Raw genomic sequence first — 57,193 nt, 5'->3', positions numbered from 1 at the left:
ACGCCGATCCCGGCGTCGCGCAGCGCGGTGACGATGCTGGCGAGATGCTCGATCTCCCCCTCCGTCAGGCCGCCGGCCGGCTCGTCGAGCAGGATGAAGCGGGCGCGCATGACCAGCCCGCGGGCGATCTCCAGGAAACGCTGCTCGGCATGGTCGAGCAGGCTCGCCCGGCGATGGATGGCATAGCCGAGCCCGACGCCGTGCAGCAGTTCCTCCGCCCGGTCGCGCAGAGCGCGCTCCTCGCGGCGGGCGCGCGGCAGCGCCAGGGCGGTCTCCAGAAAGCCGGCGCGGGTCTCGCACCAGCCGCCCAGCATCGCGTTGTCGAGCACGCTGAGGCTGCCGAGCAGGCGCGGCTTCTGGAAGGTGCGGGCGATGCCGACGCGCGGGCGCTGCTGCACCGGCGAGCGGGCCAGCGGCTCCCCGTCCAGCCGGATGTCGCCCTCGTCGACCTGATAATAGCCGGTCAGCAGGTTGAGCAGGGTCGTCTTGCCGCTGCCGTTCGGGCCGATCAGGCCGTGGATTTCGCCTTCCCGCAATTCGAGCGACACGTTGCTGAGCGCCGTCACGCCGCCGAAGCGCTTGCTCACTGTGTCGGCAACCAGCGTGCTCATGATGCGTGCCCCCGTTGGATGTCCCGCTGCATGTCCTGTTCCATGCCCCGGCGAACGGCGGCGGCCAGGCGGCCGATGTCGGGCTGGAGGCCCTTCGGTTCCGGGCCTTTCTTCTGCAAGCGGGCCATGACCGACTTGATGACGTGGCCGATGCCCTCCGGCACCACCAGCACCACCGCCAGCAGCAGCAGCCCGTAGAAGAAGTTGCCGAGCTTGGCGAGCGGCGCCACCATCTCCGGCAGGGCGGTCAGGACCACCGTCCCGACGAAGGGGCCGAGAATGCTGCCGCGGCCGCCGATGATGATGCAGACGAAGAAGAACAGCCCCAGCTCGAAGACGAAGGTCTCCGGCGTGATGTAGCTCTGCAACGAGGCGAACAGCGCGCCGCCGATCCCGGCGGTGACCCCGCTGAAGGTGAAGACGGTGAGCTTCAGCCGGAAGATCGGCACCCCCACCGCGGCGGCGGCCACCTCGCTGTCGCGCAGCGCGATCAGCCCCCTGCCCCACATCAGCCGGGCGACGTTCCACGTCATCCAGGTGATCAGCGCCGCGACCAGCAGGACCAGCCAGTAGAAGCCGGTCGGCGTGTCGAAGGGCGCCTCGAAGCCCGGCACCGGCAGCCCGGCGCCGCCGCCGGTCAGGCCGCCCTGGGCCAGCGACAGCTCCGCCATGATCAGGGCGAAGGCCATCGTCGCCATGGCGAAGTAGAAGCCGGGAAGGCGCAGCGACGGCAGGCCCAGCAGGAAGCCGCAGAGCCCGCCCAAACCCCCGGCCAGCGCCAGCGTCAGCAGCGGATCGACGCCGTAGCGCCCGACGAGGATGGCGAAGGCGTAGGAGCCGATGGACAGCAGCCCGACATGGCCGATGGACAGCTGGCCGGTGTAGCCGACGACCAGATTGAGGCCGGCGATCAGCACCCAATAGACGCCGATCAGCGCCGCGAGGTGGAGCTGGTAGAAGTCGCCGACCCAGAATGGCAGGGTCACCGCCAGGATGCCGCCGACGGCGAGCGTCCCGAGCCGCGGAAGGGAGGATGTCGTCATACCGGGCGGACCTTCTTGGAGCCGAAGAGACCTTCGGGTTTGACCAGGAGCACGACCATCAGCAGGCCGACCGCAATCGTCTGCTGGTACTCGCCGCCGAACAGGTAGGTCGCGAGCGTCTGGAACAGGCCCAGCGCGACGCCGCCGACGAGCGCGCCGACATTGCTGCCCAGCCCGCCGACCGCCAGCGCGATGAAGCCGTAGAGCGTAAGGGTGAGGCCGAGGGCGAAGAAGGCGAAGGTCAGCTGCCCTGCCGCGAAGCCGGCCAGCCCGCCGAGCGCACCGGCGATGGCGAAGGACAGGGCGCGGGTGCGGTCGGTGGCGATGCCGCGGGCGCGGGCGGCGAAGGCGTCCTCCGACACGGCCTGGAACACCTTGCCGTACATCGTCCGCCGGTAGAAGAATTCGAGCCCGAGCGCCATGGCGACCACCGCCGCGATCGGCAGCCAGTATTTCTGGTCCAGCACGCCGGCCGTGAAATCCTGGTCGGCCAGCCGCGGGAACGGGCGGGGCTCGGTGCCCCACCAGAGGCCGACCGCCTGCTGCACCATGGTCGCCAGCGCCAGCGTGCTGAGCAGCCAGAGATGCTCGTCGGAGCGGGCGAGGACGCGGCGGATGGCGATGACCTCGGTCAGCAGGCCGAAGGCCGCCCCGACCAGCACCGCGCCGACCAGCGCCACCGGCGCCGGAAGCCCGAGGTCGAGCATGAAATAGGCGCCGAAGACACCGCCAAGCATGCAGATGTGGCCGGTCGTCACGCTCAGGACCTTGGAGGTCGAGAACATGATGTTGTAGGCGAGGCCCGTCGCCGCATAGAGCGCGCCGATCGCCAGCCCCGACACCAGAACGGTAAGCATGCTGCCCATCCGTTTGTGAATTGCTGCGGAATTGCAAGACGGCGCGAAGGCAGACCCTGCGGCCCGATGCGGACCGCCGGTCGCAGGCCCGCGCCGGGGCCGTGAAGCCTGACTCCGATGCCGGCGACCCGGCTCGGGCCGGCTCAGTGCGGGGCGGCCTCGAAGCTGCCGTCCTTGAAGGTGTTGGCCTTGTTGATCACGATGCCGGAGTCGGGGAAGCCGTTGCGCTGCTTCGGGCCCCAGCTGTAATCGGCATAGGTGCCCTTGAGGCTCTGGGTGTTTTCCAGCGCCTTCTGGACGGCGGCCTTGTCGGTCGAGCCCGCCGTCTTCACCGCATGCTCGATGATCTTGACGGTGTCGTAGCCCAGCGTGACCCACCAGAAGGTGAAGTTGATGGTGCCGCCGAACTCCGGCCGCATCTTGTCCATCAACGCGGTCGTCGGGCCGGGCAGCTTGCCGTCGGCACCGTAGGTCGTGCTGCTGTAACCGGCGGCATAGGTCTGCTCCCAATATTCCGGCTTGTTCAGCAGATCCTTGATCGGGAGCCCCATGATGGCCGGATGGCCGACGACCGGCACGTCCCACTGCATGTTGCCCCGCGCGTTCAGCACGCGGGCGAGCAGGCCGGTGGCGGCCGACCACGGCATGACGACGTCGGCCCCGGCGGCCCGCGCCTTGGTCATCTCGTCGGTCAGGTCGGTCTTGTTGGCGTCGATCAGCACGCTGTAGACCGGCTTGATCCCGGCATCGGCCAGCAGCGCCTCGGCCTTCTTGGCGCTGGAGGTGCCGTAGCCGGTGGTGTCGCCGATGATCGCCACCTTGCTGCGCTTCAGCGTCTTGATGGCGTAGTCGTTGGCGCTGCCGATCCACTGCTCGTTGGTGGCGATGGCCCGGAAGGCGCGCGGGTATTTCTGCGGATCGGTCAGCTCGTCCACCGTGCCGATGATGATGTTCGGCACGCCGGCACGGGCGAGGATGGGAACGGTGGCGAGCGATTCGCCGGAATTCACCGGACCGATGACGAAGTCCACTTTCTCGCTGAGCACGAGCTGCTGCGCGAAGTTGACCGCCTTGGTCGGATCGCCGGCGGTGTCGCGGGTGATCAGCTCGATCTTCCGCCCGTCGATGCCGCCGGCCTTGTTGATCTCGTCCACGGCGAACTTGACGCCCTGGTTCTCGGCGACGGCCGCCGACGACAGCGGGCCGGTCAGCGACGACAGCCAGCCGATCTTCACCGGCGTCGTGTCGGCCCCGGCGGTGCCGGCGAACAGGCCGACCGCCAGGGCGAGGCCCGCGGCGCTCAAGCCTGCGGGGCCGGAATGCATCCTGGCGGGAATCCGGTCGGTGGTCATGGTTCCTCCCTTCTTATGTATCGTGCTTTGGACCGATCATCTCTGACACGAACATTATTTCGCAAGACATTTTTCATTCTGTGCTATTTTTTTGTCGAAAGATGTCGAGATGGCAGAAGCCCCCATTCGCGGTTGTGGCCGAGGGCCAAGCACCGCCTTCTTGCCGGCTGAGCGGAAATCCGTGCGGACTTTCGCCCTTCCCAGCCGTGGAAAAGTCGATCCGACGGGCCGAACATAATGGCCGGGGAACGGTTCCCATCGATGGACAGGCCGGAATGAACGGGGTGGATCGCGTATTTTGATATGAACTATGCACTAAATGAAAAAACTGTTGCAACTAACGCCGTCAGGCGCAACGATGCGCCTCAAGAACAATCACCATCGTGAACTGTCTGCGCCCTTCTCATAAGAACGGGGGCCGCGGCAGCCGGGAGGCAGGGCTTTGCGCATCACCGACATCGAACTGGCCGCGGTCGACCTGCAACTGGACCGGCCGCTGCGCACCGCGATCCACGAGATCAGCACGGTGTCGTGCCTGCTGCTGACCGTCAGGACCGACGAAGGGGTGTCGGGCGAGGGCTATGGCTTCTGCTTCGGCATCGACCGCCTGCGCTCCATCGCCCAGCTGGCGGCCAGCCTGAAGCCGAAGCTGATCGGCCGCGATCCCTTCCAGGTCGAGGCCCTGTGGTCCGACCTGTTCCGCCATCTGAATTTCTGCGGGCAGGCCGGGCTCGCCCTGCATGCCATGACGCCCATCGACGTCGCCTGCTGGGACATCATCGGCAAGGTGGCGAACCAGCCGCTCTACCGGCTGTTCGGCGCCCACCGCGACCGCGTGCCGGTCTATGCCAGCGGCGGCCTGTGGCTGTCCTCCGGCCTGGACGAACTCCGGCAGGAGGCGCGGGCCTTCGTCGGCCAGGGCTTCAAGGCGATGAAGCTGCGCCTCGGCTCGCCGCGCTGGCAGGACGACATCGCCCGCATCGAGGCGGTGCGCGACGCCATCGGGCCGGACATCGCCCTGATGGTGGACGCCAACCAGGGCCTCACCCCGGCCCATGCCCTGCGGCTCGGCCGCGCGCTGGAGGCGTTCGAGCTGGTGTGGTTCGAGGAGCCCGTCCCGACCTGGAACGACGAGGGAAGCGCCGCCCTGGCCGCGGCGCTCGACACCCCGATCGCCAGCGGCGAGACCGAATACACGCGCTACGGCCTGAAACGGCAGATCCAGGCCCGTGCCGCCGACATCCTGATGCCCGACCTGCAACGCATGGGCGGCTACACCGAGTTCCGCAAGGCAATCGGGCTGATGGCGGCGCACGACGTGCCCTTCTCGCCCCACATCTTCACCGAACACAGCCTGCATCTGGTGGCGTCGTCGGCCGGCGCCATCCATGCCGAACACATGCCGTGGTTCGGTCCGCTGTTCCGCGAGGCGATGGCCGTCGAGACGGACGGCACCATCCTGGTGCCGGATCGTCCCGGCGTCGGCTTCACCTTCGATTGGGACCGCCTGGACCCGATGCGCGCCGCGCTCTGATGGCAGCCCCTGGGCAGCGCAACCGGGCCACGGCAGGCCACGGCCACAGACGATTATGGATCGAAGAAATGACAGTGTTCGATGGCGGCGCGGCGCCGGATGCGGCCCGCTCCCCGGGCCCCCTCCACGGCATCCGCGTCCTCGACCTCTCCCGTGTCCTGGCCGGTCCCTGGTGCACCCAGTGCCTGGCCGACCTCGGCGCGCAGGTCCTGAAGATCGAGAGCCCCGGCGACGGCGACGAGACCCGGAGCTGGGGTCCGCCCTACATGGGCGATCTGGCCGCCTACTACACCTGCGCCAACCGGTCGAAGCACAGCCTGACCGTCGACCTCAAGAGCGCCGAGGGCCAGCGCCTCATCCGCGATCTGGCCGCCGAGGCCGATGTCCTGATCGAGAATTTCAAGCTCGGCACCCTCGACCGCTTCGGGCTCGGCTATGACGACCTAAAGCCGGTCAATCCCGCCCTGATCTACTGCTCGGTCTCCGGCTATGGCCGGACGGGGCCGGAAGCGGCCCGCGCCGGCTATGACTTCGTCATCCAGGGCGAGACCGGCCTGATGTCGGTGACCGGATTTCCCGACGGGCCGCCGACCAAGGTCGGCGTCGCCGTCTCCGATCTCTTCTCGGGCCTCTATGCCTCGCAGGCGATCCTGGCCGCCCTGCTCGGCCGCCAGCGGACCGGGCGCGGACAGTTCCTCGACGTCGCGCTGTTCGACTGCCAGCTGGCGGCGATGGCCAATGTCGCCGCCGGAGCCCTCGCCACCGGGGCGGAATCCCGGCGCTACGGCAATGCCCATCCCAACGTCGTGCCCTACGAGGTGTTCGAGACGTCCGACGGGCCGTTCGTGCTCGCCATCGGCAACGACCGGCAGTTCCGCACCCTGTGCGAATCCGTGCTCGAGGACCTCGCGATGCGCGACGATCCGGCCTTCCGCACCAATGCCGACCGCGTCGCCAACCGCGTCCTGCTCAGCCAGCGGCTCGCCGCCCGGTTCCGCGAGCGGCCCCGCGCCCATTGGATGGAGCGGCTCGCCGCCCGCAGCCTGCCCGCCGGTGCGGTGCGCTCCGTCGTCCAGGCGCTCGCCTCCGATCAGGTCGCGGGCCGCAACCTGCTCCACAGCTTCGAGACCGCGAGCGGCGGACCGATTCGCGTCGTCGGCTATCCGGTGAAGTTCGAAGACGGCCTGCCGCCGCCCGCCCGTCCCCCCGCCCAGGGGGAAGGCGGCGGGGAGATCGCAAAGCAGTGGCTGGGGCACCGGCCAGGAGCCGGCCGGACCCCATGACACGCAAAAACCTTGACACATCTTCCGGGAGAGCACAGGTCCGACGGCTGGGCCGGCCTGCCGCCCACTCTCCCGGCAGGACAACGACACAGGGCACAGCCATGGTGAAAAGCGCGGACGAGGAACGGACCAAGGCCGGCAACGACGGCGAGCGCGAAGGACCGGCCGGCACGCTCGCCCGCGGGCTGGCGATCCTCGACGCCATCGTCGATGCACCGCAGCCGCTGATGCTGGGCGAGGTCGCGGCGCTGACCCGTCTGGACCAGAGCACGACGCTGCGCCTGCTGCGCACGCTGGAGGACAGCGGCTACGTCGTCCGTCTGGCCGATTCCAAGCGCTATGCGCCGTCGCCCAAGGGCCTGCTGCCGCTGCCGCTGATGCATCCCATCAACCAGCTTCGGCGGGAATCGCACTCCGTGCTGATCGAGCTGGCGCGCAACCTGCGGGAAACCGTGGTGCTCGTCCTCTATCTCAGCACCGAGCGGATGGTGACCGACATCGCCCAGGCTCCGGGATCGCTGTCGCCCTACTACAACACCTGGCTCCAGGGCCCGCTGCACGGCTCCGGCTCTGGCAAGGCGCTGCTGCTCAGCCTCGATCCGGAGCAGCGTGCCGCCGTCCTCGGGCCGGAGCCTTACAAGGTCTACACCCCGCAGACCATCGTCGACCGCGCCGAGCTGGACGAGGATCTGCGCGTCTCCGCCCTGCGGGGCTATGTGGTGGCGCATGACGAACACCATGTCGGCCTGACCGCCATCGCGGCCAACATCCCCACCTGGAACAACGGCCATGTCGGCTGCCTGGTGGTGACCGGGCATTCCCGCGACATGGACGAGGCCAGGATCGCCGGCATCGGCGAGGAGCTGGTCCGGGTGGCGAAGCTGATGCCCTACCAGCTCGGCAGCCTCCGCTCCGTCGCGCATGTCGTGGGGAAATGAGCGTCTCGACACTGACAATCGATCCGAAGGGAGAGGACCCATGCCTATCGTCAACATCACCCTGATCAAGGGCCGGTCGCAGGAAAAGAAGGCCGCCATGTACCGCGAGGTCACGGAGGCGATCCATCGCACCCTCGGCGCGCCGCGCGAAAGCGTGCGCATCATGGTGAACGAGATCGAGCCCGAGCATTTCGCCGTCGCCGGAGAGGCCAAGACCGGCCCGTCGTCGTAACGCGCCGGCCTTAATCCAGCGCACATCGCTGACGTGAAGCGACGCTTCGGCAGACCGCCGGAGCGACGGGAGTCGTGCGTCCGCAAGGCAAGGCGATGGACCGCCGCCTTGCCGACGCATTGGAAAGGATGATCTCGATGAACAACGGATCCGCCCCGGCCACCGCCCCGGCCACCGGTGGGCGCCTTCTGGTCGACATGCTGCGCCTGAACGGGGTCGACCGGGTTTTCTGCGTGCCGGGCGAAAGCTACCTCGCCGTGCTCGATGCGCTGGTCGATGCCCCGGAGATCGCGGTCACCATCTGCCGGCACGAGGGCGGAGCGGCGATGATGGCCGAGGCCTACGGCAAATGCACCGGCCGCCCCGGCATCTGCTTCGTCACCCGCGGACCGGGCGCCACCAACGCCAGCCACGGCGTCCACATCGCGCACCAGGATTCCACGCCGATGATCCTCTTCATCGGCCAGATCGAGCGGAGCGCGCAGGAGCGCGAAGCCTTCCAGGAGGTCGATTACCGCCGCATGTACGGCCCGCTCAGCAAATGGGTGGCGCAGATCGACGAGGCCGGCCGCATCCCCGAGATGGTCGGCCGCGCCTTCTACACGGCGACGTCCGGCCGTCCGGGACCGGTGGTGCTCGCCCTTCCGGAAGACATGCTTGTCGAACGGGCGGCCCCCCGCCCGGCCGAACCGTACCGCGCGGTAGAGCCCGGCCTACGGCCGGAGGATCTGGCGGAGCTGGAGCGGCTGCTGGGCACGGCCGAGAGGCCGCTCCTGCTGGTCGGCGGCGGCGGCTGGACGGCGGAGGCCTGCGACGACATCCGCCGCTTCGCCGAGGCGTGGGACCTGCCGGTCGGCGTGTCCTTCCGCTCGCAGGATCTGTTCGACAACGCCCATCCCAACTATGCCGGCGATCTCGGCCTCGGCGTCAACCCCGCCCTGGCCAGGACCGTCCAAGAGACCGACCTGCTGCTCGTCGTCGGCCCGCGTCTGGGAGAGGCGACGACCGGCGGCTACACGCTGCTCGACATCCCGTGTCCGCGACAGACCCTGGTGCATGTCCATGCCGGGGTCGAGGAGCTGGGCCGCGTCTACCAGCCGGCGCTCGCCATCAACGCCGGCATGCGCACGACCGCCAGGGCGCTCGCCGCGCTGGCGCCGCCGGCCTCCCGCCGGAACGCGGAACGGATCCGGGAACGCACCAAGGCCATCCACGACGCCTATCTCGCCTGGACCGATCCGCCGTCCATTCCCGGCCCGTTGCAGATGGGCGAGATCATGGGCTGGCTGCGCGAGACCCTGCCGCCGGACACCATCGTCACCAACGGGGCCGGCAATTTCGCCATCTGGCCGAACCGCTTCCACCGCTACCGCCGGTTCCGCACCATGCTGGCGCCGACCTCCGGCTCGATGGGCTATGGCATCCCGGCGGCAATCGCGGCGAAGCTTCTGCATCCGGAGCGGCCGGTGGTGGCCTTCGCCGGCGACGGCTGCTTCATGATGAGCGTGCAGGAACTCGCGACCGCCGCGCAGTACGAGGCGGCAATCGTGGTGGTGCTGGTCAACAACGGCATGTTCGGGACCATCCGCATGCACCAGGAGCGCGAGTATCCCCGGCGCGTCATCGGCACCGAGCTGAAGAATCCCGACTTCGTCACCCTGGCGCAGAGCTTCGGCGCCCATGCCGAACGCATCACCCGGACCGGGGAGTTCATGCCGGCCTTCGAGCGCGCCATGGCGGCAGGACGCCTCGCCCTGCTGGAACTGGTCATCGACCCGGAAGCCATCAGCCCGACGCACACGGTGACGAGCCTGCGCGAACAGGCGGACCGGGCCCGCAGCGCCTGACCGCCGGCCGACATTTTGCAGGATTTATTTCCTTTATATTGACAATATGCCTGAAGAACGGCAGTGTCGTGTCGCCAGCGCGCCAGCTGCGCCTGTAAAGTCCCCGACCCCTCCCCTGCCCGCCCCAGGAGTTCGTGTGCCATGAGCCTTGCCGCCATGGGCGACGCCGCGTGCATTGCCGTCGCCGCCATCGCCGTGCCCGACAGCCATGCCCGCCGCCGCATCGACGACGACGGGCTGGATTCGCTCGCCCGATCCATCGAGGAGGTCGGGCTGTTGCAGCCCATCATGGTCCGTCCGCTGGGGAATGGGCGTTACGAGCTGCTGGCCGGCGCAAGGCGGCTGCGCGCGATGCAGGCGCTGGGCCGGGCCGGTGTGCCGGCGGTGCCGGTGACCAACGAAGGCGCCGCGGTGCTGTCGCTGGTGGAGAACATGCAGCGCCAGGGGCTGGACGCGCTGGAACTGGCCGAAGCGCTCCAGCGGCTGGTGGAGCGGGGCTGGGGACGCGAGGCGCTGGCCCGGCTGGTCGGGCGCAGCACGAGCTGGATCGGCGACATGCTGGGCCTGAACCGGCTGCCGGACTGGATCAAAGCGGAATACCCGCAGGCGCGGCGGCTGGTGTCGCGCTCGCTGCTGGTGGAGATCGTGCGGGTCCGCGACGCGTCGGCGCAGGCGGAGCTGTGGCGGCAGGCGGCAGGCGGAGCGCTCACCGTGCGGCAGGCACGGCGGATGCGGCGCGAGGCGCTGCCGGCCGTCCCGCGCGCCTTGTCGGCGGTGCGGCGCTGCGTTCGCCAGTTGGACCGGATCGACACGGCGCCGGATCTGGCGGAGAAGGACCGCTCGGCGCTGCTGGCCCTGCGCGACAGGATCGACCTGCTGCTCGGAGGCGGGGACGGGAACGGGGCCGAGAGCAGGGATGAGGCCCGCGGCTTTCCCGTTGACCCTCTCCAGGCGGGTGGTGGTGTTCCGGTCGCGGATGCCCGGTGAAAGGCCCGACCGCCGCGGCGGTCAGGCCTTTTCGGTCCGGTCGGGGCTCCGTTCAGCGCACGGCCTCGCCCAGGCTCAGCATCAGGCGGTTGGCCCAGGCGAAGATCGCGACCGCCAGGACGAGATCCAGGATCTCGCCGTCCTCCACTCCGGCCCGGCGAAGCGCTGCGGCATCCTCCGCCGTCAGGGCGGCCGGCGTGGCGGTCAGGCGGGCGGCGGCCTGGGCGATGGCTTGGCGGCGCGGATCGTCCTGGCCGGAAATCCCCTGCGCGAACAGCAGATCGACCGCATCCCTGCCGCCGGTCAGCTCGACGAAGCGGCGGGCATGGACGGAGGCGCAGTAGACACAGCCGTTCAGCACCGATTCCACGGCGGTCGCGAACTCGCGCTCGGCGCGGGGCAGGCCGCGCGGGGCGTACATGATGCCGTTGAACAGCGGCGTGCGGTGCAGAAGCGATTCCGGCTCATGCGCCAGCACCAGCGAATAGGCGCCGATGGCGATGTTGGACGGCGTCACCGCCAGAGCGAGCCGCTGCTCCTCCGTCGCATCCTCCAACACCACGGGGGGCAGCCAGGGCTTCCAGTCCAGCACGTCGGTGGTGAAGCCGATGTCCGCATCGACCGGCACCGGCGCCCCGGTGGGCAGCGGGCCGGACGACGCTTCCGCCGCATCCCCAGCCGCCTGCCCCGCCAGCGCATGCAGTCCGGCCAGCAGGCGCACCTGATAGTTCACCAGTGCGATCAACTGCGACAGCGCGACGATGCCGTGCGCATCCAGCCCCGCCGCCTCCAGCGCGCCCAGATGCTCCGGCCGGGACTCGCGCGGGGACCGGGTGACCCGCTCCGCATGGGCGACCAGGGCCGGGCGGGCCCCGGCGCCGGCGGCAAGCCCGCGGTAATGGGCGGCGAGCGCATCGTTTCCGGCCAGCGCCGCGATGCGTTCCGCCACCGCGGCGCGCTCGGCGGCCGGAAACAGGCCGGGCCGCCGCGGCGCCAGCAGGGCGTCGTGCGCCGCCTGGGTGCGGGTGCGGATCTCCGCCCGGCGGGCGCGCAGGGCCAGCAGTGGAGAGGCGTCGGACAGGCCGGCCAGCCGGTCGATCAGGTCGGGGGCGATGTGGGCCGCCCCGTCGGCAGTGGCGCTGCTGGTGGCGCTCATTGGAAATCCTCCGCTTCGGTCCATTCGTCGCCCAGCAGTTCCGGCGTCTCGAACCCGATCAGCCGCTGCCAGTGCTCATCGTAATCCTCGGTGAACAGCGCCGCCGTGATGCTGTCGGCCAGACGCTCCGCCCCGGCGCTGATGCCGGGGATGTCGCCGGTCACCTTGCCGTGGCTCAGCACCGCGGCGTAGTTGAAGGCATGGATGCGGTTCAGCCAGGGCGCCTCGCCGGGGGTGCGCTCAAGGAACTCGAAATCGGCGCCGAGATAGGGATGCTGGGCGAACTCGCCGGCCTCATGGCCGGGAAGGACATAGCGGTCGCGCCACAGCAGGGTGTGGCGGGCGATTTCCGCCAGTTCCGGCCGCTGTTCCCAATCCAGCGCGAAGCCGGTGGCGAGGATGACGTGGTCGACCGTCACCGTGCCGCGTCCGGTGCGCAGGACCAGACGGCCGCCCTCCGCCTCCGCCGCCTCGACGGCGCAGCCGGTCAGCAGCGAGAAGTTGGGATGGCGCGAGCAGCGCAGCATGGAATTGTGCGGGGCCGGCAAGCCGGTGTCGGCGATGTACTGGTTGTAGGCCCAGCGCCGCTCGTCCGACAGGGTGTGGAAGCCGAGGACGATGCCGGGATGGCCGGCGCCCAGGCTCTTGTTGATGCGCGGCAGCTCCGCCCGGCGGATCAGCATGTAGACCTTGGCGGCGCCCCGCTCCAGCGCCTCCGCCGCATTGTCCACCGCCCCGGCGCCGGCACCGAGCACCGCCACCGTCCTGCCCTTCAGGCCGTCGAAGTCGATGGGTTCATGGGCATGGCTCCAGAACCGCTTGTCCACCGCCTTCCAGAAGGCCGGGACGAAGGGGCCGCCCAGGCCGTCGCGCCCGTTCGCCAGGATCACCCGGCGCGCCCGCACCCGCTGCCGCCCCTCCGGACCGTCGAGGTCGAGGGTCACGCCGTCTGCGTCGCCGGAGATCGCCGTCAGGGCGGTGTCGTTCCGCACCGGCGCGCCGGTGACGCGGCGGTACCAGGTCAGGTAGTCCAGCCATTGCAGACGCGGAATGCGGAACAGCGCGTCCCAGGCGGCGCGGCCGAACTGCGCCTCGAACCAGGCGCGGAAGGTCAGGTTGGCGAAGCCCAGCGCCGGACCGGTCAGCGTCTTGGGCGACCGCAGGGTCTCCATGCGGGCATAGGTCCCCCACGGCCCCTCGCGGCCGGCAGGCGCCCGGTCGAACAGCCGGATGTTGGAGATGCCGACCTTGCGCAGGGCGAAGGCGGCGGTCAGCCCGGCCATGCCGGCCCCGACGATGGCGACGTCGAGAACGCCGTCCCGCGCCGGCACCCAGTCGGCCGGCGGCAGGGTGAGCAGGTCGAGGTCGCGGGCGAGCCGCGCCTCCAGCTCCTCCAGCGAGCGGGGGCCGGGGTCTGTAACGGTGGAAGGCACGGCGGAGTTGTCCTTGGTCATCGGAAGGGGGTCCTGTCGGAAATGCTGCGTCGGGCGGACGGCGTCAGGCGGCCTGGGCACCGCCCAGATAGGCGTCGCGAATCTGCGGGTCGCGGGCGAGGTCGGCGGCCGGGCCGGACAGCACGATGCGTCCGGTTTGCAGCACATAGCCGCGATGGGCGATCTGCAAGGCGAGGCTGGCGTTCTGTTCCACCATGAAGATGCTCACGCCCTGCCGGTTGATGGTCTGGATCATCTCCAGCACGCGGTCGACATGCAAGGGCGACAGGCCCATCGTCGGCTCGTCCATCACGATCAGCCGCGGACGCCCCATCAGGGCGCGGGCCATCGCCACCATCTGCTGCTCCCCGCCCGACAGGGTGCCCGCCTGCTGGGCATGGCGTTCGCGCAGCTTGGGGAACAGGTCGAGGACGCCCTCGTAATCCTCCGCCACCCTGTGCGCGTCGCTGCGGGTGTAGGCGCCCATCAGCACATTCTCGCGCACCGTCATGGTGCCGAACAGGCGGCGGGATTCGGGCACCGAGCCGATTCCGCGCCGGACGATCTGCGGCGTGGTCAGGCCGGTCAGCGGCTGCCCGTCGAAGACCACCTGCCCGGAGCGCGGCTTCAGCAGCCCCAGGATGATCTTCATCGAGGTGGATTTGCCGCTGGCGTTGCCGCCCAGCAGGCAGACGATCTGCCCGCGCGGCACCTCCAGCGACAGGTCGAAATGGACCTGCACCGGCCCGTAGAAGCTGTTCACGCGGTCGAGCCGCAGCAAGGCGTCGGTCATTCCGCCGGTCCCCCTCAATGCGCGATCCGAACCGGGACGGCGGCGTTCGCGTCCTGGCCCGTATCCTGATTCGCGGCACCCACCGCCTTGTGGCCGAGATAGGCCTCGATCACCGCCGGATCGCCGGCGACCGCAGCGGGCGGCCCCTCGGCGATGCGGGCGCCATGGTCCATCACCACCACCCGGTCGGACAGCTGCATCACCAGATCCAGCTTGTGCTCGATCAGCAGGATCGTCAGTCCGCGCGCCTTCAGGCCGCGGATGATCTCCAGCATCTCCGCCGTCTCGGTCGGGTTCATGCCGGCGGTCGGCTCGTCCAGCAGCAGCAGGCGGGGATGCAGGGCCAGCGCGCGGGCGATCTCCACCCGGCGGCGGTTGGCGTAGGACAGGCTGTGCGCCGGCTTGTCGAGGCGCGGGGTCAGCCGCTCGCCGAACATCCGGACGATCTCCGTCGCCTCGGCGCGCAGCCGCTCCTCCTCCGCCCGGACCGAAGGCGGGCGGATCAGCGCCAGCGCCAGCTCGACCAGCGGCCCCACCAGCGGAATTTGCGGCTTCACCGCGCGCAGCCGGGTGTGGGCGCCGACCAGCACATTGTCGAGCACGCTGAGGTTGCCGAACACCCGGCCATGCTGGAAGCTGCGGGCCAGCCCGAGGGCGGCCAGCCGTTCGGCGGAAAGGCCGGTCACGTCGCGGCCCTCGAAGGTGACGAAGCCAGCATCCGGCGCGTCGAGCCCGGAGATCAGGTTGAACAGGGTGGTCTTGCCGGCGCCGTTCGGGCCGATGATGCTGACCAGCTCGCCCTGCCCCACCGTCAGCGACAGGCCGTTGACCGCGGTCAGCCCGCCGAAGCGGCGGGTCAGGCCGGCGATCTCGAGAAGGGGCGTTGTCGATTGCGTCGCCATGGCGTCCTCACACCGTTCCCAGAAGGCCCTGCGGGCGGAAGCGGATCAGCAGCAGCAGGACGACGCCGTAGATCAGCATGCGGTATTCGGCCGCCGCGCGGAACAGCTCCGGCAGCCCGACCAGCACCGCCGCCCCCAGCACGGCCCCGGCGACGTTGCCGAGCCCGCCGAGGATGACCATGGTCAGCGCCAGCATCGACACCGGCGCCGGGAAGGTCTCATGGTTGATGTAGGAGTAGAAATGCGCCATCAGCGCGCCGCCCACCCCGGCGATGAATCCCGCCACCGCGAAGGCCAGACCCTTGTAGCGGTTGAGATCGACGCCGTAGGAGCGCGCCGCCACGTCGTCCTCGCGGATCGCCCGCAGCGTGCGGCCGAGATGGGAGTTCAGCAGGCGCGATTGCAGGGCGGCGAAGGCCAGCAGGACGGCCAGCGGCACCCAATAGACCCATTGTCCGCTGACCAGCGGCTTGCCCGCCACCGACAAAGGCGGGATGCCGGTGACGCCGATCGGGCCGCGGGTCAGGCTTTCCCAATTGAGGATGACCAGCGTCACGATCTCGCCCACCGCCAGCGTGGCGATGGAGACGTAATGGCCGCGCAGCCGGAAGGCGGGATAGACCAGTGCCGTGCCCAGCGCCGCCGCCACCAGACCGGCCAGCGGCACCGCCAGCAGCACCGGCACCCCGGCATCGAGCGCCAGCAGCGAGGACGCATAGGCGCCGATGGCGAGCAGCCCGGCATGGCCGAGCGACACCTGCCCGACCGTGCCGGCGACCAGCGTCAGGCTGAGCGCCAGCAGGGCGTAAAGCCAGGCATTGCCCAGCGTCTGTAACAGATAGGGCTGCTGCACGACCAGCGGCAGGGCGAGTGCGGCGGCGGCCAGCGCCCACACCGCCCCTTTCGGCAGGACCAGCGGCCGGCTGGGGGCGATGAAGGTGCCGGTCAGCGGCTCCGGCGGCAGGCGGCGGGCACGGGCGAACAGGCCGTTCGGCCGCAGCACCAGGATCAGGATCAGCGCGACGAAGGCGAACAGGTTGCGGTAGCTGGTGCCGAACAGGGCGATGCCGTAGCTCTCGATCAGGCCGAGCAGCAGGCTGCCGGCGATGGCGCCCGGCACGTTGCCGACGCCGCCGATCAGCTGGGCGACGATGCCCTTCAGCCCGGCCTGGAAGCCCATGTTGGGGTCGATGGTGTTGTAATACATCCCGACCAGCAGGCCGCTGACCCCGCCCAGCGCCGAGGCGATGGCGAACACCGTGCGGTTCACCTTGTCGACGTCGACGCCGCACTGCTGCGCCGCGTCACGGTCGAGCGCCGTCGCCCGCACCGCCCAGCCCAGCTTGGTGAAGCGCAGGAAGCCGTAGAGCAGGGCGGCGCTGCCGATGCCCACCCCGGCGATCAGCAGGTCGAGCGCGCCGATGCTGCCGCCGCCGATGGCGACCCGCCAGGTCGGCAGCTGGGTCGGCAGCGCGCGCGGGTCGGGGCTGAACAGCAGCTGGGCCGACTGGTCGAGCACCACCGACAGGCCGATGGTGGCGAGCAGCGGGGCGATGCGCGGGGCGTTGCGCAGCGGGCGCAGGCCGACCCGCTCGATCACAGCCCCCAAGAGCCCGCAGCCGGCCGCCACCGTGACGAATGTCACCGGCAGCGGCAGATTGAGCTTGGTCACGCACAGCCAGCCGATATAGGCGCCGACCATGTAAACCGAGCCATGGGCGAAGTTGATCAGGTGCGAGACGCCGAAGATCAGCGCCAGACCGACGGCCAGCAGCGCATAGATGTTGCCGATGACCAGCCCGTTGATGGTGTAGTCGAGCCACGGGCCGAGAGTGGTGGGAAGCACGATGGTCGGTCCTTCCGGCGTCAGTTCGCGGCCTTGGCCGTAGCCGGGTCCCGCCCCGCCTGCTCCCACAGGGCGAAGCCGCCGTTCTTCACGACGAGCCGCGTGCTCAGCGGCTTGTCGACACGGCGGGTCTGCGGATCGAAGCGGACGGTGCCGTAGACGACGCTCGGCGCATCCTTGACGGTGGCGAGCCCGTCGCGGACGGCGGTGCGGTCGGTGCCGCTCTGCCGGATCACGGTGGCCAGCAGCAGAAGCGCGTCGTAGGCGCGGCTGGAATAGGCATCCGGCTCCAACCCGTATTTGGCGCTGTAGGCCTTGACGAAGGTCTGGACCTCCGGCCGCGGGTCGCCGGGGAAGAAGGGGGTGGTGGTGTGGACGCCCTCGACCGCCGCCCCGCCCAGCTCAAGGAACTTGGGCGAATAGACCGACCCGGCTGCCACCACCGGCTGGGTCAGCCCGGCCTCGCGCAGCTGGCGGGTGATCTGGGCGCCGTCGGCATAGTAGGAGACCAGCACGATGCCGTCCGGCTTCGTGTCGCGCACCCGGACCAGGGCGGAGCGGAAATCCTTCTCGTCGGCCAGATAGCCCTCGGCACCGACCACCTCCGCCCCGCGCTCCTTCGCCGCCTTGGCGAACAGGTCCTTGCTGGTGCGGCCCCAGTCGTTGTTGATGAACAGCAGGGCGACGCGCTTCAGACCCAGCGCCGTCACCGCGTAATCGGCCAGGACCGGCATCTCCTCCGCCTGGTTGAGCGCGTTGCTCCAGACGAAATCGCCGCCCCTGGTGAAATCCGGGTGCGAATTGGTGAAGCCGAACTGCACCAGCCCGCCATTCTGATAGATGGGCGAGGCCGCCATCGACGCCGCGCTGGTGAAGTCGCCCAGCTCGGCGACGATGCGGCCGTCGGCGACGAACTTGCGGGCGATGGCGACGGTCTGCTTGGGATCGCTCTGGCTGTCCTCGAACTGGACGCGCAGCGGGCGGCCCTGGATGCCGCCGCCGGCATTCACCTGCTCCAGCGCCAGATCGAAGCCGCGCTGCCACTGCGCGCCATACTGCGCATATTGGCCGGTCAGCGGCCCGCTGACGCCGAGCACCACAGGATCCTTCGCCGGATCGGCCGGCTGCGAGAAGGCCGGCTGGACGACGCCGAGCGCGGTCAGCAGCGACAGGGTGCCGGCGACCAGCGCGGTGGAGCGGAGAAACAGATCGAGCATCGGAATCGCTTTCAAACTACAAGAAATCGGATCAGTTGGTGGCGGCGGGGAGGCTGCCGTCCCACAGGGCGAAGGCGCCGTCCCTGACCACCAGCTTGACGTTGCGCACGCCGGACACGCGGCGCGTCTCCGGATCGAAGGTCGCCTTGCCGAAGATGACGCTGGGGATGTCCTTCACGCGGGGAAAGGCGTCGCGGATCGCGGTGCGGTCGGTGCCGCCGGCCTCGATCACCCGCTGCGCCACCAGCACCGCGTCATAGGCGTAAGCGGAAAAAGCGTCCGGCTCCTCCTGGTACTTCGCACGGTAGGCGGCGACGAAGCCCTGCACCTCCGGACGAGGTTCCGCTGGAAAGAAGTTGGCGCGGGTGTGGACACCGTTGACCGCCTCGCCACCCAGTTCGAGAAACTTGGGCGAATAGACGGACCCCACCGCGACCACCGGCTGGTTGAGACCGACCGGCTTCAGCTGCCGGGCGATGGCCGCGCCGTCGGCATAGTAGGAGATCAGGACGATGCCGTCGGGATTGGCCTCGCGCACCCGCACCAGGGTGGAGCGGAAGTCCTTCTCGTCGGGCAGGTAGCCCTCGGTGGCGACGACCTCCGCCCCGCGCTCCCTTGCCGCCTTGACGAAGATGTCCTTGCTGGTGCGGCCCCAGTCGGTGTTGAGGTGCAGCACCGCCAGCCGCTTGAGCTTCAGCGAGGTGACCGCGAAATCGGCGACGTTCGGCTGCTCCTCCGCCTGGCTGATGGAATTGCTCCAGACGAAGTCGCCGCCCCTGGTGAAGTCGGGGTGGGAGTTGGTGAAGCCGAACTGCACCAGCCCGGCCCGCTGGTAGATCGGCGAGGCGGCCATCGACGCCGGGCTGGAGAAGTCGCCCAGCTCGATCAGGATCTTCGGGTCGGCGACGAATTTCTGGGCGATGGCGATGGACTGGCGCGGATCGTTCTGGCTGTCCTCGAACACGTAGCGCAGCGGACGGCCCTTCACCCCGCCGGCAGCGTTGATCCGGTCGAGCGCCAGGTCGAAGCCCTTCTTCCACTGCGCGCCATACTGCGCGCTGGGACCGGTCAGCGGCCCGCTGACGCCGAACCACAGCGGCTCGCCGGCAGCCGCGTTCGCCGGCCCGCCGGACATCGCGATGCAGGCGAGCGCCAAACCTCCGGCCAGGGTGTGGAAAAGCACTGAACGTCGGGAAAGCGCAGGCTGGGGCATGGCGTCGTCTCCAAAAGGCTTTCGGCACGCATTCGAAAAAAGGCCGCCGCCCGGCACCGGGGCGTGGACCCGCTGACGGGCGGCGGCTTCAGGCACGGGAGGACGGGACGCGGGCGGGGCGGAGCGCCGGAAGGACAAGGGTCGCTCCGCCCGCCTGCGTCCTGGCGGTCGCGATCAGAAATCGTAACCGCCGCCGGCCCCGGCCGATGCCGCCGGGGACTTCGGTTCCGGACGCTCGACGATCAGCGCCTCGGTGGTGATCAGCAGGCCGGCGACCGACGCCGCGTCCTGCAAGGCGATGCGCACGACCTTGGCCGGATCGATGATGCCGGCCTTCAGCAGGTCGGTGAACTCGCCGGTCTGCGCGTCGTAGCCGAAGGCGGTGTCGCCCCCCTCCAGCAGCTTGCCGACGATGACCGACCCGTCGGCCCCGGCATTCTCGGCGATCTGGCGCACCGGCGCCTGAAGCGCGCGCCGCACGATGTCGATGCCGACGCGCTCGTCGTCGTTGACCGGCACCACCGCATCGATGGCGCGGGTGGCATAGAGCAGGGTGACGCCGCCGCCGGGCACGATGCCCTCGGCGATGGCGGCGCGGGTGGCGTGGACGGCATCGTCCACGCGGTCCTTGCGCTCCTTCACCTCGACCTCGGTCGAGCCGCCGACGCGGATCACCGCGACGCCGCCCGACAGCTTGGCCAGCCGCTCCTGCAACTTCTCGCGGTCGTAGTCCGAGGTGGTTTCCTCGATCTGGGCGCGGATCTGAGCGATGCGGGCGTCGATGGCCTCGCGGCCGCCGGCCCCGTCGATGACCGTGGTCTCCTCCTTGGCGATCACCACCCGCTTGGCGGTGCCGAGATCGGCCAGCGTGACGGTCTCCAGCTTGAGGCCGATGTCCTCGCTGATCACCTGCCCGTTGGTGAGGACGGCGATGTCCTCCAGGATCGCCTTGCGGCGGTCGCCGAAGCCCGGCGCCTTCACCGCGGCGATCTTCAGCCCGCCGCGCAGCTTGTTGACCACCAGCGTCGCCAGCGCCTCGCCCTCGACATCCTCAGCGACGATCAGCAGCGGGCGGGAGGACTGCACCACCGCCTCCAGCACCGGCAGCAGCGGCTGCAGGCTGGACAGCTTCTTGTCGTGGATCAGGATGTAGGGGTTGTCGAAATCGACGACCAGCTTCTCGGCGTTGGTGACGAAGTAGGGCGAGAGATAGCCGCGGTCGAACTGAAGCCCTTCGACCACGTTCAGCTCGGTCTCCAGGCTCTTGGCCTCCTCCACCGTGATGACGCCGTCGTTGCCGACCTTGGACACCGCCTCGGCGATGATGGCGCCGATGGCGCGCTCGCCGTTGGCGGAGATGGTGCCGACCTGCGCCACCTCGTCGTTGGTGGCGATGGTCTTGGCCCGCTCCTTCACGTCGGCGATCACCGCGGCGACGGCGCGGTCGATGCCGCGCTTGAGGTCCAGCGGGTTCAGCCCGGCGGCGACTGCCTTGGCGCCCTCGCGGACGATGGCCTGGGCCAGCACGGTGGCGGTGGTGGTGCCGTCGCCGGCCAGATCGGCGGTCTTCGACGCCACCTCGCGCACCAGTTGGGCACCGAGATTCTCGAAGCGGTCGGCCAGTTCGATCTCCTTGGCGACCGTCACGCCGTCCTTGGTGATGCGGGGGGCGCCGAAGGATTTCTCGATCACGACGTTGCGGCCCTTCGGGCCCAGCGTGACCTTCACGGCATTGGCGAGGGTATCGACGCCGCGCAGGATGCGGTCGCGGGCATCGGCGGAGAATTTGACGTCCTTGGCGGCCATGGCGATGTCCTTTTTATCGAAGTCTTTTTTGGGTGGGTTCCAGCGGAAACGGGCGGTTCTGCCTGGGCGGAGGCGTCAGGCGGGCTCGACCACGCCGACGATGTCGGATTCCTTGATGACCAGCAGATCCTCGCCCTGCACCTTGATCTCGGTGCCCGACCATTTGCCGAAGACCACCCGGTCGCCGATTTTCACGTCGAGCGGGTGGATGCGGCCCTGGTCGTCGCGCACGCCGGGACCGACGGCGATCACCTCGGCCTCCTGCGGCTTCTCCTTGGCGGTGTCGGGGATGATGATCCCGCCCTTCGACTTTTCCTCCTGCGCCACACGGCGGACGACGACGCGGTCGTGCAACGGACGGAACGGCATGCCTGGTGTCTCCTGGTTCGGGCCTCGTTCGGGCCCCTCTGGGGGTCATGTGCGGCGCCCCGCATTCACCGTAGGGACAGAGCTTAATCACTGTTTATTCCTACTGTAAAGATAGTGTTTTGTGTTTTTCTTATACATTTTTATGGTGTTATTATTGATCCCGCCAGGGCCGCCGGCATCCGACTCATTTGAGAAACTCAATGAAATCATGAGCATTCCAAAATTGACGGGGTGCCGCCGCGGTATTGTAAGAAACAACACACAGATGCATCGAAGCGGCGGAGTTTCACAGAAATGCCGAACATCCAGGGATCGACCACTCCGCCCATCGCGGAATTGCCGGCCATCGCCGCCGACGTGCTGGTGATCGGCGGCGGCCTGTCGGGGACCTGGGCGGCGCTGGCGGCGGCACAGGCCGGGGCCAGGGTGGTGCTGGCCGACAAGGGCTATTGCGGCGCCAGCGGGGTCGCCGCCACCTCTGGTCCCGGCCACTGGTGGGTGCCCCCCGATCCAGACGCGCGGGCCGAGGCGATCCGCCAGCGCATGGCGATTGCCGGCGGCATCGCCGACCCGGCCTGGATGGAGCGGATCCTCGACATCACCTGGACCACCCTGCCGACCATCGCCGATGTCTACGACTTCTCCACCGACGAGGCCGGAACGGTGCAGTACCGCGGCCTGCGCGGGCCGGAATATCTGCGGGCGATGCGCCGGAAGATCCACAGGCTCGGCGTCCGCATCCTCGACCAGAGTCCGGCGCTGGAACTGCTGGCCGACTCCGATGGGACCATCGTCGGCGCGCGCGGCCTGCGCCGCCAGCGGGGCGAGGCCTGGACCGTGCGCGCCGGGGCGGTGATCCTGGCGACCGGCGGGTGCGCCTTCAAGTCGCGGCTTCTCGGCAGCCACACCAACACCGGCGACGGCCACCTGATGGCGGCGGAGGCCGGGGTGGATTTCTCCGGCATGGAGTTCTCCACCTACCACACGGTGTCGCCGGCCCATTCGACCATGACCCGGTCGATGTCCTTCGCCTTCGCCACCTATTACGACGGCGAGGGACGGGAGATCGCCGTGCCGCCCGGCGACACCACCCGGACGCTGGCCCGCGCCATGCTGGAAGGGCCGGTGCTGTGCAGCCTGCACCGCATGCCGGCGGACATCCGCGAGCGGCTGCGCCGGGTGCAGCCCAACATGATGCTGCCCTTCGACCGCAGTGGCGCAGGTGTTGGTGGTGGCGGGGGCGGCGTCGATCCCTTCACCCAACGCTTTCCCGTGCTGTTGCGGCCGGAGGGCACCATCCGCGGGTCCGGCGGCATCCGGCTGGCGGACGACGACTGCGGCACCGCCGCCGACGGGCTGTTCGTCGTCGGCGATGCCGCAACGCGCGAGCCGGTGGCGGGGGCGGTGTCGGGCGGCGGCGCCATCCTGGCCGCCTGGGCGCTGTCGTCGGGCGTGATCGCCGGACGCGCCGCCGCGGCGCGGGCGGCCCGCCACGGCCGGCGCACCGACACTCCCGCCCGTCCGCTGGGACAGGCCGGACTGCGCCCGGCGCGCCACGCCGCGGCGGTCGATCCGCGCGCCGTCACCGCCGCCGTCCAGGCCGAGATGCTGCCCTACGACAAGACCATCTTCCGCCGCGGCCCAGCGCTGGCCCGCTCGCTGTCGCGGCTGGAGGGGGTGTGGAGCGACCTGCGCGACCATCTGGACGGCGACGGGGCGGCCACGGCGGGGGAAACGGTGCAGGCGCGCGAGAGCGCCGCCCTGACCGCCGTCGCCCGCTGGTGCACCCGCGCAGCACTCGTCCGGCCGGAAAGCCGCGGCATGCATCTGCGCGTCGATGCCCCGGCCAGCCACCCGGCTCTGGCCCGGCGCCTGACCGTCGGCGGGCTGGACCGGCTGTGGTCCCGCTTCGAGGGCCCGGCCCCCCAGCCTCTCGACCATCCCGCCACACCCCAGGCAGGTGCCGCATGATCAGCCTCGTCATCGCCGACCGCTGCACCGGATGCCAGGTCTGCGTCCGCGTCTGCCCGACCAACGTCTTCGACGCCGTCCGCGGCGGGCCGCCGGTGATCGCCCGGCAGCAGGACTGCCAGACCTGCTTCCTGTGCGAACTCTACTGCCAGCCCGACGCGCTCTATGTCGATCCCGACTGCGAGACGCCGGCCACGGTGAGCGCCGAAGAGGTCGAACGCTCCGGCCAGCGCGGCAGCTACCGCCGCGACTCCGGCTGGGACGAATGGGCCGGCGACCCGCGCTATGCCAACGAACATTGGCGGATGGACCAGATCTTCGCCCGTGCCCGGGCCCTGTCCTGACTCCGCCACCGCTTTCCCCGAACTGGATTTTCAAAGATGACCGAGCACCGTCCGTTCCCCCTGTCGCGCCGCCGCCTGCTGAGCGGAGCCGGCAAAGCCGCCGCCGCCGGACTGCTGGCCCCCGCCCTGGCGGCCCCGCTGCTGTCCCGCCCAGCCTTCTCCGCCGCCACCGCCGCCACCGCCGGAGACATCCTCAAGGTCGGCGACCAGCGGTCCACCATCCGCTCGCTGCTGGAAGCCTCCGGCCAGTTGAAGGACATCCCCTATACACTGGAGTTCGCCGATTTCCCGGCGGCAGCACCGGTGCTGGAGGCGCTGAACGCCGGCGCCATCGATGCGGGCTTCGCCGGCGACGCCGCCCATGCCTTCGCCCTGTCCAACGGGCTGCCGGCCAGGATCATCTCCGCCGCCCGCTCCGATCCCGGCTGCATCGGCCTGCTGGTGCGCAAGGACTCGCCGATCCGCACCGTGGCCGACCTGAAGGGGCGGACGATCACCGCGGTGCGCGGCTCCATCGGCCATTATCTGGTGGTCGCCGCGTTGAAGGCGAACGGCCTGTCGGTGAGCGACGCCACGCTGGCCTTCCTGCAACCGACCGAAGCGAAATCGGCCTTTTCCAGCGGCACGGTGGATGCCTGGGCGATCTGGACGCTCTATGTCGCGCAGGAGGTGGTCGCCGGCACCGGCAGGGTTCTGGTCGATGGCCGCGGCCTGCTGAACAACAACGCCTTCATCAGCGCCACCGATGTCGCCATCGCACAGAAGCGCCCGCTGTTGCAGGACTATGTCGCCCGCGTCGCCGCCGCCCGCATCTGGGCGCTCGGCAATGTCGAGCAGTATGCCCGCATCTGGGGCGATCTGGTGAAGGTGACGCCGGAGATCGCCGTCGCCGCCTTCACGCTGGAGCGTTTCCGCCCGGTGGCGGTGGATGACGGCATCGTCGCCGACCTGCAGACCACCGCCGATTTCTACACCGGCATCGGCGTGATCCAGAAGCCCTTCACCGCGGCGGCCCATGCCGACCGCAGCTTCGCCCTCGACGCGGGCCTGCTGGCGCAATCGGCCCGCGCCGGCTGAACCGGGCCGCCCTTCCCTTTCCGACCGCTTTCCCTTTTCCGACCGACGAGACCACGATGCATCTGGCTCTGTTCTGCACCGAGGCCGGGATGCACGCCGGCGGCTGGCGTCACCCCGACGCCGGCACCGTGCGCCCGTTCGACCTCGGCTTCTACCGCGAGCTGGCGCAGAAGGCCGAAGCCGCCAAGCTCGACATGCTGTTTGTCGCCGACAAGCTCGGCCTCGACGATCTCTATGGCGGCGGGGTGGCGGCCACCGTCGCCCGCCGGCCCAACGCGCGGCCCGAACCGCTGACGCTGATCGCGGCGCTGGCCGGCGCCACCGGCCGGATCGGCCTGGGCGCCACGGTGTCGACCAGCTATGCCGAGCCCTATCACGTCGCCCGCATGGTCGCGACCATCGACCATCTCAGCGGCGGACGGGCGGCGTGGAACGCCGTCACCTCGGTCAGCGACAGCGAGGCCCGCAACTTCGGGCGCACCGCCCATCTCGACCATGCCAGCCGCTATGAGCGGGCCGACGAGTTCATCGACGTGGTGCGCAAGCTGTGGGACAGCTGGGAGGAGGACGCGATCCAGCCGGACAAGGCGTCCGGCCGCTTCGCCGACGACCGCCGCGTCCATTACATCGACCATGAGGGGCGGCATTTCCGCGTCCGCGGCCCGCTGAACGTCGAACGGCCGCCGCAGGGCCATCCCGTCGTCATCCAGGCCGGCGTGTCCGGCACCTTCCAGGACATCGCCACCCGGCAGGCCGATCTGGTCTTCACCGTGCAGCCCGACCTCGACGGCGCCAAGCGGGCCTATGCCGCCTTCAAGGCCCAGGTCGCCGCCAACGGGCGCCCGCCCGGCAGCGTCAAGGTGCTGCCCGGTATCATGCCCATCGTCGGGCGCAGCGATGCCGAGGCCGAGGACATCCGCGCCGAGCTGCGCGCGCTGATCGACCCGGTGGCCGGTCTGACCTTCATGTCCGGCAGCATGAACTACGACCTGTCGCGCCATCCGCTGGACGGCCCCTTCCCCGATCTGCGCGACGTCATCACCGGCAGCCGCGGGCGCTTCCAGCGGGTGATCGCCGACGCGCTGGAGCGCGGCGCCACCGTCGCCGAGGTCGGCGCCGCCTATGTCGAGAGCCTGTCCTTCGCCGTCGCCGCCGGATCGCCGAAGACGGTCGCCGACATTTTGGAACAATGGGTCACCGAACAGGCGGCCGACGGCTTCGTCCTGATGCCGCCCTATCTGCCGGGCGGCGTCGACGGCTTCCTGACGCTGGTGGTGCCCGAATTGCAGCGGCGCGGCCTGTTCCGGCGCGAATACGGCGGGGCCACGCTGCGCGACCATCTCGGGCTGGACCGGCCGGCGTCACGCTATGCGTGACGCTGCCGCTGAGGGTGACAAAATATACAAACATGATAGGTGTTATAAATTTTATTTGTTGACTGATTTAGTAGATTAAATCAGGCTGGGATCGGTTGATTGCCCCGCCTGTCCGGCGCGCCGCCTTCCCGCCCGGCCATGCCATCTGCCGCCGCGACCGGCGCCAAATCGACTCCCCATTCCTCGACAAGCCGTCCTGCCCAGCCGTGGAGATCCCGCATGAGCAGCCTCGACAGCAGTTTCGGCGTCCGCCGCGCCGCCACCCCGCAAGCCCCGGCCGCGGCGAAACGGGTGCGCCGCCCGATCTCCGACGGACAGCACCGGATCGGAACGAGAGCCCATGTCGCCCTGTCCTGGATCGCACCGGTCCTGCTGATCGCGGTGTGGGAGTGGCTGGCCCGCAACGGCTGGATCGCGCCGCATGTGCTGCCGGCGCCCAGCAAGGTGGTGGCGACCGCCTGGAAGCTGGCGCTGCACGGCACGCTGCTGCGCGACCTCGGCACCAGCCTGCTGCGGGCGGCGGCCGGCTTCGCCATCGGCGGCGGCATCGGCTTCGCGCTCGGCACGCTGGTCGGCTTCTCCCGGCTGGCCGAGGCGCTGGTCGACCGCAGCGTGCAGATGATCCGCGCCATCCCCTTCCTGGCCCTGCTGCCGCTGGTGATCGTGTGGTTCGGCGTCGGCGAGGGGCAGAAGATCTTCCTGGTTTCGCTGGGCGTCGCCTTCCCGGTCTACATCAACACCACGCTCGGCATCCGGCAGGTCGATCCCAAGCTGCTGGAGCTGGGCCGGGTGCGCGGCCTGTCCACCGCGCTGCTGATCCGCCGGATCGTCCTGCCGGGCGCCCTGCCCTCCATCCTCACCGGCGTCCGCTATGCGCTGGCGACGGCATGGCTGGCGCTGGTGGTGGCGGAGACCATCGGCGCGCAGGCCGGGCTGGGCTTCCTCGCCATGGATGCGCGCGAGTTCCTGCGCACCGACGTGATCGTGCTGACCATCGTCATCTACGCCCTGATCGGCGTGCTGGCCGACAGCCTGGCCCGGCTGCTGGAGCGCCGCCTGCTCGCCTGGCATCCGAATTACGGAGCCGCCCGATGAGCACCCAACACGTCCCGGACGCCGACCCTGCCGTCACCGTCACCGGGCTGCGCCGTGCCTATGGCCGCCGCGTGGTGATCGACGCGCTGGACCTGCGCATCGCCCGCGGCGAATTCGTCGCCCTGCTGGGCGAGAGCGGCTGCGGCAAGACCACGCTGCTGCGGGCACTGGCCGGGCTGGACCCAATCCAGGGCGGCCGCATCGACGCCCCCGGCAAGCCGGCGGTGGTGTTCCAGGAGCCGCGCCTGCTGCCCTGGGACAGCCTGTGGCGCAACGTCTCGCTCGGCCTGCCGGAGCGCGGCGCGCGGGACGCCGCGGCGGCGGCGCTGGCCGAGGTGGGCTTGGGCAACCGGCTGGACGACTGGCCGCGCACCCTGTCCGGCGGTCAGGCCCAGCGCGTGGCGCTGGCGAGGGCGCTGGTGCAGGAGCCGGAGCTTCTGCTGCTCGACGAGCCCTTCGCGGCGCTCGACGCGCTGACCCGCATCCGCATGCACGGGATGGTCAAGGAGCTGGTGGCCCGCCACCGGCCGGGCGTCCTGCTGGTGACCCATGACGTGGATGAGGCGATCCGGCTGGCCGACCGCATCCTGGTGATGCGGGACGGCGCCATCGCCGCCGAGCATCTGCCGGAGACCGCCGCCGATCCCCAGCGCTTCAGCGCGCTGCTGCTGGCCGAGCTGGGCGTGCAGGGAACCGCCGCCGCCTGACCGATCACAGACTTTCAAATCCGACCGCCCCCTTTCCCGACCGCCCCTTCTTCCGACCGAACGAGCCTTCTCCGATGACCGACCCGTTCCGCCCCGGCACCACCACCCGCCGCGCCTTCCTCGCCCGTTCGCTGATCGGCGCCGGGGCCGCCGGCCTCGCCGCGGGCTTCGATCCGCTGGCGGGCTCCCTCCCGGCTGCCCGCGCCGCCACCCAGACCACGGCCGGCCGCAACACCGACACCATCCGCCTGACCTGGGGCTTCTCCGGTCTGGCCTTCATCGCCAAGGAGCGGGGAGAGCTGGAGAAGATGCTGGCGAAGGACAACATCAAGGTCGAATGGCTCGGCCCCTTCCCCAACCATGCGCCGACCTTGCAGGCGGTGACCGGCGGCACCGCCGATTTCAGCTTCGGCGGCAGCACCACCCCGGCGCTGGCCGCCATCATCGCCGGCTCGCCGCTGGTCTTCAGCCTGTTCCTGAACTACAGCCCGCGCACCACCGCGATCATCGCCAAGGACGGCTCCGGCATCGACAGGATCACCGATCTGGTCGGCAGGTCGGTCGCGGTCAACCGCTCCGGCCTCGGCGAATTCCTGCTGGTGGCGGCGCTGGAGAAGCACGGCGTCGACCGCTCGAAGGTCAATGTCGTCTATCTCAACCCGCCCGACGCCGCCCCGGCGCTGGCATCTGGCAAGGTGGACGCGTGGTCGATGTGGAGCCCCGGCGTCGACATCGCCCGGCTGGAGTACAAGGCGCACGACATCTTCCAGGAGGAGCGCGACCTCGATTTCCAGATCGACTTCACCAGCTACCTGACCCGCCGCCGCTTCGCGCAGGAGAACCCGGCCCTGATCCGCGCCCTGAACGCGGCCTTCACCGCCGAAGCGGCCTGGGCCTCGGCCAACACGGTGGAGGCGGAGACCATCGTCCAGGCCAAGGCCGGCTATCGCGACGAGATCCGCGACGGCTACATCGCGCTGAAGCGGCAGTACCGGCTCTATCCGGTCAGCGACGCCGCCTTCGTCGGCGACCTCCAGAAGGCGGCCGACTGGCTGGTCGCCCGCCGCATCCTGCCGGAGCCGGTCAGGGTCGCCGACCATCTGGCGGCACTGTGATGAGCGGCGGGGACGGCTTCACCGCGACGCATTGGGGTGTCTACCGGCCGCGGGTGGCGGACGGCAGGCTGACCGCGCTGGACCCGGCCCCGTGGGACGCGGCGCCGTCGGCCATCGGCCGGTCGGTGGTGGACGGGATCGACGCCCCCGCCCGCATCCGCCGGCCGGCGGTGCGCGAAGGCTTCCTGCGCCACGGCCCCGCATCGCGCGACGGGCGCGGACGCGAACCGTTCGTCGAGCTGTCGTGGGATGAGGCGCTCGACCTCGCCGCGCGCGAACTGGACCGGGTGCGGCGCGAGCATGGCAACGCCGCCATCTTCGGCGGCTCCTATGGCTGGGCCAGCGCCGGCCGCTTCCACCATGCCCAGAGCCAACTCCACCGCTTCCTCAACTGCATCGGCGGATACACGGCGCACAGCGACACCTACAGCCTGGGCGCCGGGCGGGTGCTGATGCCGCGCATCCTGGCGTCGATGGACGACCTGATGCTGTCCCAGACCGCCTGGAGCAGTCTGGAAAAGCACTGCGAGCTGTTCGTCGCCTTCGGCGGCCTGCCGGCCCGCAACGCGCAGGTCGGATCGGGCGGGGCCAGCGACCACCTGGTCAAGCCGGCGCTGGGCCGGCTGGCGGCGGCCGGCGTGCGCTTCGTCAATGTCGGCCCGGTCCGCCACGACCTCGACGACGTAGCCGGCGCGGAGTGGATCGCCATCCGGCCCGGCACCGACACCGCCTTCATGCTCGGCCTTGCCCACACGCTGGTGACGGACGGGCTGGCGGACGGCGATTTCCTTGCCCGCTGCACCGTCGGCTACGGGGAGTTCCGCCGCTATCTGACCGGGGAAGCCGATGGCGTCGCCAAGGATGCCGGCTGGGCCGCCGCCATCGCCGGGGTGGCGGCTGAGACCATCGTGACGCTCGCCCGCCGCATGGCCGGCAACCGGACCATGATGAATCTCGCTTGGTCGCTGCAACGGGCGGTGCATGGCGAACAGCCCTTCTGGATGGGGGTGACGCTGGCGGCGATGCTGGGCCAGATCGGCACGCCCGGCGGCGGGCTGGGCGTCGGCTATTCGGTGATGAACACCATGGGGTCGGGGCGGCGCCGGGTGACCGGGCCGCGGCTGCCGCAGGGGCGCAACCCGGTGGACACCGCCATCCCGGTCGCCGACATGCTGCTCAACCCCGGCGCCTCCTACCGCTACAATGGGCAGACGCGGCGCTATCCCGACATCAGGCTGGTCCATTGGGCCGGCGGCAACGCCTTCCACCACCATCAGGACATCAACCGGCTGGTCCGGGCTTGGCGGCGGCCGGAGACGGTCATCGTCCAGGATCCCTTCTGGACCGCCCAGGCGAAATTCGCCGACATCGTGCTGCCGGCGACCACGGCACTGGAGCGCGACGACATCGGCGGCGCCACCGGCGACCGCTTTCTGGTGTGGATGGCCCGCGCCCTCGATCCGGTCGGCGAGGCGCGCGACGACCACGCCATCCTCGCCGGGCTCGCCCGCCGGCTGGGGGTGGAGGACGCCTTCACCGGCGGGCTGACCACCGAGGAATGGCTGGAACGGCTCTATGAGGAATGCCGCTTCAACGCCCCGGTGCCGCTGCCGGATTTCCGCAGCTTCCTGGCGGCCGGGCTGGCCGAAATCCCCCTGGTCGAGCCGGAGAAAATCCTGCTGCAAGCCTTCCGTGCCGACCCGGACGGATCGCCGCTGCCCACCCCGTCGGGCCGGATCGAGATCGGCTCCGCCATCATCGCCGGTTTCGGCCTGCCCGACTGCCCTGGCCATCCGGTGTGGCGCGACCCGGCGGACCATCCGGGGCTGGCGGGCGACGACGGCCCGCTGCATCTGCTGTCCTGCCAGCCGGCGACCCGCCTGCACAGCCAGTACGATCATGGCGCGGTCAGCCGCGAGAGCAAGATCGCCGGGCGGGAACCGATCCGCATCCATCCGGGCGACGCGGCGGCGCGCGGCATCGGCGACGGCGACGTGGTGCGGGTGTTCAACCGGCGCGGCGCCTTCCTGGCCGGTGCGGTGCTGACCGACGGCATCCGGCCCGGCGTGCTTCAGATCGCCACCGGCGCCTGGTACGATCCGGTCGATCCCGCCACCGACGGCAGCCTCGACGCCCACGGCAATCCCAACATGGTGACGCCCGACACCGGCACCTCGGCCCTTGCCCAGGGCTGTTCGGCCCAAAGCGCCCTGGTGGAGGTCGAGCGCTTCACCGCCCCGCTGCCGCCGATCCGCGCCTTCCAGCCGCCGCGCTTCGTCGGCCGTCCGTGAGATGCACCGTCACGACGCCGCCAGAGCCTCCGCCACCGCCAGCGCATGCGGGACGATCTCCGATGCGCCGACCACCTCGCCCAGGCTGCCGCGGGTCGGCGGACCGACGACGAACAGGCTGGATACCGGCCGGCCACCGGCGTCCAGCGCCCGGTGCCGCCCGTCGACCTCCACCCCCATGCCGAGCGGATCGGGCCGGATCAGCCCCTGGCCGGCGAGGGCGGCCAGCAGCGGATTGCGCCTGAACGAGGCGCCATGGCCGGCGCCGGTGCAGTTCACCACGGCATCATACGTGCGCCCGACCAGGGTTTCGCCGCCGCGCGGGCGATGGACGACCCACAGAGCACCACCTCCATCGCCGCCGCCCGACGGATGATCGTCGGCACTCGCCGCGGCCAGCCGGCCGGCCAGCACCGCAAGACGCCCGTCCGCCTGCGCGGACGCCACCAGCCGGGCGACCTGCGGGGCAGCCTGGAAGCGGTGGGCGTCCCACCAGGGCCGCAGATGGCGCTGGAACCGCCGCCGCTCGTCGGCGGAAAGGGCCGCCCACAAGGCAGCGTTCTGAAGGCGCAGGCTTTCGAGCACGTCGGTCCAGGGCCGCCCCTGCCTGCCGGCGTCCGCGACAGCAGCGCGCACACGGCGCAGCAGGTCCCGGACTCCGGAAGGCGGGTCGGCGGCGAAATCGGTCCAGGACTCGGCATGCCCGGCAGGGCGGGGTCGCGGCACCAGACCATGGCGCGACAAGGCGGTCAGCGGCCCGCGATGGCCGCGGCCAAGCAGGGTCGACACCGCATCCGCCATGGTCAGGCCGGTGCCGACGATCAGCACCCGGTCGGTCCGGCCGATGGGATCGAGCGCGCCCGGCGCCCATGGATCGGCGACGACCCGCCGGTGCCCTGCCAGCCCGGCCAGCACACCCGGCAGCTCGGGCCTCGGGTTTCCGGTGCACAGCACCAGCGCATCGGCCTCCAGCACCCTGCCGCCGGCAAGCTCCACGACGAACCCGGTTCCCTGCGGCGATGCCAGCCGGCGGGCGGCGACGGCACGGTCGCGCCGGTGGGTCACCCGCACCGGCCCGGCCGCGGCGAACAGCGGGCGCAGCCTCTCGTCGAGATAACGCCCGAACACCGACCGCGCCGGATAATGCAGCCCGTCCGCCCAGCCGGCCGGATCGGCCTCCAGCACGCCGCGCTCCAGGCACCAGCGATGGAAATCCTCCTCGCCGCCCTTCCCGGCCTCCCCGGCCGGCCGTCCGGTCACCGCCGCCATGCGGACGGAGGGAACATTCACCCGGTGGCGCGGGTCGCCGCCCGCCGCGTAGGTCAGCCCGGCCCCGGGCGACGGCCGCGGGTCCACAAGCTCCACCTCGGCGGAGAAGCCGCCCGCGGCACCGGCGCGCACCAGCCCGGCCGCGACGCCGCTGCCCGACACGCCGGCACCGACGATGACGATCCGCAACGGCCGCGGCACGGTCACAGCCCCCCGCGATGGACGATCCGTCCGCCGACCAGCGTCAGACGGCAGCGCAGGTCGCGCAGCCGGTCCGGGTCGATGGCGGTGGGATCCTCCGACAGCACCGCGAGGTCGGCGGCGAAGCCGGGACGCAGCGGTCCCTTCCACCCCTCGTCGAAGGTCAGGGCGGCGCCGGCCACGGTGAACAGCCGCAGCGCCGTTTCGGCATCCAGCCGCTGATCGGGTCCGATCACCCGGCCGCTGGTCCGTTCCAGCCGGTTGCAGACCGACCACAGGGTGAAGAAGGGGTCGTGCGGGATGTTGTCGGTGGCGATGGCGGTCGGAATGCCCAGCCGCAGCAGATGGGCGTGCGGCACCACCAGATCGCCGCCATCCGGCTCGTCCAGATAAGCGGCCCCGCCCTTCCACAGGAAGTATGTCGGGATCGTCGTCACCAGCACGTCCAGCCGCTTCAGCGCCTCCAGGTCGGACAGCCGGGCCCGGCCGATATGCTCGATCACCCAGCGGCGGCCGGACAGCGGATGGCGTTCGTTGACCGCCTCCAGCACCGGCACCACCTCGTGCAGCCTGTCGCTGACGATGGTGTGCAGGCGCAGATCGTGCTCGGCGGCCAGGAAGCAGGCCTCGCGGAAGTCGGCCGGGGTCAGCGCCTGCTCGACGAAGCCCGACCAGCCGGTGTCGGGAAGATTGTCGCGGGCGCAGCAGGCGACCGCCGGGTCGCCGCCATAGGCGATGTGGACGCCCGACAGCCTCAGCCAGGGATCGCCCAGCCCGGCGCCGCGCGCATGGGCCAGCCAGTCGCGCATGGCGCGGCGCGCCTCGGCGATGTCGGCCCAGCTCGGGCTGACCACCAGCCCGACCCGCACCGTCAGTTCCCCCAGCTCCCACAGGCGGCGGTAGACCGAGATGGTCTGCGGCGCGGAGCCGTGCCCCTCATAGATGCTGGTGGTGCCCTGGGCGTTGTAGAGCCTCTGGGACAACCGCACGCCCTCCAGCCGTTCGGCGAAGCCGAAGCGGGGAACCGCCGGCAGCAGGTCGAACTCGACGGTCGGGCGGCTGTTGTGCTCGACGATCACGCCGGTCGGCTCGCCGCGCGCATCCTTCAGGATCTCCACGCCGGCGCAGGTCGGCAGGCTGGCCGCGGTGATGCCGTTCAGCGCCAGCGCCCTGCTGTTCAGCGCGCTGTGGCCCGGCGGCTTGCCCCAGTTGCCGAACAGGCCGGGGATGTAGACGGGATGGTCCGGTGCCGCGCGGTCCAGCTCGTGCCGGTCTGGCGGCCTTCCCTCGGCCAGGGTCGCGGCTCCGTCGAAGAAGAAGGGCGGCGTGCCGATCGGCATGGTGACGATCCACTGGCCGGGCGGCGTCTCCGCCGCCAGCGCCCGCACCCGCTCCAGAATGTCGCCGACGCTGCGGGCACCGGTAAGCGAGGGGCGCAGGCGCTTCAGCCCCTCGCGCTCCATATGGGCATGGGCGTCGTTGAAGCCGGGGATCAGCGTCGCGCCACCCAGGTCGATGGCTTCAGTGGCGGCGGTGGCGAGTGCCGCCACCTCCTCCCCGCCGACCGCGAGGATGCGGTCGCCGGCCAGCGCCACCGCGCTGGCGCGCGGCCGGTCCGGATCGAAGGTGAGGATGTTGGCGTTGCGCAGGATCAGGGTGGGGGAAGAACTCGGTCCGCTCATCCGGCGATCCTCACGAGGCGGTGGTGTACCAGGGGAACAGGCGGCGGATCAGCGCCACGAACAGGCGGTCGGCGATGAAGCCGAAGGTGCCGAGCAGCACCAGCCCGATCAGCATGATGTCGACCCGGAACATCTGGTGGCCGGTGGACATCATGTAGGCGACCCCCTCCCGCGCGCCGGACAGCTCGGCGGCGACCAGCAGGATCAGCGAGACGGCGATGCCCTGGCGCAAGCCCGCCAGGATCATCGGCAGGGCCGCCGGCAGCACGACCAGAAGCAGCGTCGCCAGCCGCCCGGCGCCCAAGCAGGCGGCGGAGCGCAGATAGGCGGCCGGCACGTCGCGCACGCCGATGAAGGTGGTGATCCAGATCGGGAAGAAGCTGCCCCAGGCGACCAGCGCCACCTTCGACCCTTCGCCGATGCCGAACCACAGGACCGACAGCGGCACCAGCGCGATGGAGGGGACGGAGCGGAAGCCGTGCAGGATCGGCTCGCTGACATGGTGCAGCAGGCCGATGCGCGCGGTCAGCAGCCCGGCCGTCACGCCGGTCGCCGTCGCGATGGCAAAGCCCAGCGCCGCCCGGCGCAGGCTGGCCAGAATGTTGGCCGCGATCTCGCCGGACAGCAGCATCGGGACGAAGCTGTCGAACACCGCCGACGGCGGCGGCAACAGCACCGGATTGACCCAGGTGCCCAGCCGCGGCACCGCCTCCCAGACCGCCAGGAACAGCAGGATGCCGGTCACGTTCAGCAGGGCGCGAAGCCAGGCCGCCCGCCGCAGGCCGCGGCGATGGGCGCGGCGGAACTCTTCGGCGAAGGCGTCCCGGTCGGACGGCGCCTCCGCCGCCGGGCGCCGGGGGGTGGAGAGGCCGGTGCCGGCCGCGTCATCCGTCGCCGCCGTCACGCCGCCCTCCGTTCGCCGTCGCTCTGCTCGGCACCCCGGCTGCCGCGGGCCAGCGCCGCGGCGATGCGGGCATATTCCCGGCCGAACTCCGCCGAACCGCGGTCGCGCGGATAGGGCAGATCGACCGCCAGATCCTCGCGGATCACCCCCGGCCCGGCCCCCATCACCACGACGCGCTGGGCGAGGAACACCGCCTCGTCGATGTTGTGGGTGACGAACAGCACCGACACCCCGGTTTCCCGCCACAGCCGCAGCAGGTCCTCCTGCAAATTGGTGCGGGTCATGGCGTCGACGGCGGCGAAGGGCTCGTCCATCAGCACCACCTCCGGCTCCACCACCAGGGCGCGGGCGACGGCGACACGCTGGCGCATGCCGCCGGACAGCTCGTGCGGGTAGCGGTCGGCGGCATGGCGCAGCCCGACCCGGTCGAGCGCCTCCAGCGCCCGGCGGCGCCGCACGGGGGCGGAGACCCGCTGCATGCGCAGGCCGAACTCGACGTTCTGGCGCGCGGTCATCCAGGCGAACAACGCATATTCCTGAAAGACCACGCCGCGGTCCGGCCCCGGCCCGTCCAGCGGCCGGCCGCGGAAGCGCACGGCGCCGGAGGTCGGCTTGAGGAAACCGGCCAGCAGATGGATCAGCGTGGACTTGCCGCAGCCGGACGGGCCGATCAGGCAGACGAACTCGCCAGCCTCCACCCGCAGCGACACGTCGCTGAGCGCCCAGACCGGCGAGCCGTCGCGCGACGCATAGATCTGCGACACCCGGTCGAAATCGATCAGCGGCCCGCTCATGACAGGGTGACCCGGTCGGGCGCCACCGCCTTCAGCGGGCTATCGACGATCAGGCCGCGGAACAGCGCCCGCAGGTCCCACGCCGGACGCTTGGCGAGGCCGGCGGCGATGGCCCATTCCGCCTCCGCCACCAGATCGTCGACGAAGCGGTCGTCGAAGGCGATCTTGAAGGTGAACTCGGAGGTCGCCTCCAGAATCTCCTTCGGCGGCGTGTGGATGCGGCGCGAGATCAGGTCGGCCCAGCCGCCGTCGGCCAGGATGCGGCGTTCCGCCCCCTGCAAGGCCCGGATGGCGCCGGTCACCAGTTCCGGCTTCTCCTTCACCACCTTCTCGGTGGTCAGCAGCAGCTGGTGGCTCTGGAAGAATTTCTCCAGCCCGTCCTGGGTCATCACCGCGGTCTTGCCGCCGGACTGGCGCTCGGCCACCACGGCGGACTGGCTGCTCCAGGCGAAGCCGTCGATGTCGCCGCGCACCAGGGCGGAGGTCATGTTGTTCGGGGTGAGGTCGACCACCTCGACGTCGCCCGGCGCCAGCCCGGCGAATTCCAGATATTTGGCCAGCATATATTGCCCGGAGGTGCCGACGCGGGTGGCGATCCTGCGCCCCTTCAGGCTGGCCGGCTTCGCCGGGTCGATGCCGCCGTCCTTGCGGACGACGATCTTCATGTCGCGCGAATAGCGGCTGTAATTCACCAGGATCAGCGGCCGCAGCCCCTGCAACACGGCGAACACCACCGGCGTGTCGGTCGAGGCGGAGAAGTCGGCAGAGCCGGCGAGCAGCGCCTGCATCGAATCGCGCCCGCTCTCGAACTCCATGGTGCTCAGATCGAAGCCGGCCTCGGCCCAGGTGCCGGCGGCCTCGGCGACGAAGGGCACCGCCCAGGTGTAACCGGTGCTGCCATAGGCCAGCGTCGCCTTGGCCGCGGCGGCCTGCGCGCGGCCGGCCCACAGCGGCCCGGCGGCCAGCATGCCGGCGGTGACAGCCGCGCCGGTCAGCAGGCGGCGGCGGTTCAGGCGAATGCCGGAGGGATCGGACACGGTCATGATCGGAAGGCTCCTGTCGGATGCGGCCGGGCGCTCAATGGGGCGCCAGCAGCCGGAAGGTCTGGTCGGCGGAACGGTTCTGGCGATGGGCGGCGGTCCAGCCGATGGCGCGGCGGTAGCTGCCGAACAGGCCGGCGGCGGCGACCGCGTCCTCGGCGATCCCCGTCACCGTTTCGGCATCGGGAGCGACATAGAGGGCGTCGTCCGGACAATGGGCTTCGCACAGGAAGCAGGTCTGGCAGTCGGTCTGCCGGGCGATGACGGGGGCGGCCCCATCGGCCCGGCCGCCCCCGGTCGGCTGGAACACGTCCATCGGGCAGACGGAGACGCAGATGTTGCAGCCGGTGCAGCGGGTCGGGCTGATCAGCTCGATCATGCCGCCAGCTCCCGGCCGGCCTCGGCCCGATCCAGGCGGACCGGATCCGCGCGGACCGGCGCCGGGCGGGTCGAGACCTGCACCTCGTCCAGGCCGCCGACCGTCAGCAGGTGGCGCTGGGCCGGGTCGAGGGCGGCATGGTCGATGCGGCGGTGCATGCCGCGCGATTCGGTGCGGGCCAGCGCCGAACGGTACATCCAGCGGGCGGTCGCCAGCATCGCAGCCGCCTCCCGCACGCGCAGGACGGTGTCGGCGGAGGCCGGCATCGCCGCGGCGGCATCGGCCCACAGCCGGTCCAGCCGGGCGAGAGAGCCGGTCAGCCCCTCCTCCGTGCGGAAGTAGTTGATGTCGTAGGGGAACACCTCGGCCTGGACGGCGCGGGTCAGGCCGCCGGCATCGATTGCCGCGCCACGCCGCGGCCTGTCCTGCAATCCGGCGCCGCCCGCCCGGCGCAGGGTGCGGGTTCCGTTGCCCAAGGCACGGCCCCCCAAGGCACGGGCATGATCGGCGGCCCCGAGACCCGCCCAATGGCCGGTCGACATCGCCCAGGCGGCGTTGTGGCTGCCGCCGCCGGTGAAGCCGCCGCAGATCGGCTCCCGCGTCGCGGCGTCGCCGGCGGCGAACAGTCCGGGGACGGCGGTGGCGCAGGTGCCGTCCACCAGCCGCAGGCCGCCGGTGCCGCGCACCGTGCCCTCCAGCCGCAGGGTCACCGGGAAGCGCTGGGTGAAGGGGTCGATGCCGGCGCGGTCGAAGGGCAGGAAGAAGTTCGGCTGGGCCTGACGCATCGCCGCCCACAGTTCCGGTTCGGCACGGTCGAGGCGGGCATGGACCGGTTCGGTCGTCAGCACCCGCGCGATGACCGACCGGCCGCCCTTGGAGGCCGCCCCCGGAATGGGCTCGCCGTCGGCACGGGTGAAGCTGGCCCACTGGTAGAGCAGCGTCTTGGTCACCGAGCCGAAGGCCGGGGCGATGGCGTAGGCGTTGGAGAACTCCATCCCCGACAGATCGGCCCCGGCCTCCGCCGCCATCAACAGGCCGTCGCCGGTCAGCACGTTGCAGCCCAGCGCCTTGCTGAGGAAGGCGCAGCCGCCGGTGGCGATGACCACCGCCTTGGCCCGCACGGTCCAGCGCCCGCCCTTCTGCCGCTGCACGCCGACGGCACCGGCCACCGCACCGCTATCGTCGACCAGCAGTTCCAGCGCCGGGCAATGGTCGAGGATCGTCACGCCTGCCTGTTTCACCCGGCGGCGCATCAGCCGCATATATTCCGGCCCCTGCACCGACACGCGGCGCTCACACCCGTCCGCGTCGCGTGGAAAGGGATAGCCCCAGTCGGCGAGCTGGCCGACCGCCGCATGGGTGCGGTCGAGCACCCGGTCCATCCAGCCATGGTCGGCCAGATGGCCGCCCAGCCCCTCGCGCGATGCCTTGGCCGCCGCGCGCTTGGCCGGATCGGGATCGACATACCACAGCGTGGTCCCGGACGCCGCGGTGGCGCCGGACGTGCCGCAGAATCCCTTGTCGGCCAGAATGGTGCGGGCACCGCCGGTTGCAGCGGCGATGGCCGCCCAGGTGCCGGCGGGACCGCCGCCCAGTATCAGGACGTCGGTCTCAAGGTCGAGGGATGCGGCGGATGAACTGACAGGAGCGCCGGGCACGTTGGCCATCGGAAAAACCCTCCGGGACTGTCGATCATGCGGATTGAGCGAAGCGGCGAGTCTGGAGCAGCCTTCTATTACTGCTTTGGATCGCTCTTTCTTCCTAAAATCATACTTACACAGTAGAGATACGACGCATACCAAAATATGCACATCTGTGAAAAAATTCGGCCGGCACCTCCCGCCGAGGGGATGGTGCCGGCCGCGCAGTGAGACTCTGGGCCGAGAGAGACCGGGACAGCTGGACGCTGGGCAATGGGCGCTGGGCGTTACGCCTCGGCCAGCGCCTGCTCCAGGTCGGCGACGATGTCGTCGGGATGCTCGATGCCGACCGACAGGCGGACATAGCCGGGGGTAACGCCGGTGGCGAGCTGGTCTTCCGGCGACAGCTGGGAATGGGTGGTGGTGGCCGGGTGGATCGCCAGCGACCGGGCGTCGCCGATGTTGGCGACATGGTAGAAAAGCTTCAGCGCGTCGATGAAGCGGCGCCCCGCCTCCGCCCCGCCGGCCAGTTCGAAGCCGACCAGCCCGCCATAGCCGCCCTTCAGGTAGGTGTCGGCGCGCCGCCGCGCCTCGCCCTCCTGCAGGCCGGGGAAGATGACCGATGTCACCTTCGCATGAGTCTTCAGATAATTCGCGACGATGCCGGCGTTGGCGTTGTGCTGGCGGATGCGCAGCGGCAGCGTCTCCAGCCCCTGGATCAGCTGGAAGGCCGATTGCGGGCTGAGCGCGGCGCCGATGTCGCGCAGCAGGGTGACGCGGGCGCGCAGCGCATAGGCGATGGGGCCGAGCGGCTTGGCCGCCTCCGTCCAGATCGCACCGTGATAGCTGGGGTCGGGCTGGGTCAGCAGCGGGAAGCGGGCGGCATGCGCCTCCCACGGGAAGGTGCCGCCGTCGATCAGCACGCCGCCGATGGTGGTGCCGTGGCCGCCGATGTATTTGGTCGCCGAATAGATCGTCACCGCCGCGCCATGGTCGAAGGGCCGGACGGTCAGCGGGGCGGCGGTGTTGTCGACGATCAGCGGCACGCCCAGCTCCAGGCCGATATCGGCGACCTCGCGGATCGGGAACACGTTCAGCTTCGGGTTCGGCAGCGTCTCCGCATAATAGGCGCGGGTACGCTCGTCGGTGGCGCGGCGGAAATTCTCCGGATCTGCCGGATCGACGAAGCGCGCCTCGATGCCGATCTGCTTCAGCGTGTTGGCGAACAGGTTCCAGGTTCCGCCATAGAGGTCGGTGGAGGTGACGATGTTGTCGCCGACCTGCGCCAGATTCAGCACCGAATAGAAGGACGCCGCCTGCCCGGACGCCACCGCCACCGCCGCCGCACCGCCTTCCAGCACGGCAAGCCGCTGTTCCAGCACCTCGACCGTCGGGTTGGTAACGCGGGTGTAGATGTGGCCCAGCTCCTGAAGCGCGAAGAGGCGCTCAGCATGGGCGGTGTCCTGGAACTGGTAGGAGGTCGTCTGGTGGATCGGCACCGCGACGGAGCCGGTGACGGGATCGGCGCGGAAGGCGCCGCCATGGACGGCCAGGGTTTCGAAGTGCGGCTTGCGGTCGGTCATCGGGCGGTTCCTCTTTCCGGGGTCTCGATATCGGCGGCGGTCAGGCGGAGGCGCCGACCAGATCGGCGTAATGGCGGCTTGCCACATCGGGGTGGGAGCGCAGGCGGCTCTTCAGCGTGTTCTCCCCGACCGAGCTGTAGAGCGGGTTCAGCGGGTCGCGCTCGGGACCGCGCGCTTCGGCGGCGAGATCGTCCGGCAGCGGCAGCACCGGCACCCGGACATCCAGCCCGGCCCCCAGGAAGAAGGCGGTCGACAGCCGGTCCACCCCCGCCGGCGGCGTCACCACCCGGTGTACCGCGGCGCGGAAATAACCGTCGGTCGCCAGCTCCAGCAATTCGCCGGCATTGACGACGAAGGTGCCGGGGACCGGCGGCACGTCGGCCCAGCCCCCGTCGGTTTCGACCTGCAAGCCGCTCTGGCGGTGCTGGAGAACCAGCGTCAGCAGCCCGCTGTCCTTGTGCGGCCCGACGCCCTGCCCCTCGGCCGTATCGGCAGGAACCGCGTCATGGCCCGGATAGCGGATCAGCTTGACGAGCTGCGTCGGCTGGTCGGTCAGGATCGGATCGAAGGAATCCTCCGGCAGGCGCAGGGCCACGGCCACCGTCGACAGGATGCGCCGCGACACCGCGGTCAGCTGGTCCTGCAGGCGCAGCACCGCCGGACGCAGCTCCGGCAGGGTCTCCGGCCACTGGTTGGGGCCCTGCAGACGGACCCAGGGCGGCTGGTCCGGGCCTTGGGGCAAGGCCGTCCGCTCGGCGCCGACATCAAGCTGTTCGCGCCAGTCGGCCAGACCGCGCGTGCGTTCCCAGCCGGCGCGGGTGTAGCCGCGGAAATGGGGCGAGTTGACCATCTCGATGGACAGCTTGTCCTGCTCCGGCAGGGCGAAGAAGCCGCGCGACAGGTCGAAGACGGAGTCGATGAAGGCCGGATGGACCCCGTGCCCGGTCACATAGAAGGCGCCGAAGCGGCGGATCGCCGCCCGCAGCTCCGACAGGAACAGGGCGCGGTCCGCCGCGGCGCCGTCCAGGCGGGCGAGATCGAGAAACGGCAGCGGCGGCCGCTCGGCCGAAGAGGGAAGCGCGGTCACAGGACTCTCCTTTGCGGACATGCGTTCGGGAACGCCCGCTTGCGTGCGGCGACATGTGAAATCGGATTTTGTGGAAGCGGAGGCGGCCGCTCAGTCGGTGCGGCTGCGCGCCTTCAGCCAGGTGCCGCGCATCTGCGCCCAGAGCCGGCCGACCGGCGCATCAGGCGTCGGCCCATCAGTCACGGCACACATCCCCATGGCTTCCGGAAGCGGGATCCAGACCATGGTCCGGTCGGACGCTGCGGAGGCGGAGGCCCGGCGGGCCGTCTGGGAATTGGCCATGATAGCGTTCCAGTACAATGACTTGGGAGGTTAGGGCTTGAGGCTGGACACGGCCGCCGGGGTGACGGAACTCCGGGCGGCATCGCGGTTTCACATCCGATCATTACGCGGAAGACTCTTATTGTCTATCATAATTGTGGATTAATGAGCCGAGAAATTCATATTCAGCAATTTCTATTGGTTGATTTGTAAATTTTCACGAAACCGTTGACAGAGTAATTTCCCTATCTGCTAATTAGGGAATAAGCGCTGCCCCTTCGCGGCTGCCCTGCCGACCGCCGGTCCGCAAACGGATCCGGCAGGCCGGGCGCCCTTTCACCGCGGCGCTCCGCGTCTTTCACAAAACAACAAACTCATTGCGGGAAACCACCATGCGCACTCCTTCGCAGGCTCCGTCGCGTCCGTCCTCCCGAAGCGGCCTGTCGCCGCGCGTCCTGATCGCCGGCGCCCTCAGCCTCGCCATCGGCCTCGCCCTGACCGGCGCCGCCAAGGCCGGCCCGACGCTGGACGCGATCAAGGCGCGCGGCAGCATCAAGGTCGGCGTCGGCACCCAGCCGGGCTTCTTCTCCCCCGACAGCAACGGCCGCTGGCAGGGCTTCTTCGTCGATTTCGGACGGGCTTTGTCCATCGCCGTGTTCAACAACCCGGACAAGGTGCAGTTCGTCGCCTCCTCGCCGCAGCAGCGCCTGCCGTCCCTGCAATCGGGCGAGTTCGACATCCTGCTCTCCGGCGTGACCCAGACATTCACCCGCGCCACCAAGCTGGGCTTCCATTTCGGCCCGGTGGTCTTCTATGACGGCCAGGGCCTGCTGGTGCCGAAGAAGCTGGGGGTGACCAAGGGCAAGGATCTCAACGGCGCCACCGTCTGCGTCCAGACCGGCACCACCGGCGAGCTGAACATCACCGACTTCTTCCGGCAGAACAAAATCACCTTCAAGCCGGTGGTGATCGAGGAAACCGCCGAGAACCAGAAGGCCTTCGCCAGCGGCCGCTGCGACGTGCTGACCCAGGATTCCTCCGATCTGGCGATCACCCGCACCCAGCTGCCCAAGCCCGACGACTACGTCCTGCTGCCCGAGCGCATCTCGAAGGAGCCGCTGGCCCCGGCCATCCGCTATGGCGACGACCAGTGGCTGGAGATCGTCAACTGGGCGGTCTACGCCACCATCCAGGCGGAGGAGCTGGGCATCACCCAGGCCAACATCGACAGCTTCCTGACCAGCGCCGATCCGACGATCCGCCGGTTCCTGGGCGTCGATCCCAGCCTGGGCGAGGCGGCGAAGCTCGACCCGAAATTCGCCTACACCATCGTCAAAACCGTGGGCAATTACGGCGAAATCTTCGACCGCAACGTCGGGCCGGCGACCAAGGTCGGGCTGGACCGCGGCTTCAACAAGCTGTGGACCCAGGGCGGCCTGCTCTACGCCCCGCCCTTCCGGTGAGCAGTCCCGTGCCGTCCAGTGCCGTGCCGCCCGGCGCCCTGCGCTCCGGCCCGGTCGCTGCGGTCACCCTCTGGTGGGGTGGCCGCAGCGGCCTTCAGGCGGCGATCCTGGCGCTCGTGCTGCTGGGCGGCTTCCTGCTCGGCTCCAACACGCTGGCGAACATGGAGCGCTTCGGCATCACGCCGGGCTTCGCCTTCCTCGGCCGCCCGGCGGGCTTCGAGATCGGCGAGGCGCTGCTCGACTACCGGCCGCAGGACAGCTACGCGCTGGCCCTGCTGGTCGGGCTGCTGAACACCGTCAAGGTCGCGCTGGCCGGCTGCCTGATCGCCACCGTCCTCGGCGTTCTGCTGGGGGTGGCGCGGCTGTCCGGCAACGCGCTGCTGTCGGGGCTGGTGCAGGGCTATGTCGAGCTGGTCCGCAGCACGCCGCTGCTGCTCCAGCTCTTCTTCTGGAGCGCCACCTTCCAGGCGCTGCCCTCGCCGCGCCAGGCGCTGAACCCGCTGCCGGGCGTCTTCCTGTGCAACCGCGGCATCCAGCTGCCGGCCTTCGCCGACGGGCGGGCGGGCGGATGGCTGCTCGCGGCCATCGCGCTGGCCCTGGCGCTCGCCCTTGCCGGGACCGTTCTGCGCCGGCGCCTCGGGCGGCGGGATGCGCTGTCCGGACTATCGGTCGCGGCGGCGGCATGCGGCCTGCCCGCCGCGCTGCTGCTGGCGTCGGGCGCGCCGTTGCAGGTCGAGGTTCCGGAACTGGCAGGCTTCAACTTCAGCGGCGGAACGACGGTGTCGCCGGAATTCTCCGCCCTGCTGGTCGGGCTGGTCGTCAACGCCGCGGCGATGATCGCGGAGATCGTGCGCAGCGGCATCCAGGCGGTGCCGGCCGGACAGTGGGAGGCCGCCCGCGCGCTGGGCCTGCCGCGCCACCGGATCATGCGGCTGGTGGTTCTGCCCCAGGCCATGCGGGTGATCGTGCCGCTGCTGACCTCCAGCTATCTCAACCTGACCAAGAATTCGAGCCTCGCCGTCGCGATCGGCTTCCCCGATCTGGTCAGCGTCATCAACACCAGCGCCAACCAGACTGGCCAGGTGCTGGAAACCATGGCGATCATGATGGGCGCCTATCTGACGGTGAATCTCGCGGTCTCGGCGGCGATGAACCTGTACAACCGCCGGCTGGCGGCGCGGGGGGCGCGATGACCGACGGCGTTCTGCAAAGCGCCCCGCCCCTCACCTCGCCACGGCCGCGCTGGCAGCGCCTGTGGGCCGGCCTGTTCGGCACGCCGCTGAATGCCGCGGTGACGCTCTGCTGCCTCGCCCTTCTCGGCTGGGTCGTGCCGCCGCTGCTGCGCTGGACCCTGCTGGACGCCGTGTGGGTGGGGCCCGCCGACCGCTGCTCCGATGCGGCCGGCGCCTGCTGGGCCTTCATCGGCGAGAAGCTGCGCTACATCCTGTTCGGCTTCTACGACCAGGACCGGCAATGGCGCCCGGCGGCGGCCGGCGCCATCCTGCTGGCGCTGGCCGGGCTCAGCGGCATGCCGCTGTTCTGGCGGCGGGCGACGCTTGGGCTCTGGCTTTTCGGGCTGGCCGCCGCGCTGCTGCTGCTGACCGGCGGTCCAGCCGGGCCGGCGGTGCCGACCGAGCGCTGGAGCGGCCTGCCGGTCAGCCTGCTGCTCGCCGTCGTCGGGCTGGTCGGCGCCTTCCCGCTGGCGGTGCTGCTGGCGCTCGCCCGGCGCAGCTCCATGGGCGGGGTGCGGACGCTGGCCGTTTTGTTCATCGAGGTGACGCGCGGCGTGCCGCTGATCGCGGTGCTCTATGTCGCGACCCTGCTGCTGCCGCTGATGCTGCCGGCCGGCGCCGCCATCGACAAGCTGCTGCGGGCGCAGATCGCAATCGTCCTGTTCGTCTCCGCCTATCTGGCCGAGATCCTCCGCGCCGGGCTCCAGTCCATCCCGGCGGGCCAGTATGAAGCCGCCCAGGCGCTGGGGCTCGGCTATTGGCAATCGATGCGGCTGGTGATCCTGCCGCAGGCGCTCAGGACGGTGATCCCCTCCATCGTGACCCTGGCGATCGGGCTGTTCCAGGACACCACGCTGATCATCGTCATCGGCCTGTTCGACCTGTTGAACACCGCGCGCACCGCCGCCAAGGACCCTGCCTGGCTGGGCTTCTACGACGAGGCGTTCAGCTTCGCGGCGCTGATCTACCTGACGGTCTGCGTGATCGCGTCGCGCTACAGCCTGTGGCTGGAGCGCCGGCTGCGGCGGTGCTGAGCTGCGAAGGGTTCCGGGCGCAATTGGAGCCGCTCGACCCGCGCATTCCCATCGGCCGGGTCCCACCCTGCATCGAACCGGCGGCGGGAGCGCGCGGCATCTTCGGCCGTCAAACACTCAGGTCACACCAGAACATCCTTTCACGGGCGTGCCGGCGGGGAGTCTTCGGAAGAACCCCTCGAGGGGCACGCGCTAACCTCGGCCGGCACTCCTGCACGATCTGAAAGGATGCAAGATGCTGAGGATGGATCGTTTATCCACGACGCTGGTGCGGCTGACCATGGACAGGCCGCCCGCCAATGCGCTCTCCTTCGACCTGATCCAGGCGCTGGCGGACGATCTCGCCCGGTTCGGGGCGGAGGCCGACGCGCCGGCCGTGATCCTGACCGGCGCCGGCGAGCGCTTCTTCAGTGCCGGCGGCGACATTCGCGAAATCGCCGCCAGGGCGGACGCCGCGGTCCCGCGCATGCGCGCCTTCCACCGGCTGCTCGTCGCGCTCGAAGGCTACCGCTGTCCGCTGCTGTGCGCCGTCAACGGCTATGCGGTGGGCGGGGCGCTGGAGCTGGTTCTGTTCGCGGACCATGTCGTGGCGAGCGAGGGGGCCAGGTTCGGCTTTCCCGAAATCAACCATGGGCTGCTTCCCGCCGCGAAGGGCATGCGGCAGGCGATGGACCGCCTCGGGCGCCGGGCTGCCGAGCGCCTGCTCTATTCCGGGGATCTCGTTTCGGCGCAGGAGGCGAAGGCGATGGGCCTCGTCGATGAGGTCGTCGGTTTCCGCGAGCTTCAGGACCGGACCCGTGCCGCCGCCGAGACGCTTCGCCGCAAGGACAGGCATCTGTTCTCGGCGATCAAACGGACCTTCGCCGATGCGCCGCGGATGACCGACGAGGAGTTGGAAGCGCGCACGCTCGACGACATGCAGGATTACCTGAACCGCGGCGAGACGGCCGCGGCGCGTGACCGGTTCCTCCAACGCAAGACGAGGAAACAGCATGGCTGACGGCGATCATCTCCGGCTTGAGTTCATGACCTCGCCCGAGGTCGCTCTCGCCATTGCGGGCGGCACCCGGACCATCGTCATCCCCTGCGGGGCGGTGGAGCAGCACGGACCGCATCTGACCCTCAGCGTCGATGCCGACCATGCGGACCATCTCGGCATCCTGGTGGCGAAGGGGGTGGGACGCGCGCTGGTGGCGCCGACCATCAGGGTCGGCTGTTCGTCCCACCATCTGGCATTTCCCGGCACGATCTCGTTGCAGGACAGCACCTTCGAAATGATCTGCCGGGACTACTGCACCAGCCTGGCAAGACATGGCTTCGAGCGCATTCTGATCTTCTCCGCCCATGTCGGCAATTCTCCGCCCTTGGCAAAAATGCTGCCGCGACTGCGGGCGGCCGTGCCCGCCTCCTGCCGCGTCTTTGCCTTCACCGACGCGAAGGCGTGGCTGGAGTGCTGGCGCGATGCGGTGGAAGAGGCGGGTGGCGAGCCGGTCAGGGTCGGCGGCCATGCCGATATCGCCGAAACTTCGCTGATGCTCGACATCCACCCGGGGCGGGTGCGCACGGAGCGCTACGAGGCCGGAAGACTGGGGCTGCTTTCGCAAGGCGATCTGGAGCTAATGTGGCGCGACGGGCTCGCGGCCGTCAGCGCCAACGGCATTCTCGGCGACCCCACCGGTTCCTCGGCGGCCATCGGCAGGCACTGCATCGAGCGCATCGCCTCGCTTCTCGTCGAGAGTTTTTCCCAGGACGAGCCGGTTTGATGCCCCGACGCCATCCGGCCGGTCGTTCCTACACAAAATAATGTTCTGAGCACGCAGTCCGTATAACGGATCTTCGGCAGGTTCTGCCGCCGGCTTCATGACAAGCTTCCAATCACCGAAGAGGCATCCCAAACAAACCCGAGAGGGCATCCAAATGGCAGTCAAGTTCGGCTTCTGGTCCGAGCAGGAAACCCTGGTCGGACAAAGCTATTCGCGCCGGCTTCATGAGCTTGTCGAAGAGGCGGTGTTTGCCGAGAAGATGGGTTTCGACATCGTCAGCCTGTCAGAGCAGCATGTCGCCTTGGGCGGGATCTCCAGCTCGGCCCCCGAAGTCGTGTATGGCTACCTCGCGGCGGTGACGTCCCGCATCCGGCTGAGGCCGGCGGTTTCGCTGATGCCCAAGAAGATCAACCACGCGCTGCGCACGGCGGAACGGGCCGCCGTCACCGACATCCTGTCCAACGGCCGCATGGAGCTGTATTGCGGCCGCGCCAACACCACCATCGCCATGCGCGCCTTCAATGTGGAGCCGGCGGAAACGCTCGAGCAGATGGAGGAGGGGATCGCGCTGATCCGCGAAGCCTTCAGCAAGGACATCTTCACCTTCGAGGGCAAGCATTATCAGGTTCCGCCGCGCATGCTGGTGCCGAAGCCGGTCCAGAAGCCCTATCCGCTGATGGGCATCGCGGCGACCAGCGAGCGCAGCCATGTCTGGGCGGCCCGCCAGGGGCTCGCCGTCCTCAGCCACACGCTGTACCAGGGCTGGGACGCCCAGGCGAAGATGGTCGAAGCCTACCGGTCGAACTGGCAGCGGGATCCGAACGGCCCGCTCGACCGCCCGCGTCTCGGCATGCCGGTGTTTCTCGGGATCGCCGAAACCGATCAGGCGGCGAAGGACCTTTATGCCGAGCCGCTGATGCAGTACGCCCGCATCTCGACCGATGCCTATCCGCGGCTGGCGAAGATCGCCGACGACTACGCCTACATGGGGGAAGGGCTGGAGGCGCTCCAGCGCGCGGCCACCGACTGGGATTATCTCCTGAACGACTCCGCCAGCCTGGTTTGCGGCAGCCCGGATACCGTCATCCGCCAGCTGGAACGCTTCATCGAAACCGGCGCCGAAGAAATCCTGTTCCACATCGACTCTGTTTCGCACGCCGAGATCATGAAGGCCATCGAGCTGGTCGGACGCTACGTCATCCCGCATTTCAACGACCGCAACAATGTGGTCCGTCCGACCGACGAGATCCTCGACCGGATCCGCAGGATGCGGACGGTGAACGCCTCGGCCTGATCCCCTCTCGACCGATCTGAAGAGAGTCTCCCATGACCGACAAGACCTACAGGGGCCTGCTCGTCGAGAAGCGCGCGAGCGGCGTGGCCATCGTCACCCTCAACCGGCCGGAAATCCTCAACGCCATCGACTGGCCGATGCATGCCGCGCTGGAAGAGCTGTTCGCGGACCTCGACAACGACCGGGCGGTCAAGGCCGTCGTCCTGACCGGTGCCGGCCGCGGTTTCTGCTCCGGCGGCGATCAGAACGCGCTCGATGACGATCTGGGGCCGATTTCGCCCACCCGGTCCGGGCGCCATCTCATCCGCAACATGCTCGAACTGGAATGTCCGCTGATCGCCGCGGTCAACGGCGTCGCCGTCGGGCTGGGCGCCACGCTCGCCCTGTTCTGCGATGTCGTCTTCGCCGAGCCCGCTGCCCGCTTCGCCGACACCCATGTGACGGCCGGCGTGGTCGCCGGGGACGGCGGTGCTGTGATCTGGCCGCTGCTTCTGGGGCCGGTGCGGGCGAAGCATTATCTGATGACCGGCGACTTCATTTCGGCGGAGGAGGCGGCTGCGGCCGGCATGATCAACAGGGTCGTGCCGGAAGGAACAGTCGTCGAGCATGCGGTCCGCTATGCCGAGATGCTGGCATCCGGCCCCCGCGACGCCATCGCCTGGACCAAATACGCCGTCAACAAGCTGATCAAGGAACAGGTGCACCTGAATCTCGACGCCGCCGGTGCGCTCGAGATGCTCACCTTCCACAGCCCGGAGCGCAAGGAGGCCGTCGCCGCCTTCCGCGAGAAACGCAAGCGCTTTGCAGAAGGCGGCAATTGAGATGGGCGGGCCGCAGTCCTTGTTCCCGCCCGTCCTGCCCTCAACCGCCGCATCCGCCATCGACCCTCCACCGGCCGCGCATGAGGACGCGACGCTGCCGTCGCTGCTGCGCGACCGCCGGGACGGCAGGGGCGAGGCCGTGGCGTTCTTCCAGAAGCATGCCGGCACATGGCACGCCACGACCTGGAGTGAATTCGCCAGGGACGCCGCGGCGCTTTCGCGCGCCCTCCTCGATCATGGTCTGGAAAGGGGGGACCATGTCGCCATCATGGGCGACATCTCGCAGGACTGGGTGGTCGCCTACATGGCGACGGTCTGTGCCGGCGGGGTGGCGGTCGGGATCTATTTCACCTCTTCGACCGAGGAGGTGGAGTATTTCCTGGAGGACTCGGGAAGCAAATTCGCCTTCGTCGCCGGAGAGAAGGAACTCACCGTCCTTCTCCGCAGCCGGCAGGCGGAGAGCCTGAAGAAGATCGTGGTCTTCGACCCGGCGGCTCCGTCATCGAAGACCATCGTCTCGCTGCCGCGGTTTTCCGCCTCGTCGTCCTCCGATTGTTCATCGCTGCTCGACGAGCAGGCCGGCACGGCGCGGGCGCAAGACAATGCCAGCATCGTCTACACCTCCGGCACGACCGGCAATCCCAAGGGCGCGATCCTCACCCACCGGTCGCTGATCGAGGGGCTGATGACCACCCGAGGCTTTTGCCCGGCGCTTTTCCGCGAACCCCAGCGGGTGGTCGTCCATCTCCCGCTCTCCCATGTCGTCGGGCTCGGGCAGGGCATCGTTCTTCCCCTCATCAGCGAGGTCACGCCCTATTTCGGCGAGACCGGGGCGGACTTCGCGACGACGATCCGCGACGTGAGGCCGACCTATTGGATGGCGCCGCCGCGCTTCTATCAGCGCTACGCCGCCGAACTGGTCAGCAGGATCAATGCGTCGGCCACGGTCGGCAGGAAATCCTACCGCTTCGCGATGTCCATCGCCCAGAAGGCGCTGGCGGACCGGCAGGCGGACGGACCGGACGATCCCTTTCTCCAAGCGCTTTTCGCGACCTGCCGCGACCGGGTCTTCCTGCCGCTCCTGGCGGAGATCGGGCTCGATCAGCTGAGATACCCCTACACCGCCTCCGCGCCGATGCCGCCGGACGTCGTGAAGCTGTGGCAGACCTGGGGGGTGAACCTCAAGGAGGTCTATGGGCAGACCGAACTGGTCGGTGCGAACACCGGGCAGATGCGGGACTGGTCGAAGCCCGGCACCATCGGCGTTCCGATTGCCGATCCGCGCTGGAAGACGAGGATCGCCGGCGACGGCGAAATGCTGGTGACGGGACCCGGCCTGTTCACGGGCTATCTGAACAAGCCCGACGACACGCTGGAGGCTCTGCGCGACGGATGGCTCCACACCGGCGACATCGTCGAGGTCCGGCCCGATGGCCAGCTGGCGATCATCGACCGGAAAAAGGAGATCATCAACACCTCCGGCGGCAAGTCGATCAGTCCGGCGCAGATCGAGAACGAGCTGCGGCGAAGTCCCTACATCTCGGAAGCCGCGGTCTGCGGCGACGGGCGGAAATACCTCGTGGCGCTGATCGAGGTCGACCGCATCGCGATGACCGACTGGGTGAAGGGGCGGAACGAAACGATAGCCGACTACGCGGATTTCTGTTCGTCGGAAGCGGTCATCCACCTGATCGAGGGGGAGGTCGCCAAGGCGAACCAGAGGCTGGCGCCCGTCGAGCAGATAAAGTCGTTCCGGATCCTTCCCGAAGAGCTGTCGGCGGAAAACGGCGTCATGACGGCGACCCGGAAAAAGCGGCGCAAGGTGCTGAACGAGCGTTACGCGGCGCTGATCGATTCGCTCTACGACGACTCCGAGGATTCGCTGATCCGTCAGGCGCTGTCCAACCTGTGATGCGGTGATCGGAGAAAGATCATGACGATGCTGCCCTGCCCCCCACGCCATCCATTCCTGTCCTCGACGGCGGAAATCATCGAAGAGGCCCGCAACGGCCGAATGTTCATCCTCGTCGATGACGAGGATCGGGAGAACGAAGGCGATCTCGTGATCCCGGCGCAGATGGCGACGCCGGAGGCGATCAACTTCATGGCGTCGCATGGCCGGGGCCTGATCTGTCTGGCGCTCGCCAAGGAGCGGATCGACCAGCTCGGCCTCAGATTGATGAGCGCGGAGAACGGCACCCGCCACCGGACGGCCTTCACCGTTTCCATCGAGGCGCGCGAGGGGGTGTCCACCGGCATCTCCGCGGCGGACCGCGCGCGGACGGTGGCGGTGGCAATCGACGCGGCCAGGGGACCGGAGCATATCGTCTCGCCGGGGCATGTCTTTCCCCTGGTTTCCCGCCCCGGCGGCGTGCTGGTCCGGGCAGGACATACCGAGGCGGCGGTGGATGTCGCGCGCCTTGCCGGCCTCAACCCGTCGGGCGTGATCTGCGAGATCATGAAGGAGGACGGGACGATGGCCCGCCTCGACGATCTCGTCGCCTTCGCCCGGCGTCACGGGCTCAAGATCGGCACGATCCGCGACCTGATCGCCTTCCGCCGCCGCCACGATCACGAGGTCGAGCGTGTCGTCACCACGAAATTCGACAGCCGATGGGGCGGCGAGTGGAGCGCCATCACCTTCCGCATCAAGGCCATCGAGACGGAAGCGATTGCGCTGGTGAAGGGCGTGATCGACGAGAGGCCGACCCTGGTGCGCATGCACGCGCTGGACATCCTGTCGGACGTGCTCGGCCAGACCGGCGACCGTAGCGACATCGTCGCCCGCTCCATGCAGGAAATCGCCGCCGAAGGGAGGGGCGTGATCGTGCTGTTCAACCGCGATGTGCCGCTGTCGCAGCTTCTCCGGGTGAAGGCGGGGGAGCCGTTCGTCGACAAGGCGGAACTGCGCAACTATGGCGTCGGCGCCCAGGTCCTCGCGGATCTCGGCATTCACGACATGATCCTGCTGTCCAACTCGCAGCATGTCCCGGTGGCACTGCGGGGCTATGGGCTGAACATCGTGGAACACCGGATGCTGCCGGTGGCCTCCGCCCCGTAGCGCAGCGTCTCCCACACGGATGCCGGACGGCCGATCCCGCCCGTGCCGGCGGCATGCCCTTCCACCGCCTTGCGTGAGGTTCACCATGTCAGGACAAGATTTTTCCGTTGCGGACCATGTGGAGACGGCAGCCTTCAAAAGTGCATTGCGGGCCGTGGTGGGGTCGGTGTCGATCGTGGCGTCGGGCCAGGGTGACGACAGGCGTGGCCTGACCGTCACCGCCGCGGTGTCCCTGTGCGTCGATCCGCCGATGGTTCTGGCCTGCATCAACCGCAGTGCCGAGGCGCACGACGTCATTCTCCGGACCGGCGCCTTTTCCTGGAACGTCCTGTCCGCCGATCAGGTCCAGTTGGCGGAACGCTTCGCGGCGCTGGACGGCAGCAAGGGCGCGTCCCGCTTCTCCCCCGCCGACTGGGGCGAGGGGGTTACCGGGGTTCCGGTTCTTCGCCAATCCGTTTGCAGCTTCGATTGCAGACTACAGGACAGCGCGGAAGTCGCCACCCATACGATCATGATCGGTGCCGTCGTCGCCCAGAGTCACGATCAGGACAAGGTTCCGCTGATCTACTCGTTGGGCAGGTTCGGCCGAATCGAACATTTTGAATCCGCCAAATAGGACGGATTCTGCGCGTTCCGATCACCGCATCTTTTATTTTATCCGGTGCCGAAGCCTGTCTTCCGCAAGGGGAGAGGGTCATTCGACGTCGAGCCTTGCCGTTCCACCCTCGGATGCGACTGCCCTGCATCAGGGGCTACACCGAGGTCTCTCAAGGAAAAATGGAAGTCCGAACCCTGGCCCGTCCGGAAAGATCGGGGACGGACTTCCTTGTCTCAACTCCAATAAATTTTCGCAGGGAGCAAAGATGGGGGACATAATTCTGCCGGCACCCCGTGCCGCGTGGTGGACAGGCCTTGGCATCCGCCGGAAAGCGGCGCTCCTTGCCGCCTTGTCGATCTCCTGGCCGGCCCATGCCTGGGAATTCAAGGAAGGAGACTGGTCGGGGGGCATCCGGGCCGTGGTCACCGTCGGAACGGCCATCCGCGCCAGCCCCATCGACCCGTCGCTGGTTCCAGCCGGTGACGGCGCAGGGCTCCGGCTTGACCATGCGGCGCCGGGCGGCGTCAATTCCGACGACGGGAACCTGAACTATCGCAGGGGAGACCCGGTTTCCAGCGTCGCCAAGGGGCTGGTCGAGTTCGAGGCCAACAACGCCGACGGCTGGGGCGTCTTCACCCGCGTGAAGGGCTGGTACGATCACACGCTTGCCGAGGGACATGTCGCGCTGGGCAACCTGCCGAACGATTATGCCGGCGGTCCCTTGTCCGACCGCGGCTTTTCGCAGGGCGCCAAATTCCGCGGCATCTCCCTTGCCGATGCCTACGTCAAGGGGCAGTTCTCCGCCGGCGGGCTCCCGGTCTCCGTCAAGGCGGGCCAGCAGACCGTCGACTGGGGACCGGCCTTCACCATTCCCGGCGGCCTCCGCGACATCAACCCGCGCGACTTCGCGGCCTTGTCCCGGCCGGGCTTGCAGCCGCAGGAGGGAGCGAAGCCGTTCCTGGCGCTGTCGGGCAAAATCGACCTCTCGTCGGCCGCAAGCCTCGAAATCTTCTATCAGCTGCTGTCGGCGACATCGACACAGCCCGGTTGCGGAACATTCGCCGCCACCGCCGATTACGCTTCGCCGGGTTGCGACAGGGTCATGGTGTCCAATGCCTTGTCCTCCGCCGACGGGCTGGCGACCGGCCGCTTCCTGAAACGCGGCAGCGACGGGACGGCGGGCGATGCCGGCCAGTTCGGTATCGGCGGCTCCTATCTGGTGCCGGACATCGGCACCAGATTTTCGCTCCACTTCACCAACGTCCACGCGCGGACCGGCTATGTCGAGGCCGACCGGACCGGCCGGAGCGGCGCCATCTTCCTGCCGGGAGATCCGGACGGTTTGAATCCGGCCTATCGGTTCCAGTACCCCAAGAACATCAGAATGCTGTCCGGCAGCTTCGCCACCAGCGTTCCCTCGATGAAACTGCGGATCGCGGGCGAACTCGACCATAAATTCAACCAGCCGCTCGCCTTCAACGCACCCGATCTGTTGCAGGCGGCCGTGAGCGGAACCGGTGTGCTGGCGCGGGATTTCGCCCTGGTACCCCTGGGCGGGCCGTTCGCCGGTTACGAGCGCTTTCACGTCACCCAGGGGCAGTTCGCCGCATCGGGCGACATCGGCAGCGTGATCGGCGGCACCCTGACCCTCGGCGGCGAGGTCGGCGCCAAATATGTCCACGACCTGCCGGACCCCAATTTCCGCCGCTATGGCCGCTCCGACATCTTCGGAACCGGCCCCAACAACGGCGTCTGCGCGGCCGGCGCCGATCCCAAGGCCTGCACCACCAAAGGCTTCGTGACGCCGTTCTCGTGGGGCTATCGCCTTCAGGCGAGCCTGAGCTATCGGGACATTCTGCCGGAGGTGACCCTCAAGCCGTCCGTCGCCTTCGCCCACGATGTCAACGGGACATCCTATGACGGCGCGTTCAACCAGGGGCGCCAGATCCTCCGCCTCGCCCTCGATGGCACGGTCAAGGACAGCTATCTCTTCAACCTGACCTACCAGACGACCTTGGCCGGTCCCTACGACCCGCGCGCCGACCGTGACGTGTTTCTCATCAGCACGGGCGTCAAACTCTGATCGCATGCCGAGCCGTATGCCGGCCGCATCCAGTCCCCCCACCTCCCGACACCGCGTTCCGACCGAAACCGACCCGGCCCCCCTGTGCCCGGTCTTTTTGGAGACTGCCGTATGACCGACGACGCAACGACCACGGTGTCGGTGCCGCAGCCGAAGCCGCAGCCGAAGGGCATGACGATCCACCATCGGCGCTATGCCCTGACCATGCTGTTCCTCATCTACATGCTGAACTTCGTCGACCGTCAGATCGTCAACATCCTGGCGGAACCGATCAAGCGCGAACTCGGTCTCATGGACTGGCAGCTCGGGTCCTTGACCGGACTGTCCTTCGCCATCTTCTACGCGACGCTGGCGCTTCCCATCGCGCGGTGGGCGGAGCGTGCGAACCGGGTCAGGATCGTCGCGCTGTCGGCGATCACCTGGAGCCTGTTCACGGCGGTCTGCGGCGTGGCCCAGAACTTCACCCAGCTGTTCCTCGCCAGGGTCGGCGTCGGTGTCGGCGAGGCGGGCTGCACGCCGGCATCCCAGTCGCTGATCAGCGATTACACGACCAGGGAGAAGCGGGCCTCGGCGCTGGCCTTCTTTTCCATGGGCATTCCGGCCGGGTCGCTGGTCGGGATGGTGGTCGGCGGCCTGATCGCGGACAGCCTCGGCTGGCGCGCCTCCTTCGCGCTGGTCGGGGTGCCCGGCATCGCCCTCGGGCTGCTGGCCTATTTCACGCTGCCCGAGCCGCGGACATCCTCCGTTGCGGCCAGCGGGGCGCAAAGCACGCCCAGCCTGAGGGAGGCGCTGTCCGAACTCGGCGGGAAGCGGACCTACATCTGGCTTACGGTCGCGATGGTGGCCATGAGCTTCGGGATTTACAGCAATCTTGCCTTTCAAAGCTCCCACTTCCTGCGCAATCACGCCGAAGGGTTGGGCGTCCTGGCGGCCAGACTGCACGATCTCACCGGGATCCAGTTGGGCCCAACCGGGTTCCTCGGTACGGTGCTGGGCCTGATCGTCGGCATCTGTGGCGCGGCAGGCACCTGGCTGGGCGGCCGGGCGACGGATCGCGCTGTGGCGCGCGGCAGCCTGAACGCCTACGCGACCATTCCGGCGGCGGCGGCCCTGTGCCTGCCCTTTGCGCTTTTCGCGACGTATCTCACCTCGAACACCGTGGCGGCGCTTTGCCTGATGGGTTTGCCGATGCTGCTGCAGTCCATTTATTACGGCCCCATCTTCGCGGCGGTCCAAAGCCTGGTGCGTCCGCGCACCCGGGCGACGGCCACCGCCATCTTCCTGTTCTTCGCCAATCTGATCGGGCTTGGCCTTGGACCGCTGTCGGTCGGCCTGATCAGCGATGTTCTCGCGCGGTCGATGGGGTCCGGCGACGGCATCCGCTGGGCGCTGATCAGCACGTCGCTCGTCTATGTCCTGGCGGCGATGGCCTTCATGGCGGCGCGAAAGACCATCAGGCGGGACATCGTGAGCTGACAGGGTAAACCGCGGCAGCCATCCGCACGGGGGACCGCAATCCCGGTCCCCGACCGCACCGACGGCCCTCGATTCCGACAGTCGGATCGAGGGCCGCCGGCATGAGCAAGGGGATGCATCGTCAGTTCGTCGT

50 protein-coding genes (2 of these 50 cut by a window edge) are annotated in these 57,193 nt (G+C 69.4%); 26 read left to right on the top strand and 24 right to left on the bottom strand.

All coding sequences use genetic code 11. The features are described 5' to 3' along the window. The 4 genes from CRT60_RS02920 to CRT60_RS02905 form a co-directional block, all read right to left on the bottom strand. Positions 1-611, bottom strand: partial view of an ABC transporter ATP-binding protein gene (locus CRT60_RS02920; protein WP_098734954.1) — the 5' portion only. 145 nt of this gene lie to the left of the window's left edge; 611 of the gene's 756 nt are visible here — the first part of the coding sequence; the start codon lies at positions 609-611; its stop codon lies beyond the left edge, outside the window. Continuing rightward, positions 608-1,654 carry a branched-chain amino acid ABC transporter permease gene (locus CRT60_RS02915; protein WP_098734953.1) on the bottom strand — a complete coding sequence of 349 codons (1,047 nt, stop codon included), beginning with the start codon at positions 1,652-1,654 and terminating at the stop codon, positions 608-610. Before CRT60_RS02915 ends, CRT60_RS02920 begins: the two co-directional genes overlap by 4 nt. Further along, on the bottom strand, positions 1,651-2,511 hold the full coding sequence (locus CRT60_RS02910; protein WP_098735126.1) for a branched-chain amino acid ABC transporter permease: 861 nt from the start codon (positions 2,509-2,511) through the stop codon (positions 1,651-1,653). Before CRT60_RS02910 ends, CRT60_RS02915 begins: the two co-directional genes overlap by 4 nt. Before the next feature lie 143 nt (positions 2,512-2,654). After that, the gene (locus CRT60_RS02905; RefSeq protein ID WP_204561624.1) at positions 2,655-3,863 is read right to left on the bottom strand and encodes an ABC transporter substrate-binding protein; all 1,209 of its coding nucleotides are present in this window, start codon (positions 3,861-3,863) and stop codon (positions 2,655-2,657) included. A gap of 442 nt (positions 3,864-4,305) precedes the next feature. On the opposite strand from CRT60_RS02905, the gene CRT60_RS02900 reads away from it, so the two are divergent. The 6 genes from CRT60_RS02900 (at position 4,306) to CRT60_RS02875 (ending at position 10,684) form a co-directional block, all read left to right on the top strand. Further along, positions 4,306-5,397, top strand: a complete 1,092-nt coding sequence (locus CRT60_RS02900) for a mandelate racemase/muconate lactonizing enzyme family protein (RefSeq protein WP_098734952.1) — start codon at positions 4,306-4,308, stop codon at positions 5,395-5,397. A 68-nt stretch (positions 5,398-5,465) separates the two neighbouring features. Further along, complete coding sequence (locus CRT60_RS02895; protein WP_098734951.1) at positions 5,466-6,680, top strand: CaiB/BaiF CoA transferase family protein; 1,215 nt, start codon at positions 5,466-5,468, stop codon at positions 6,678-6,680. Between the two features lie 101 nt (positions 6,681-6,781). Continuing rightward, a complete protein-coding gene (locus tag CRT60_RS02890) occupies positions 6,782-7,618 on the top strand; it encodes an IclR family transcriptional regulator (RefSeq protein ID WP_161957958.1) in 837 nt (278 codons plus the stop codon). A gap of 40 nt (positions 7,619-7,658) precedes the next feature. Further along, entirely contained in the window at positions 7,659-7,850 is a 192-nt protein-coding gene (locus CRT60_RS02885) for a 2-hydroxymuconate tautomerase (protein WP_098734949.1), read from the top strand. A 137-nt stretch (positions 7,851-7,987) separates the two neighbouring features. After that, positions 7,988-9,697, top strand: a complete 1,710-nt coding sequence (locus tag CRT60_RS02880; RefSeq protein WP_098735124.1) for a thiamine pyrophosphate-binding protein — start codon at positions 7,988-7,990, stop codon at positions 9,695-9,697. A gap of 141 nt (positions 9,698-9,838) precedes the next feature. Further along, the gene (locus CRT60_RS02875) at positions 9,839-10,684 is read left to right on the top strand and encodes a ParB/RepB/Spo0J family partition protein (RefSeq protein ID WP_098734948.1); all 846 of its coding nucleotides are present in this window, start codon (positions 9,839-9,841) and stop codon (positions 10,682-10,684) included. A gap of 52 nt (positions 10,685-10,736) precedes the next feature. Here CRT60_RS02875 and CRT60_RS02870 read toward each other — a convergent pair whose 3' ends face one another. The 9 genes from CRT60_RS02870 to CRT60_RS02830 form a co-directional block, all read right to left on the bottom strand. Next, a complete protein-coding gene (locus tag CRT60_RS02870) occupies positions 10,737-11,840 on the bottom strand; it encodes a CMD domain-containing protein (protein ID WP_098734947.1) in 1,104 nt (367 codons plus the stop codon). Then, complete coding sequence (locus CRT60_RS02865; RefSeq protein ID WP_098734946.1) at positions 11,837-13,294, bottom strand: FAD/NAD(P)-binding protein; 1,458 nt, start codon at positions 13,292-13,294, stop codon at positions 11,837-11,839. The genes CRT60_RS02870 and CRT60_RS02865 overlap by 4 nt, the downstream gene beginning before the upstream one ends. Positions 13,295-13,337: 43 nt before the next feature. Further along, complete coding sequence (locus CRT60_RS02860) at positions 13,338-14,066, bottom strand: ABC transporter ATP-binding protein (protein WP_098734945.1); 729 nt, start codon at positions 14,064-14,066, stop codon at positions 13,338-13,340. Positions 14,067-14,080: 14 nt separating this feature from the next. Next, the gene (locus tag CRT60_RS02855; protein ID WP_098734944.1) at positions 14,081-14,968 is read right to left on the bottom strand and encodes an ABC transporter ATP-binding protein; all 888 of its coding nucleotides are present in this window, start codon (positions 14,966-14,968) and stop codon (positions 14,081-14,083) included. 7 nt (positions 14,969-14,975) lie between these two features. Then, on the bottom strand, positions 14,976-16,814 hold the full coding sequence (locus tag CRT60_RS02850; protein WP_098735123.1) for an ABC transporter permease: 1,839 nt from the start codon (positions 16,812-16,814) through the stop codon (positions 14,976-14,978). A gap of 20 nt (positions 16,815-16,834) precedes the next feature. Then, entirely contained in the window at positions 16,835-18,031 is a 1,197-nt protein-coding gene (locus tag CRT60_RS02845; RefSeq protein WP_098734943.1) for an ABC transporter substrate-binding protein, read from the bottom strand. 31 nt (positions 18,032-18,062) lie between these two features. Then, positions 18,063-19,214, bottom strand: coding sequence for an ABC transporter substrate-binding protein (locus CRT60_RS02840; RefSeq protein ID WP_244592231.1), 1,152 nt, complete (start codon positions 19,212-19,214; stop codon positions 18,063-18,065). 204 nt (positions 19,215-19,418) lie between these two features. Next, positions 19,419-21,050: a chaperonin GroEL gene (gene groL / locus CRT60_RS02835; RefSeq protein ID WP_098734941.1), complete on the bottom strand. Its 1,632-nt coding sequence runs from the start codon at positions 21,048-21,050 to the stop codon at positions 19,419-19,421. Between the two features lie 75 nt (positions 21,051-21,125). Further along, positions 21,126-21,419 carry a co-chaperone GroES gene (locus CRT60_RS02830; RefSeq protein ID WP_085557408.1) on the bottom strand — a complete coding sequence of 98 codons (294 nt, stop codon included), beginning with the start codon at positions 21,417-21,419 and terminating at the stop codon, positions 21,126-21,128. Positions 21,420-21,713: 294 nt separating this feature from the next. Between CRT60_RS02830 and CRT60_RS02825 the strand changes: the two genes are divergently transcribed. From CRT60_RS02825 to CRT60_RS02790, 8 genes are all read left to right on the top strand, one after another. After that, positions 21,714-23,390, top strand: coding sequence for an FAD-dependent oxidoreductase (locus tag CRT60_RS02825; protein WP_098734940.1), 1,677 nt, complete (start codon positions 21,714-21,716; stop codon positions 23,388-23,390). Next, positions 23,387-23,734, top strand: a complete 348-nt coding sequence (locus CRT60_RS02820) for a 4Fe-4S dicluster domain-containing protein (RefSeq protein WP_012975557.1) — start codon at positions 23,387-23,389, stop codon at positions 23,732-23,734. The genes CRT60_RS02825 and CRT60_RS02820 overlap by 4 nt, the downstream gene beginning before the upstream one ends. Before the next feature lie 36 nt (positions 23,735-23,770). Beyond that, positions 23,771-24,811: an ABC transporter substrate-binding protein gene (locus tag CRT60_RS02815; protein WP_098734939.1), complete on the top strand. Its 1,041-nt coding sequence runs from the start codon at positions 23,771-23,773 to the stop codon at positions 24,809-24,811. 56 nt (positions 24,812-24,867) lie between these two features. Next, a complete protein-coding gene (locus CRT60_RS02810; RefSeq protein WP_098734938.1) occupies positions 24,868-26,187 on the top strand; it encodes an LLM class flavin-dependent oxidoreductase in 1,320 nt (439 codons plus the stop codon). Positions 26,188-26,406: 219 nt separating this feature from the next. Further along, positions 26,407-27,282, top strand: a complete 876-nt coding sequence (locus tag CRT60_RS02805) for an ABC transporter permease subunit (RefSeq protein WP_193548399.1) — start codon at positions 26,407-26,409, stop codon at positions 27,280-27,282. Next, positions 27,279-27,989 carry an ABC transporter ATP-binding protein gene (locus CRT60_RS02800; RefSeq protein WP_098734937.1) on the top strand — a complete coding sequence of 237 codons (711 nt, stop codon included), beginning with the start codon at positions 27,279-27,281 and terminating at the stop codon, positions 27,987-27,989. Before CRT60_RS02805 ends, CRT60_RS02800 begins: the two co-directional genes overlap by 4 nt. A gap of 74 nt (positions 27,990-28,063) precedes the next feature. Beyond that, on the top strand, positions 28,064-29,104 hold the full coding sequence (locus CRT60_RS02795) for an NrtA/SsuA/CpmA family ABC transporter substrate-binding protein (RefSeq protein WP_098734936.1): 1,041 nt from the start codon (positions 28,064-28,066) through the stop codon (positions 29,102-29,104). After that, positions 29,104-31,395 carry a molybdopterin-dependent oxidoreductase gene (locus CRT60_RS02790; RefSeq protein WP_098734935.1) on the top strand — a complete coding sequence of 764 codons (2,292 nt, stop codon included), beginning with the start codon at positions 29,104-29,106 and terminating at the stop codon, positions 31,393-31,395. The genes CRT60_RS02795 and CRT60_RS02790 overlap by 1 nt, the downstream gene beginning before the upstream one ends. Positions 31,396-31,404: 9 nt before the next feature. Here CRT60_RS02790 and CRT60_RS02785 read toward each other — a convergent pair whose 3' ends face one another. The 10 genes from CRT60_RS02785 to CRT60_RS02740 form a co-directional block, all read right to left on the bottom strand. Then, positions 31,405-32,865 (bottom strand): FAD/NAD(P)-binding protein, encoded by a 1,461-nt coding sequence (locus CRT60_RS02785; protein WP_161957957.1) that lies wholly within the window; start codon positions 32,863-32,865, stop codon positions 31,405-31,407. A 2-nt stretch (positions 32,866-32,867) separates the two neighbouring features. Next, on the bottom strand, positions 32,868-34,547 hold the full coding sequence (locus CRT60_RS02780) for an amidohydrolase (RefSeq protein ID WP_204561622.1): 1,680 nt from the start codon (positions 34,545-34,547) through the stop codon (positions 32,868-32,870). Positions 34,548-34,557: 10 nt separating this feature from the next. Continuing rightward, a complete protein-coding gene (locus tag CRT60_RS02775) occupies positions 34,558-35,451 on the bottom strand; it encodes an ABC transporter permease (protein WP_098734933.1) in 894 nt (297 codons plus the stop codon). Next, positions 35,448-36,245 (bottom strand): ABC transporter ATP-binding protein, encoded by a 798-nt coding sequence (locus tag CRT60_RS02770; protein WP_098734932.1) that lies wholly within the window; start codon positions 36,243-36,245, stop codon positions 35,448-35,450. The genes CRT60_RS02775 and CRT60_RS02770 overlap by 4 nt, the downstream gene beginning before the upstream one ends. Then, positions 36,242-37,288, bottom strand: a complete 1,047-nt coding sequence (locus tag CRT60_RS02765; protein ID WP_098734931.1) for an ABC transporter substrate-binding protein — start codon at positions 37,286-37,288, stop codon at positions 36,242-36,244. Before CRT60_RS02765 ends, CRT60_RS02770 begins: the two co-directional genes overlap by 4 nt. A 34-nt stretch (positions 37,289-37,322) precedes the next feature. Beyond that, positions 37,323-37,664 (bottom strand): 4Fe-4S dicluster domain-containing protein, encoded by a 342-nt coding sequence (locus CRT60_RS02760; RefSeq protein ID WP_098734930.1) that lies wholly within the window; start codon positions 37,662-37,664, stop codon positions 37,323-37,325. After that, a complete protein-coding gene (locus CRT60_RS02755; protein WP_098734929.1) occupies positions 37,661-39,331 on the bottom strand; it encodes an FAD-binding protein in 1,671 nt (556 codons plus the stop codon). The genes CRT60_RS02760 and CRT60_RS02755 overlap by 4 nt, the downstream gene beginning before the upstream one ends. A 260-nt stretch (positions 39,332-39,591) precedes the next feature. Next, entirely contained in the window at positions 39,592-40,887 is a 1,296-nt protein-coding gene (locus CRT60_RS02750) for an O-acetylhomoserine aminocarboxypropyltransferase/cysteine synthase family protein (protein WP_098734928.1), read from the bottom strand. A gap of 40 nt (positions 40,888-40,927) precedes the next feature. Then, positions 40,928-41,974: an isopenicillin N synthase family dioxygenase gene (locus tag CRT60_RS02745; RefSeq protein ID WP_342210662.1), complete on the bottom strand. Its 1,047-nt coding sequence runs from the start codon at positions 41,972-41,974 to the stop codon at positions 40,928-40,930. A gap of 90 nt (positions 41,975-42,064) precedes the next feature. Continuing rightward, on the bottom strand, positions 42,065-42,256 hold the full coding sequence (locus CRT60_RS02740; RefSeq protein WP_098734926.1) for a hypothetical protein: 192 nt from the start codon (positions 42,254-42,256) through the stop codon (positions 42,065-42,067). A gap of 371 nt (positions 42,257-42,627) precedes the next feature. Here CRT60_RS02740 and CRT60_RS02735 point away from each other — a divergent pair, with 371 nt between their 5' ends. From CRT60_RS02735 to CRT60_RS02680, 12 genes are all read left to right on the top strand, one after another. Continuing rightward, positions 42,628-43,698: an amino acid ABC transporter substrate-binding protein gene (locus CRT60_RS02735; RefSeq protein ID WP_098734925.1), complete on the top strand. Its 1,071-nt coding sequence runs from the start codon at positions 42,628-42,630 to the stop codon at positions 43,696-43,698. 8 nt (positions 43,699-43,706) lie between these two features. After that, positions 43,707-44,891 carry an amino acid ABC transporter permease gene (locus tag CRT60_RS02730; protein ID WP_244592229.1) on the top strand — a complete coding sequence of 395 codons (1,185 nt, stop codon included), beginning with the start codon at positions 43,707-43,709 and terminating at the stop codon, positions 44,889-44,891. Then, on the top strand, positions 44,888-45,964 hold the full coding sequence (locus tag CRT60_RS02725; RefSeq protein WP_098734923.1) for an amino acid ABC transporter permease: 1,077 nt from the start codon (positions 44,888-44,890) through the stop codon (positions 45,962-45,964). Before CRT60_RS02730 ends, CRT60_RS02725 begins: the two co-directional genes overlap by 4 nt. A gap of 235 nt (positions 45,965-46,199) precedes the next feature. Continuing rightward, positions 46,200-46,964 carry an enoyl-CoA hydratase/isomerase family protein gene (locus tag CRT60_RS02720; RefSeq protein ID WP_098734922.1) on the top strand — a complete coding sequence of 255 codons (765 nt, stop codon included), beginning with the start codon at positions 46,200-46,202 and terminating at the stop codon, positions 46,962-46,964. After that, on the top strand, positions 46,957-47,727 hold the full coding sequence (locus CRT60_RS02715) for a creatininase family protein (RefSeq protein WP_098734921.1): 771 nt from the start codon (positions 46,957-46,959) through the stop codon (positions 47,725-47,727). Before CRT60_RS02720 ends, CRT60_RS02715 begins: the two co-directional genes overlap by 8 nt. A gap of 154 nt (positions 47,728-47,881) precedes the next feature. Then, positions 47,882-49,021, top strand: a complete 1,140-nt coding sequence (locus tag CRT60_RS02710; protein ID WP_098734920.1) for an LLM class flavin-dependent oxidoreductase — start codon at positions 47,882-47,884, stop codon at positions 49,019-49,021. A gap of 32 nt (positions 49,022-49,053) precedes the next feature. Continuing rightward, positions 49,054-49,842 (top strand): enoyl-CoA hydratase/isomerase family protein, encoded by a 789-nt coding sequence (locus CRT60_RS02705; protein WP_098734919.1) that lies wholly within the window; start codon positions 49,054-49,056, stop codon positions 49,840-49,842. Between the two features lies 1 nt (position 49,843). Beyond that, positions 49,844-51,754 (top strand): AMP-dependent synthetase/ligase, encoded by a 1,911-nt coding sequence (locus tag CRT60_RS02700; RefSeq protein ID WP_098734918.1) that lies wholly within the window; start codon positions 49,844-49,846, stop codon positions 51,752-51,754. A 21-nt stretch (positions 51,755-51,775) separates the two neighbouring features. After that, entirely contained in the window at positions 51,776-52,903 is a 1,128-nt protein-coding gene (gene ribB, locus CRT60_RS02695) for a 3,4-dihydroxy-2-butanone-4-phosphate synthase (protein WP_098734917.1), read from the top strand. Between the two features lie 85 nt (positions 52,904-52,988). Next, on the top strand, positions 52,989-53,519 hold the full coding sequence (locus tag CRT60_RS02690) for a flavin reductase family protein (RefSeq protein WP_098734916.1): 531 nt from the start codon (positions 52,989-52,991) through the stop codon (positions 53,517-53,519). 247 nt (positions 53,520-53,766) lie between these two features. Continuing rightward, a complete protein-coding gene (locus CRT60_RS02685) occupies positions 53,767-55,584 on the top strand; it encodes a DUF1302 domain-containing protein (RefSeq protein WP_098734915.1) in 1,818 nt (605 codons plus the stop codon). Positions 55,585-55,695: 111 nt separating this feature from the next. Further along, positions 55,696-57,060: a spinster family MFS transporter gene (locus CRT60_RS02680; protein WP_098734914.1), complete on the top strand. Its 1,365-nt coding sequence runs from the start codon at positions 55,696-55,698 to the stop codon at positions 57,058-57,060. A gap of 121 nt (positions 57,061-57,181) precedes the next feature. Here the strand turns inward: CRT60_RS02680 and CRT60_RS02675 are convergent, their stop codons facing one another. Continuing rightward, positions 57,182-57,193, bottom strand: the 3' end of a protein-coding gene (locus CRT60_RS02675; protein WP_244592228.1) for a helix-turn-helix domain-containing protein. The gene runs 975 nt beyond the window's last position; only the last 12 of its 987 coding nucleotides appear in the window; its start codon lies beyond the right edge, outside the window — the gene reads right to left on this strand; its stop codon occupies positions 57,182-57,184.

Source organism: Azospirillum palustre (assembly GCF_002573965.1).
GTDB classification, from domain to species: Bacteria; Pseudomonadota; Alphaproteobacteria; order Azospirillales; family Azospirillaceae; genus Azospirillum; species Azospirillum palustre.
Note: the sequence above shows the minus strand (reverse complement) of the source record. Positions and strands in the feature narration are given on the sequence as shown.

What these genes read in the sequence shown, in the direction of transcription:
- CRT60_RS02915 (WP_098734953.1), bottom strand. Translation starts at nt 1,654, where the DNA reads ATGACGACATCCTCCCTTCCGCGGCTCGGGACGCTCGCCGTCGGCGGC.
- CRT60_RS02910 (WP_098735126.1), bottom strand. Translation starts at nt 2,511, where the DNA reads ATGCTTACCGTTCTGGTGTCGGGGCTGGCGATCGGCGCGCTCTATGCG.
- CRT60_RS02905 (WP_204561624.1), bottom strand. Translation starts at nt 3,863, where the DNA reads ATGACCACCGACCGGATTCCCGCCAGGATGCATTCCGGCCCCGCAGGC.
- CRT60_RS02895 (WP_098734951.1), top strand. Translation starts at nt 5,466, where the DNA reads ATGACAGTGTTCGATGGCGGCGCGGCGCCGGATGCGGCCCGCTCCCCG.
- CRT60_RS02890 (WP_161957958.1), top strand. Translation starts at nt 6,782, where the DNA reads ATGGTGAAAAGCGCGGACGAGGAACGGACCAAGGCCGGCAACGACGGC.
- CRT60_RS02885 (WP_098734949.1), top strand. Translation starts at nt 7,659, where the DNA reads ATGCCTATCGTCAACATCACCCTGATCAAGGGCCGGTCGCAGGAAAAG.
- CRT60_RS02880 (WP_098735124.1), top strand. Translation starts at nt 7,988, where the DNA reads ATGAACAACGGATCCGCCCCGGCCACCGCCCCGGCCACCGGTGGGCGC.
- CRT60_RS02875 (WP_098734948.1), top strand. Translation starts at nt 9,839, where the DNA reads ATGAGCCTTGCCGCCATGGGCGACGCCGCGTGCATTGCCGTCGCCGCC.
- CRT60_RS02870 (WP_098734947.1), bottom strand. Translation starts at nt 11,840, where the DNA reads ATGAGCGCCACCAGCAGCGCCACTGCCGACGGGGCGGCCCACATCGCC.
- CRT60_RS02865 (WP_098734946.1), bottom strand. Translation starts at nt 13,294, where the DNA reads ATGACCAAGGACAACTCCGCCGTGCCTTCCACCGTTACAGACCCCGGC.
- CRT60_RS02860 (WP_098734945.1), bottom strand. Translation starts at nt 14,066, where the DNA reads ATGACCGACGCCTTGCTGCGGCTCGACCGCGTGAACAGCTTCTACGGG.
- CRT60_RS02855 (WP_098734944.1), bottom strand. Translation starts at nt 14,968, where the DNA reads ATGGCGACGCAATCGACAACGCCCCTTCTCGAGATCGCCGGCCTGACC.
- CRT60_RS02845 (WP_098734943.1), bottom strand. Translation starts at nt 18,031, where the DNA reads ATGCTCGATCTGTTTCTCCGCTCCACCGCGCTGGTCGCCGGCACCCTG.
- groL (WP_098734941.1), bottom strand. Translation starts at nt 21,050, where the DNA reads ATGGCCGCCAAGGACGTCAAATTCTCCGCCGATGCCCGCGACCGCATC.
- CRT60_RS02830 (WP_085557408.1), bottom strand. Translation starts at nt 21,419, where the DNA reads ATGCCGTTCCGTCCGTTGCACGACCGCGTCGTCGTCCGCCGTGTGGCG.
- CRT60_RS02825 (WP_098734940.1), top strand. Translation starts at nt 21,714, where the DNA reads ATGCCGAACATCCAGGGATCGACCACTCCGCCCATCGCGGAATTGCCG.
- CRT60_RS02820 (WP_012975557.1), top strand. Translation starts at nt 23,387, where the DNA reads ATGATCAGCCTCGTCATCGCCGACCGCTGCACCGGATGCCAGGTCTGC.
- CRT60_RS02815 (WP_098734939.1), top strand. Translation starts at nt 23,771, where the DNA reads ATGACCGAGCACCGTCCGTTCCCCCTGTCGCGCCGCCGCCTGCTGAGC.
- CRT60_RS02810 (WP_098734938.1), top strand. Translation starts at nt 24,868, where the DNA reads ATGCATCTGGCTCTGTTCTGCACCGAGGCCGGGATGCACGCCGGCGGC.
- CRT60_RS02805 (WP_193548399.1), top strand. Translation starts at nt 26,407, where the DNA reads ATGAGCAGCCTCGACAGCAGTTTCGGCGTCCGCCGCGCCGCCACCCCG.
- CRT60_RS02800 (WP_098734937.1), top strand. Translation starts at nt 27,279, where the DNA reads ATGAGCACCCAACACGTCCCGGACGCCGACCCTGCCGTCACCGTCACC.
- CRT60_RS02795 (WP_098734936.1), top strand. Translation starts at nt 28,064, where the DNA reads ATGACCGACCCGTTCCGCCCCGGCACCACCACCCGCCGCGCCTTCCTC.
- CRT60_RS02790 (WP_098734935.1), top strand. Translation starts at nt 29,104, where the DNA reads ATGAGCGGCGGGGACGGCTTCACCGCGACGCATTGGGGTGTCTACCGG.
- CRT60_RS02780 (WP_204561622.1), bottom strand. Translation starts at nt 34,547, where the DNA reads ATGAGCGGACCGAGTTCTTCCCCCACCCTGATCCTGCGCAACGCCAAC.
- CRT60_RS02770 (WP_098734932.1), bottom strand. Translation starts at nt 36,245, where the DNA reads ATGAGCGGGCCGCTGATCGATTTCGACCGGGTGTCGCAGATCTATGCG.
- CRT60_RS02765 (WP_098734931.1), bottom strand. Translation starts at nt 37,288, where the DNA reads ATGACCGTGTCCGATCCCTCCGGCATTCGCCTGAACCGCCGCCGCCTG.
- CRT60_RS02760 (WP_098734930.1), bottom strand. Translation starts at nt 37,664, where the DNA reads ATGATCGAGCTGATCAGCCCGACCCGCTGCACCGGCTGCAACATCTGC.
- CRT60_RS02755 (WP_098734929.1), bottom strand. Translation starts at nt 39,331, where the DNA reads ATGGCCAACGTGCCCGGCGCTCCTGTCAGTTCATCCGCCGCATCCCTC.
- CRT60_RS02750 (WP_098734928.1), bottom strand. Translation starts at nt 40,887, where the DNA reads ATGACCGACCGCAAGCCGCACTTCGAAACCCTGGCCGTCCATGGCGGC.
- CRT60_RS02740 (WP_098734926.1), bottom strand. Translation starts at nt 42,256, where the DNA reads ATGGCCAATTCCCAGACGGCCCGCCGGGCCTCCGCCTCCGCAGCGTCC.
- CRT60_RS02735 (WP_098734925.1), top strand. Translation starts at nt 42,628, where the DNA reads ATGCGCACTCCTTCGCAGGCTCCGTCGCGTCCGTCCTCCCGAAGCGGC.
- CRT60_RS02725 (WP_098734923.1), top strand. Translation starts at nt 44,888, where the DNA reads ATGACCGACGGCGTTCTGCAAAGCGCCCCGCCCCTCACCTCGCCACGG.
- CRT60_RS02720 (WP_098734922.1), top strand. Translation starts at nt 46,200, where the DNA reads ATGCTGAGGATGGATCGTTTATCCACGACGCTGGTGCGGCTGACCATG.
- CRT60_RS02715 (WP_098734921.1), top strand. Translation starts at nt 46,957, where the DNA reads ATGGCTGACGGCGATCATCTCCGGCTTGAGTTCATGACCTCGCCCGAG.
- CRT60_RS02710 (WP_098734920.1), top strand. Translation starts at nt 47,882, where the DNA reads ATGGCAGTCAAGTTCGGCTTCTGGTCCGAGCAGGAAACCCTGGTCGGA.
- CRT60_RS02705 (WP_098734919.1), top strand. Translation starts at nt 49,054, where the DNA reads ATGACCGACAAGACCTACAGGGGCCTGCTCGTCGAGAAGCGCGCGAGC.
- CRT60_RS02700 (WP_098734918.1), top strand. Translation starts at nt 49,844, where the DNA reads ATGGGCGGGCCGCAGTCCTTGTTCCCGCCCGTCCTGCCCTCAACCGCC.
- ribB (WP_098734917.1), top strand. Translation starts at nt 51,776, where the DNA reads ATGACGATGCTGCCCTGCCCCCCACGCCATCCATTCCTGTCCTCGACG.
- CRT60_RS02690 (WP_098734916.1), top strand. Translation starts at nt 52,989, where the DNA reads ATGTCAGGACAAGATTTTTCCGTTGCGGACCATGTGGAGACGGCAGCC.
- CRT60_RS02685 (WP_098734915.1), top strand. Translation starts at nt 53,767, where the DNA reads ATGGGGGACATAATTCTGCCGGCACCCCGTGCCGCGTGGTGGACAGGC.
- CRT60_RS02680 (WP_098734914.1), top strand. Translation starts at nt 55,696, where the DNA reads ATGACCGACGACGCAACGACCACGGTGTCGGTGCCGCAGCCGAAGCCG.